Origin of the sequence: Nostoc sp. (assembly GCF_036917635.1) — a bacterium.
In the GTDB taxonomy this organism is placed as follows: domain Bacteria; phylum Cyanobacteriota; class Cyanobacteriia; order Cyanobacteriales; family Nostocaceae; genus Nostoc.
The window spans coordinates 1-57671 of the sequence record NZ_JBALCW010000097.1; the positions used below are offsets into that span (position 1 = coordinate 1).

At 41.8% G+C, this 57671-nt stretch carries 39 protein-coding genes; 21 read left to right on the top strand and 18 right to left on the bottom strand.

The window, feature by feature from the left end; translation table 11 throughout:
- Positions 1 to 605: 605 nt before the first annotated feature.
- The gene (locus tag V7K32_RS23195; RefSeq protein ID WP_334996355.1) at positions 606 to 2657 is read left to right on the top strand and encodes a PAS domain-containing protein; all 2052 of its coding nucleotides are present in this window, start codon (positions 606 to 608) and stop codon (positions 2655 to 2657) included.
- A 100-nt stretch (positions 2658 to 2757) separates the two neighbouring features.
- Positions 2758 to 3000 (top strand): hypothetical protein, encoded by a 243-nt coding sequence (locus tag V7K32_RS23200; RefSeq protein WP_334996357.1) that lies wholly within the window; start codon positions 2758 to 2760, stop codon positions 2998 to 3000.
- 409 nt (positions 3001 to 3409) lie between these two features.
- Here the strand turns inward: V7K32_RS23200 and V7K32_RS23205 are convergent, their stop codons facing one another.
- From V7K32_RS23205 to V7K32_RS23285, 18 genes are all read right to left on the bottom strand, one after another.
- Positions 3410 to 6319 carry an NHLP bacteriocin export ABC transporter permease/ATPase subunit gene (locus tag V7K32_RS23205; protein WP_334996359.1) on the bottom strand — a complete coding sequence of 970 codons (2910 nt, stop codon included), beginning with the start codon at positions 6317 to 6319 and terminating at the stop codon, positions 3410 to 3412.
- 15 nt (positions 6320 to 6334) lie between these two features.
- The gene (locus tag V7K32_RS23210; RefSeq protein WP_442938794.1) at positions 6335 to 8518 is read right to left on the bottom strand and encodes an NHLP family bacteriocin export ABC transporter peptidase/permease/ATPase subunit; all 2184 of its coding nucleotides are present in this window, start codon (positions 8516 to 8518) and stop codon (positions 6335 to 6337) included.
- Positions 8519 to 8612: 94 nt separating this feature from the next.
- Positions 8613 to 10058, bottom strand: coding sequence for an NHLP bacteriocin system secretion protein (locus tag V7K32_RS23215; RefSeq protein ID WP_334996361.1), 1446 nt, complete (start codon positions 10056 to 10058; stop codon positions 8613 to 8615).
- 346 nt (positions 10059 to 10404) lie between these two features.
- Positions 10405 to 13035: a hypothetical protein gene (locus tag V7K32_RS23220; protein ID WP_334996363.1), complete on the bottom strand. Its 2631-nt coding sequence runs from the start codon at positions 13033 to 13035 to the stop codon at positions 10405 to 10407.
- A 14-nt stretch (positions 13036 to 13049) separates the two neighbouring features.
- Positions 13050 to 14132, bottom strand: coding sequence for a cyclic nucleotide-binding domain-containing protein (locus V7K32_RS23225; protein WP_334996365.1), 1083 nt, complete (start codon positions 14130 to 14132; stop codon positions 13050 to 13052).
- 40 nt (positions 14133 to 14172) lie between these two features.
- Complete coding sequence (locus tag V7K32_RS23230) at positions 14173 to 15339, bottom strand: DUF7005 family protein (RefSeq protein ID WP_334996367.1); 1167 nt, start codon at positions 15337 to 15339, stop codon at positions 14173 to 14175.
- A 37-nt stretch (positions 15340 to 15376) separates the two neighbouring features.
- On the bottom strand, positions 15377 to 16153 hold the full coding sequence (locus tag V7K32_RS23235) for a MinD/ParA family ATP-binding protein (protein ID WP_334996369.1): 777 nt from the start codon (positions 16151 to 16153) through the stop codon (positions 15377 to 15379).
- Between the two features lie 67 nt (positions 16154 to 16220).
- Positions 16221 to 17957, bottom strand: a complete 1737-nt coding sequence (locus V7K32_RS23240; protein WP_334996371.1) for a Nif11-like leader peptide family RiPP precursor — start codon at positions 17955 to 17957, stop codon at positions 16221 to 16223.
- A 211-nt stretch (positions 17958 to 18168) separates the two neighbouring features.
- The gene (locus V7K32_RS23245; protein WP_334996373.1) at positions 18169 to 18429 is read right to left on the bottom strand and encodes a hypothetical protein; all 261 of its coding nucleotides are present in this window, start codon (positions 18427 to 18429) and stop codon (positions 18169 to 18171) included.
- A 434-nt stretch (positions 18430 to 18863) separates the two neighbouring features.
- A complete protein-coding gene (locus tag V7K32_RS23250; RefSeq protein WP_334996375.1) occupies positions 18864 to 19121 on the bottom strand; it encodes a hypothetical protein in 258 nt (85 codons plus the stop codon).
- A 474-nt stretch (positions 19122 to 19595) separates the two neighbouring features.
- Positions 19596 to 20873, bottom strand: coding sequence for a nif11-class peptide radical SAM maturase 3 (locus V7K32_RS23255; RefSeq protein ID WP_334996377.1), 1278 nt, complete (start codon positions 20871 to 20873; stop codon positions 19596 to 19598).
- Positions 20874 to 20934: 61 nt separating this feature from the next.
- A complete protein-coding gene (locus V7K32_RS23260; RefSeq protein WP_334996379.1) occupies positions 20935 to 21237 on the bottom strand; it encodes a Nif11-like leader peptide family natural product precursor in 303 nt (100 codons plus the stop codon).
- Positions 21238 to 21335: 98 nt separating this feature from the next.
- On the bottom strand, positions 21336 to 21506 hold the full coding sequence (locus V7K32_RS23265) for a hypothetical protein (protein WP_442938790.1): 171 nt from the start codon (positions 21504 to 21506) through the stop codon (positions 21336 to 21338).
- Positions 21460 to 21627 carry a Nif11-like leader peptide family natural product precursor gene (locus tag V7K32_RS28890; protein ID WP_442938791.1) on the bottom strand — a complete coding sequence of 56 codons (168 nt, stop codon included), beginning with the start codon at positions 21625 to 21627 and terminating at the stop codon, positions 21460 to 21462. Before V7K32_RS28890 ends, V7K32_RS23265 begins: the two co-directional genes overlap by 47 nt.
- A 762-nt stretch (positions 21628 to 22389) precedes the next feature.
- On the bottom strand, positions 22390 to 22686 hold the full coding sequence (locus V7K32_RS23270; RefSeq protein WP_334996383.1) for a Nif11-like leader peptide family natural product precursor: 297 nt from the start codon (positions 22684 to 22686) through the stop codon (positions 22390 to 22392).
- A 213-nt stretch (positions 22687 to 22899) separates the two neighbouring features.
- A complete protein-coding gene (locus tag V7K32_RS23275; RefSeq protein WP_334996385.1) occupies positions 22900 to 24114 on the bottom strand; it encodes a glutamine synthetase family protein in 1215 nt (404 codons plus the stop codon).
- 234 nt (positions 24115 to 24348) lie between these two features.
- A complete protein-coding gene (locus tag V7K32_RS23280; RefSeq protein WP_334996387.1) occupies positions 24349 to 24573 on the bottom strand; it encodes a hypothetical protein in 225 nt (74 codons plus the stop codon).
- Between the two features lie 879 nt (positions 24574 to 25452).
- Positions 25453 to 25575, bottom strand: a complete 123-nt coding sequence (locus V7K32_RS23285) for a hypothetical protein (RefSeq protein WP_334996389.1) — start codon at positions 25573 to 25575, stop codon at positions 25453 to 25455.
- A 36-nt stretch (positions 25576 to 25611) separates the two neighbouring features.
- On the opposite strand from V7K32_RS23285, the gene V7K32_RS23290 reads away from it, so the two are divergent.
- The 19 genes from V7K32_RS23290 (at position 25612) to V7K32_RS23375 (ending at position 57612) form a co-directional block, all read left to right on the top strand.
- A complete protein-coding gene (locus tag V7K32_RS23290) occupies positions 25612 to 25767 on the top strand; it encodes a hypothetical protein (RefSeq protein ID WP_334996391.1) in 156 nt (51 codons plus the stop codon).
- A 2797-nt stretch (positions 25768 to 28564) separates the two neighbouring features.
- Positions 28565 to 30421 carry a fatty acyl-AMP ligase gene (locus V7K32_RS23295; protein WP_334996393.1) on the top strand — a complete coding sequence of 619 codons (1857 nt, stop codon included), beginning with the start codon at positions 28565 to 28567 and terminating at the stop codon, positions 30419 to 30421.
- A 331-nt stretch (positions 30422 to 30752) separates the two neighbouring features.
- Positions 30753 to 31058: an acyl carrier protein gene (locus tag V7K32_RS23300; RefSeq protein WP_334996395.1), complete on the top strand. Its 306-nt coding sequence runs from the start codon at positions 30753 to 30755 to the stop codon at positions 31056 to 31058.
- 41 nt (positions 31059 to 31099) lie between these two features.
- Positions 31100 to 32497, top strand: coding sequence for a hypothetical protein (locus tag V7K32_RS23305; protein ID WP_334996397.1), 1398 nt, complete (start codon positions 31100 to 31102; stop codon positions 32495 to 32497).
- A gap of 182 nt (positions 32498 to 32679) precedes the next feature.
- Positions 32680 to 37479, top strand: coding sequence for a type I polyketide synthase (locus V7K32_RS23310; RefSeq protein WP_334996399.1), 4800 nt, complete (start codon positions 32680 to 32682; stop codon positions 37477 to 37479).
- 4 nt (positions 37480 to 37483) lie between these two features.
- Positions 37484 to 40372, top strand: a complete 2889-nt coding sequence (locus V7K32_RS23315) for a type I polyketide synthase (RefSeq protein ID WP_334996401.1) — start codon at positions 37484 to 37486, stop codon at positions 40370 to 40372.
- A gap of 165 nt (positions 40373 to 40537) precedes the next feature.
- Positions 40538 to 42397: a hypothetical protein gene (locus V7K32_RS23320; protein WP_334996403.1), complete on the top strand. Its 1860-nt coding sequence runs from the start codon at positions 40538 to 40540 to the stop codon at positions 42395 to 42397.
- A 255-nt stretch (positions 42398 to 42652) separates the two neighbouring features.
- Positions 42653 to 43558, top strand: a complete 906-nt coding sequence (locus tag V7K32_RS23325) for an SDR family NAD(P)-dependent oxidoreductase (RefSeq protein WP_334996405.1) — start codon at positions 42653 to 42655, stop codon at positions 43556 to 43558.
- A gap of 192 nt (positions 43559 to 43750) precedes the next feature.
- Positions 43751 to 44917: an MGDG synthase family glycosyltransferase gene (locus V7K32_RS23330; protein WP_334996407.1), complete on the top strand. Its 1167-nt coding sequence runs from the start codon at positions 43751 to 43753 to the stop codon at positions 44915 to 44917.
- Between the two features lie 257 nt (positions 44918 to 45174).
- Positions 45175 to 46296 (top strand): UDP-galactopyranose mutase, encoded by a 1122-nt coding sequence (gene glf / locus V7K32_RS23335; protein WP_334996409.1) that lies wholly within the window; start codon positions 45175 to 45177, stop codon positions 46294 to 46296.
- A 14-nt stretch (positions 46297 to 46310) separates the two neighbouring features.
- Complete coding sequence (locus V7K32_RS23340; protein ID WP_334996411.1) at positions 46311 to 48656, top strand: D-arabinono-1,4-lactone oxidase; 2346 nt, start codon at positions 46311 to 46313, stop codon at positions 48654 to 48656.
- Positions 48657 to 48774: 118 nt separating this feature from the next.
- Positions 48775 to 50001, top strand: coding sequence for an MGDG synthase family glycosyltransferase (locus V7K32_RS23345; protein ID WP_334996413.1), 1227 nt, complete (start codon positions 48775 to 48777; stop codon positions 49999 to 50001).
- Between the two features lie 169 nt (positions 50002 to 50170).
- The gene (locus V7K32_RS23350) at positions 50171 to 51409 is read left to right on the top strand and encodes an MGDG synthase family glycosyltransferase (protein WP_334996415.1); all 1239 of its coding nucleotides are present in this window, start codon (positions 50171 to 50173) and stop codon (positions 51407 to 51409) included.
- 8 nt (positions 51410 to 51417) lie between these two features.
- A complete protein-coding gene (locus tag V7K32_RS23355; protein ID WP_334996417.1) occupies positions 51418 to 52962 on the top strand; it encodes an MFS transporter in 1545 nt (514 codons plus the stop codon).
- Positions 52963 to 53588: 626 nt separating this feature from the next.
- On the top strand, positions 53589 to 55832 hold the full coding sequence (locus V7K32_RS23360; RefSeq protein WP_334996419.1) for an SBBP repeat-containing protein: 2244 nt from the start codon (positions 53589 to 53591) through the stop codon (positions 55830 to 55832).
- 580 nt (positions 55833 to 56412) lie between these two features.
- Entirely contained in the window at positions 56413 to 56655 is a 243-nt protein-coding gene (locus V7K32_RS23365) for a response regulator (RefSeq protein WP_334996421.1), read from the top strand.
- On the top strand, positions 56652 to 57269 hold the full coding sequence (locus tag V7K32_RS23370; protein ID WP_334996423.1) for a response regulator: 618 nt from the start codon (positions 56652 to 56654) through the stop codon (positions 57267 to 57269). Before V7K32_RS23365 ends, V7K32_RS23370 begins: the two co-directional genes overlap by 4 nt.
- Positions 57157 to 57486, top strand: a complete 330-nt coding sequence (locus V7K32_RS28895) for a DUF4118 domain-containing protein (RefSeq protein WP_442938793.1) — start codon at positions 57157 to 57159, stop codon at positions 57484 to 57486. The genes V7K32_RS23370 and V7K32_RS28895 overlap by 113 nt, the downstream gene beginning before the upstream one ends.
- 3 nt (positions 57487 to 57489) lie before the next feature.
- Positions 57490 to 57612: a hypothetical protein gene (locus tag V7K32_RS23375; RefSeq protein WP_334996425.1), complete on the top strand. Its 123-nt coding sequence runs from the start codon at positions 57490 to 57492 to the stop codon at positions 57610 to 57612.
- Positions 57613 to 57671 lie beyond the last annotated feature (59 nt).

Below are 57671 nucleotides of genomic sequence, written 5' to 3' on the forward strand. Positions count from 1 at the left end.
ATATATCAATGATCCTCATCATGGCTGAATAAATTCAGCCGTTCGCTTATATCCCCCGCATGAATGACGCGGGCTTTACGCATCACTCTCGTAAATAATTAAAAATTTGTAGTGAGTTAGCGCGGTCTTGGGGGTTTCCCCGATGAACAACTAACAAACCCTTTGGGTGAGCGGCTCCAGCCCTGATTTGAGGGCTGAAGTCCTGACTACAAAATAATTTATTCAATAAGTTAAATATATTACTTTGAAGAATTCAGTATTGAAATTTTTGATTTAGTCAAATCTGAGGGTTATTTAACCTATTTTAACCTGCTCTTAGTTATTAAATCTACTAAGTCATGATATTTATATTGTAAATCTCAAATATTAGTATCTATGTTTACAAATAAAATTTACTCTTCTATACCTAATGGAGTACTGCTGTGAGTGGTAACCTTTCTTTCCGAAAGTTATGTCAAGAAAGGTTAACTAGCTCCAGGTAATACCTAGTATTACGTCTTTTAAAAGCGCAACGTTCAACCTGACAGCATAAAAATCTTAGTTACAGCAACATGACTAAGATGGATCATTAAATTTGCTTGCAAAAATTTGGGATGAGTTGAATTATGACTTTTAGTAAAGATATTTCAGCCCGATGCAACAACGAAGTGACATTACCACTACAAGAGGAACTGCTGTTTACTAAGTTATTAATGGATCGTGCCACAGATGCTGTTTTCTGGGTAGCAAAAGACGCACATTTCTTGTATGTAAATGATGCAGCTTGCGACATGGTTGGGTACTCCCGTGAGGAATTACTCATGATGACTATGCAAGATGTAGACCCGGAGTTTTCATCAAAAATTTGGTTAGAATATTGGAAAACTATTAAGGAAAACGGTTCCATCTATTTTGAATCGATACATCAAAGTAAGGTAGCGCTGAGTTTTCCAGTGGAGATCACCGTTACGTACCTGGAATATTATGGTAGGGAGTATGGTTGTATATTTGTCCGCAATATTACCAAACGTCGGCAAGCCGAAATAGCTTTAGTCAGAGCGAATGAAGAACTAGAGTGCAGAGTTGAAGAGCGCACGGCAGAATTAAAAAACACAAATGAACAATTGTGCTGCGAGATAGTTGAGCGGTGGCGAGTGGAAAGAGACCTCCGCTCGAGCGAAGAACAATTACGAGCCACATTTAATTCTGCTGCTGTGGGCATTGCTCATGTTAGCAGAGATGGAAGTTGGCTGATGGTCAACCAAAAGCTTTGCAATATTGTTGGTTATACGCAACTCCTATTGCGATCGCTAACTTTTGACGATATTATCCACCCTGATGATCAAAATAGCGATCGCGAGTATATTCGCCAATTATTAGCTTTAGAAATTCAGACTTACTCAATAGAGAAGCGCCTCATCCACAAAAACGGTTCCTATGTCTGGACTAATCTCACCATATCACTTGTGTGTGAACCAAACTCTGAGCGAAAATATTTCATTTGCATTGTTGAGGACATTTCTGAGCGCAAGCAGGCGGAGTCAGCGTTGCGAGACAGTGAAGCCCTCTTTCGTACTTTGGCAGAAACTACTAATGCGATCGTTTTCATCCTTCAAAATGCACGAGTTTGTTATGTTAACCCTGTTGTAGAAGCTATTACTGGGTACAAAAGAGAAGAGTTGCTCACTCACTCGCATCTTTACCAAAAGCTAAATGTTAAAGAACCCGATTTGTTACATGAGCAATGTAGTTCGGAACTTGTACAACATCAAGAACTCAAGATTCTGACTAAAAGCGGCGAAGATCGCTGGCTAGATTGGTCAGAAGGGGTGTTTAAGTTTGAAGGCAAGCCAGCTAAACTCGTCACAGCTATTGATATCACTGCACGCATACAGGCAGAAGTCAAGGTTCGTCAGGCTCTCGAACAAGAAAAAGAACTTGGCGAACTCAAATCACGATTTGTTTGTATGGTTTCTCATGAGTTCCGCAACCCCTTGCACCTAATCTCATTTTCTACCAGCGCACTGAAACGTCAAATAAACCAATCGATTGAGGATAAAAAACTTAACTATCTCAATCGGATTCAAACAGCCGTTGAACATCTCACGAAGTTGATGGATGACGTCTTAATACTGGGAATATGTGACGCTAGGAAAACAATATTCGAGCCAAGAGCGGTTAATTTAGAGCAATTCTGCGGTGATTTGGTGACACAATTGCAACTAAGTTATGCTACTGACTGTACCATCGTTTTTACGAGTCTCGGTCAGTGTTCCACAGCCTGTGTAGATGAGAAATTACTCCAGCCAATACTCACAAATCTCCTTGATAATGCGATTAAGTATTCCCCAAAAGGTAGCATAGTTAATCTAACACTTTCTTTTCAGGAGGAAGAAGTTATCTTCCAGATTCAAGATCGGGGAATTGGCATTTCGCCTATAGATATTCACCAAGTATTTGAACCGTTTTATCGTGGCAACAATGTTGGTGAGATCCAAGGGACTGGACTGGGACTAGCAGTTGTTAAAAATCTTGTAGAGCTACATTTGGGTAAAATTTCACTGGCGACTGAAGTTGACGTAGGTAGCACCTTTACAATCAGGATACCACTACGCCAATCTTTGCCTGCCCATGAATATACTTCTGCGATAATTACTACACAGACTTTTAATCCCTAAGCAAAATTAGCATGATACCAAATAACTATAGGAATCCTATTTAATTTTTGAAAAAGAGTACGAGATAATACGCCTGAGTCTATAAGTATAAAAGCAGACTATGAAAAAGCAGTATCTAGAAACTGCAACACTAGATATTGATTTTCTCTTTCCTTATACAACTGAAAATTACAGATATTTAAGAAATGTGATTTACGACGAAGGAATTGTAGCATTATTTCAAAGTACAACAGATATCGAATTAGGTGATACTACAATAAATCAATATGGTGTTGGTTTCGCTGTTGTAGTTAATGAAACAACTATTAAAGTAGAAATTGTAGCCAATGGTATTTTTACTTGAGACCCTCCTGTGTATCGAAAATGGACAAAAATTCTTTGTCTGAGTATAAGCGATAGATTTACATCAAAACTAATGGCTAATGGTGACCGATGGAACGATTAAAGTACACAATCTAGAGATTTGATTGACTTAGCAATATTGCGTGTAAATAACGAAATACCCGCAAGTGCGATCGCTAAAGCTGAAGAAAGCTACGAAGTAAAAAAGCCATTAGTTAAAGATTAGTTAAAGCCATCCCTAATTTTAGTGAAAAAGAAAGATATACAGATAAATGTTTTCACGAGTTAAATATACCTTCAGAAAAATTTTCAGTAATAATGGATGAAATAAATTGACTCCTTGTTGACTTTGAATGTATGAATTAAAGTAAGGCATCGCAAAACTTATCGGTCTACTGAGTGTAAGTACTTCACGCCATTTGCCGAGCCATTAATTGGGCAAATAATCCTTCTTGAGAAGCTAATTCCTCAAAACTGCCTTTTTGCATAACTCGACCTGCTTGGAGGACATAGATGCGGTGGGCGTTGCGGATAGTGCTGAGTCGATGGGCGATGACTATCCGAGTTACTTGCATATTATCCAGACTTTCACTGACAATCGCTTGCGTTTTATTATCTAAAGCACTAGTAGCTTCATCAAATAACAAAATTCGCGGTTTCAATGCCAAAGCACGAGCAATTAAAAGCCGTTGTCGTTGTCCTCCAGAAAGATTACCACCTCCTTCACTAATAACTGTGTGCATTTGCATTGGCATGGTGGTAACATCGTCAGCAAAACCAGCCATCCGGGCTGCTTCCCAGGCTTCATCAAGTGTGATTTGAGCGCCGCTACCAATGTTGTCAAAGATGGAAGCTGACATAATCCGACCAGTTTGCAAAACAACACCTAACTGCCGACGAACTGCATCAACATCCAACCCAGACAAATCTTGACCATCGTAATAAATAGTGCCATCTTCAGGACTTTCAAATCCCAGCAGCATTCTAAATATAGTAGATTTACCGCTTCCCGAACCACCGACAAGTGCAATAAACTCTCCTGGTTCGGCATCTAAGCTGACATGATCCAGTGTCAAAGGTCCATCGTTGCGGTAGCGAAATGTAATATGATCTATCGCAATCCTACCTAAAAGTCTCCCTGGATCGGCTTTGGTAAGATCGACTTCCGGTATGGTCTCTAGAATTGGCTGGGCCCGTTTCCACTGGGGAATGACTTGTAAAGAGTTCATCACTGTATTGCTGACATCTGTCGCACCTCTAATAAAAGTGCCAAACGCAGAGTTGAAAGCTAAGAAAGTGCCAACACTGAGTCCGATCCCACCTGCAATTTTCGATTCTTCCAGCAACTTGATTGTAAACCAGAACAAGACACCAGAAGTCAGTGTGGGCATGACTGTATTGAAAAGTGCAACCCCGTCTTCAATATTCTGTGTACTGAGTTCCAATTTGATTTGCCGACTGTAATTTTTACTCCAAAAGGCGAAAGCCCGTTCCTCAGCGCCAGCTACACGCAGTTTAGAAATACCATTGATCAACTGCACCGTTTGCCCAAAGATATTTCCTTTGACTTCCAATAGTGGTCGCACTTTGCGGACGAGAATCAGACCGGAAAAGGTGGTGACAGCAAAGGACACTAAAGCTACGGCAACAGCAACAAGTGCCAAATTCCAACTGTAGTAAAATAGAAGTACTAAGTTCAGCAGTGCAAAGAAACTAGTGATCAGAGTGATCAAAGTTGTGCCACTAAGTAGGCGACGAATTGTACTTACTGATGTGACGCGGGAGTGAAGGTCACCCGTTGTATACTGGCGGAAAAAAGATACTGGCAGGTTCAGCAGACGATCCCACACAGCTGCTTGGGTGGATACATCCGAAACCGTTTCTACCCTTAGGAGGGCAAAGCCTTGTGCTAAATCAAACAGCCCTGTTCCCAAGGCAGCAACCAGCAACCCGAATCCAACTTGGAGTAATAATCCTCTGTCACTATCTGGAATCGCGTTGTCAATTAAAATAGCAGTGGCTTGAGGCGTGAGCATCCCCAGTAGTGTAGCGCCAATGCCAGTCAGAAAAATGACAAGCATATTTCCCCAAAGACCCCAAAGTGCAAACTTCAATACATCGACAGCTTTGAGGATTTTATCGGGTAGAGACCGATAAAACATGAAGGCAATCGGAATTAGTGTTAAAGCAATGCCTTCGTCCACAGGAACACGGGTTCGTTCAACCGGATCGAAAACTTCGTAAGAAGAGCCAGAAACAGGCAACAGCGCCCTTGGTTCGGTGTTCTCTTCGGTGTAGGTAACTAGGGGACCACAGTCCTTGTTCCACCAATCGTCCCGGAGCAAAACCTGCCGCATACGCAGTCGGGAAGCTCGCGCAATTCCTTCTAAGGGATTTTTGACTCGCTTCAGGTCTTCTGACCGAGCAGGAGGACGAATTGTTACACCTAAAGTCCTTCCCACAGCACCAGCCGCAACTAATAGGGGCGCACCTTCCATGAAAAAGTTTGCTTGTTCGGGCATCAAGGGTGATATTAAATCCCCAAGAGCCTGTGCAGTCACTTCACGATTGAGGCGTTCCCGATCGCGCAGCCGTTGCAGTTCTTCTTCTGATTCTTGCTGCTCAAGAAGGTGAATGTATTGAAGAATCAGAGTATGAAGTTGGGACAACCCATCTAGTAAGGTATCTGGATTTGGAATTGCACTCGTGGTATGAGTGGCAAGTTGAACTTCCTGAACTGCTTGTAACCACATTCCTTCGCTTAAGGGAAAAATTCCTCCTGTCGAATCGAGAGTGAGTTTCTCTAAGCCCATCCACCAAACATTTCCTTGCTGCATTTGTACCCAAGCGAAAGCACCTGGTTCGGGCTGGATAGTTTCACCGTCGATCAAAGAAAATCGCGCTGGTGCGATCGCTCGAACCCGATCTGCTGGTGGGCTGATGTGAGAGATGCTAGCGTCGATTTGCCCAAGCCAGCCTTCTATCCAAGTCACAATTCTAGGATCGCCTTCAATGACCAACTGCTTGAAGCATTCCCGATCCACTTTCAGCAGTTCCACTTCCCCAATTGGCACTGCCATAAGTAAAAGCCCAAAATCCTCTACAGGAGTCGTTCCAAACAGTGCCTCTTGAGAGTCACTACCAAACAGATAACGACGAGTTCCTTCGATCGCTCCATCTTTGACTGTAACGGCAAACAATGCCACGGAGCCAGACTGAATCACCCAAACTGTATGTGGGTCATCCAGTAGTATTGGTTCATTACCATTAACTCGATACTGTTGTCCGTGTAAGTCTGTGACACTAACTTGGTTGACCATATTTAAACTCCTAGTTTAACCCTCACTGCGGATCAACCGCGAGTACACCCCTTCCGCTTGCCACAATTCTTGGTGCGTACCTCGTTGCGCCACCTTTCCTTGTTCAAGGACAATGATTTCATCACAGTCTCGGATGGTACTTAATCGGTGTGCTACAATCAAGCAGGTAATGCCTCGTCGCCGCAAATTCTGGTCAATAATTTTTTCCGTCTCTCCATCCAAGGCACTCGTAGCTTCATCCATGAGGAGGATCGAGGGGTTATTCACCAAGGCGCGGGCTATTTCCAGTCGCTGTCGCTGACCCCCACTTAAATTAGCAGCACCTTCAAGAAGCTCTCCATCATACCCTCCAGACATGGACAGAACCACATCATCGATCGCTGCATCACGGCAAGCCTGGATCAAGTTTTTATCTTGGACTGTAGTATCCCATAAAGTCAAATTTTCCCGAACAGTGCCGCCGAACAGCAGGATATCCTGCTCTACCATCCCAACAGAGTTAGTCAAAACTTGGTGATGGATCTTAGTTCTTGGTTTACCATCAAAGCGAATTTCTCCCTCCCAAGGTTCATATAGACCACTGACAAGTTTGGCAATTGTAGACTTCCCAGAACCACTTCCACCGACCAAAGCGACTCGCTCTCCCGGCTTGACCGAGAGGCTAAAGTTTTCAATCAAGGGTGCATCTAAGCGACTGTAGCCAAATGTGATGTTTTCCAGATCGACATATCCTTGTAGACGAGGAGTCAAGTAAGATAAAGGGGAATTTTCTCCCTGATCTCCCTCTCCCTGATCTCCCTCTCCCTGATCTCCCTCTCCCTGATCTCCCTCTCCCCCTCTCCTCTCTACTTGTGAATCTACGGCATTGTCCAGCACATCATCAAGGCGAATCAAATTGCCTTCCATTTCTTGGAGGGTACTACCGAAGTTAACAAGATTGTTGACAGGTAGGAGAAAACTTTGCATCAATCCTTGAAAGGCTACAAGCATACCGATGCTGAGATGTCCATCCATCACCCGTAAACCGCCTACTATCAATAAAGCCATAGATGAAAGCGAAGATAAAAGCGTCGGTAATACGGAGAAAGTCTGGTTTGTCACTCCCAATTCCTGCTGAGAGTTGATTGCTTTGGCGTAGTAACCCGACCACCGAGAAAAGAAATCCGACTCCAACCCAGATGCCTTCAATGTTTCTATACTTTGAAGGGCAGAAATCGATGCTCCGGCAGCTTTGCCATACTCTTGAATCAATCTTTGGTTAGCATCTACGCGCTGACGGGAGATCAACTGTAAGGTTAAGACATTCACCCCAGCAAAGATAACAACAACAAAAGTCAGTACCGCATCATATTGGAGCATCACAAGCGCGTAAAAAATTACCATCACCGCATCAATGACTGTTGTCGCCAACTTCCCGGAAAGAACATCAGCCACTTGGTCATTAAGACTGGTACGGTTACTAATTTCTCCGGCAAACCTCTGGGCATAAAAACCAACAGGTAGGCGCAAAATGTGCCACAGAAAGCGGCTGGACATTCCTACTGCCAACTTAACCTTCAATCGACGCAGATATCGCAACCTCAGCAGCGTCAGTAGTGCTTGGAGTCCCATGACGATCGCCATTCCCAGAAGCAAAGGACGCAGCCAGTCCTGCCGTCCCTGAACCAGAATTTCGTCTACAAACACTTGGCTAAACACTGGTATCGCCAGTCCGGCAAGCGTCAAGAAGAATCCTGCTACCACACAGTAGATCAGCGCACCAGTAGCACCCTGTAGCCGTGACCACAATGATACAACCAAGCTGGGTTTACGACCCCCTTCCTGGAATTGGGGACCAGGTTCCATCACCAACACCACTCCCGTATATCCCTCGTCAAATTCCTGTTGGGATACCTTTCTGGGCCCTGTGCCTGGGTCGTTGAGATAGACCCAATTGTTTTGAAATCCCTCCATAACTAGGAAGTGGTTAAAGTTCCAGAACACAATATAGGGAGGGGACAGGTCTTGAAGTTCATCAAGTTCTTTTTTTAAGCCTTTTGCCTCAAGTCCATAGTTTCTGGCAGCTTTGAGCAAGTTAGAAGCCTTGCTGCCATCGCGGGACACTCCACACTCTTTTCGGAGTTCTGGTAACGGTATAATTTTATTATAGAAACCTAGCATAATTCCTAAAGCAGCAGCCCCACATTCTACTGCTTCCATTTGCAAAACAGTAGGTGTTTTTAGGCGCTTACCTTTGCTTTGGAGGAGATTTTTCAGGTATTCTCCAGGACGAAGCTGTTTTAAAAAAAGAGTATTAATAAATGCCACTTACTGACCTCAAAATCGGGAAAATATACGTGATAGGAGCTCGTTCTTCTATCTTGACTCGAACATCTGTTGTTGTTCCTGAAGAGATTTTCAGGCGCGGCCCGGTGGAAGAAGACCACTTGTAGCCACTGAAAGTTTTCGGATCTAACTGCATATCTGCAAAGACTTGAAGCAAACCCGCTTGGTTAGCAGATACCAAACCTTGCACTATCTCTGGATTTCCAATCACATTAGCGACTGCCTCTTTGCTAATTGGAAATGCTGAAATAGTTGTCACAGTGCCGACAATACCGCCAAAGCGTTCCCGTTTCGCTGTTTGAGGTGTAATTTGGAGTTCCATACCCGGTTTAATTTTCTTACCATCGCCAACGGAAAAAAAGGTGACGCTAGTTAACCTGCTGGATGAATCTTCTGCCGCGATACTTGCAATCCGAGTGCCTGAGTTGACGACTTGTCCCGGAGTAAGAGTGATTTCTAAAATGCGACCGTTATGTTTACTGATAATCTGGCTGTTATCTTTCAATTCAAATTCGAGTTTAGCGATCGTCCGTGTAACTTCCTGAATCTGATTTTTTCGGTTGGTGGAAGATTCTTCATCTTGTTGAGCTTGAGTAGCTTTTTTACTGTTAAGCTGTTGCAACTGGGCTTGGAGGTCTTTCATTGAATTCAGTTCCTCTAAGTATTGCCGTTGTGCATCTGCTTCTTTGATATCAGCTTGTCTGAGCTGAGATTTAGCGTCATCTAGATTGGCAATGTTATTTAGGTAGTCCTGCCGCGCCTGTAGTACCGTATCATCTGAAACCGCTCCTACTTTAAACAGGCTCTGGCGGTTATCCCATCTCTGTTTGTAGGTGGGAAGTAGTACCTCCAGTGTTTGCAAGCGTTGCTGAAGGTTCTGGCGACTGACTTGGAGCGCCACAAGCGCTTTCTCCTTAATCACAGGCGTCAAAGACTGGGTAATCTTTAAGCTTTGCTCAAGAGTCAGGTGTTGTTTCTCGATGGCGTTCTTCTCTTGCTCGCTGCTCTGAGATTGGAGCAAGGAAATAGACCGATCCTGTACTTGTAATTGTATTAGTTTATCGCGTTGCTGCTGTAGTTCCTTGTTGAGTTGAGCTTGGTTAATCGTCCCTAACACCTGCCCCTGCGTGACAACATCGCCCACCTTTACATTCAAAGATAGTAACTGCCCAGAGCCAGTTGATTGAAGTGGCACAACTTGGTAAGGGTAAATCACTACCCCTTGACCTGCGACTGTAATCGGAATGCGTCCAAAAATACTCCAAATTACGGCTGCGACTACTAAAGAACCCAATGTTGTCAAAGGTAACCAACTCTTCAGATTCACCACCTGCATGAGTTGGTCTAGTCTTTCAGGAGAAGATAAACGCTCCAGAGACTCTTTTCGGAATAGGCTTTGCTTTTGTTCAACCATTTATACTCACGTTAAATTTATGAATTTAAGTAGGTAGCCAGAAATCAGCTGTAGTCCATAAAATTGCATATTGACTTCTAAGGTTTGTCCTTTGCGAGTCATCAGTTTTTGGAAAACATCAAGGACTCTTGACAAAGGATTATGCAATTTTTACGCGCATTAGCTTAAACCGAAAATGAGGGCGATCGCCCCCTCAAGCGTTATACATTTAATTTGACTTACCTACTTAACTTAATAACTAAGAAATAATACATTTCCTGATTCGCTAGCAATGCACAATCTTTTGCCACGACTCGCAATTTTTGGGGTTTTATTTGGTAGAGTATTTACTAGACTGGGGAAAGTCTCAAGTTGTTGATGATTCTGGAAGTGCAATTTTTAAACAGCAAGCTACATTATTTAGGGGTAGCAAAATTTTGCCCCCAGACAGCTTCAAGTCAAAATTCATTTTCTTGTTTCCATTTTCCACTTCTACAAGTGCAGGTAGACTCTCGAAGCCTGAGGTAGAATTTTCTCTATATGCCCATACTTTCAGTTCCTTTACCCGTTTGGTTGATAGTTGAAAGACTGCATAGCGTAGCAACGACGGTGATGGGACTTCACCAGTGGCAGCTTGATAGTGTTGTTCGCCATCAGCATATCCCAGACAGACGTCTGCTTTTTTAGGTTTGCCACCAGCAATTATCCTAAAAACGGTTCGCCCTCTTTCTTGCGGATTTTCTCTGAGTTCGATGACTAAACGTGTAGCAAATGCTCCACCATAAACCATGATCGCGGTTGCGACTAGTGATAACAAAGCAACGCTCAAAGCCGCAATCCGTGCCACAGGATTTTTCCAAACGAGCAGACCGTGGAGGAGTAGGTTGCCTAGAAATAAGCTGTATAAGCCAGTAATGAACCACGGATGGTTCAGGAACTGAAATACTACGTCAGGTATCAACTCACCCTTCCGGCGACTAGAAACCAATAATAGAACGGGAAAAATACCACCTACAAGGGAGTTGCCAAGCACACCAGCAAAGCCGAGGACGTTGGTAAATGATTCCGTACCAGTAAAGAAAAGCCATTCACTTAGTAGCAAAACAAGTACTAATGGGCTAATGGACAAGAAGAAGTGACGCTGTAACTTTAAATCTGCCCAAATCCGTTTTATGTAGGCGCGAAACCTTGAGTAAAGAGACATCGTTGGCGAACTCTCAAGGGAGGCTTTGTCTGCATTCGTTTTTGCCTGCAAAACTCCTTCATAGGTAAGAATCATTGGTGAGATCACTTGTAGGCAGACACGATCTCGATCGGCCGATTTTACCTCTAACTTTAATTGAATACCGTATTGATCTAGGTCTGGGAATTGAGGAAGTAACTCCTTAATTTCCCAACGTTCAATCACCGCGATCTCTTTGCGAACGATATTGCCACCCGATTGAATATCCAGGCTAAACCTTGGCTGACTTTCTTCGATCCCTAAATAGGTTATCCCAATATAAGTAACATGACTGGAATTGCCACGCGGGCGTAAGAGCAATTTTCCCTGCTTGCAAGGCAGTGACACAATTGGTTGAGTTTTGGGGGGAAACCATTCTCTCGCTAGGTTGATCAAAAGGCTTGAACTGCGAATCCAAGCCATTCCCAGGAGGAGGGTGACTAAGACTAGCCCCAAAACTTTAACAATCGGGCCGACCTGTTTTGCCAAGGGATCTAGGACTGTGCCGGATTGAGCAGCCAGGACTTGCGGCGCGATCGCCCCATTAATTGCCAATACCCAAATACAAAACAAAATTGTTAAAAAACCAGTTCCCGCCACACTCCCCCAAATTAGAGAAGAAGCACTGGCATCTCGAGGGAGTACAAGCTTGCCACATTCACCTACATATACATGCCCGAAGTAAAGCATGAGGCTGACACCAAGAACCTGCTGTAGCATCTGGGGTTTGAAGGTCTGTTGGTTGAAGAAAGGCAAGTTTACATATAATAAATTGTGCAGTTGTATGTGAGGCAAGGCGAGAAACGAGAGTAACAGAATCAGACTAACGTTAATTGCTGCTAACAGTACCAAGACAGGAACAGTAAAGTTGAGTGATTTTTGGGACAGTAAGTACAACCCCGCAAAAAAAAGTAACACTGCACATGCTGACGCTGGGATATGCGTGAAGTTAGCCAGTGTAGAAGACAAGCCGATGTAACAAGCTAGGGCAATAAAAAAAACACGGATACCCACAGCTAGTGAAAAGATCGACGAACCTGCATCTCCCAAGTAGTTAGTTGCTAATTGTTTGACAAAGGTATTGCCATAACGGAAGTCACCACTGCGACCAATAGCTTCAGCCATGCAAGCCATAGTCAGTATATTTACGATTCCCAGCAACACCAGGAATATAACAGTAGGCAGTGGTCCCACCTCAGTTGCTGCAATGGGTAAAGCCAAGAAAGCTTGGGGAAGACCGAGAGCAACAGTCACTAATGAGGCAAGCCAAAAGGGTGGTATAGATTCCAGGCGTTGCTCAAAGGCTGTTACAGTCCACTTCAGCTTTTCAGTCCAAGACAGTCTAGAGGCAAAGATTGTCTCTAGTGGTTTTTTGTACAAGAGGTAGTAAGCCTGTTGTACTGCTTCCTCATTTAAACCCAATACTACTTGGATGCTAGGTATAGCCTGATAAGTAAATTGATACTTCTGACCCAGAGCATGGATAAGAGCAGCTTTTAGTCTTGGGGTTTCTGGTACGAGGATTTGCCAATGAGTTGCGTAGCGTTCTAAGTGCTGAATTGTCAGGCGAAATCGCGGTAGCTGTCGTAGAGCAAAAGCATTAAAAAAAGCTAGTTCGCGCTCATTGGCAGCTTCCTCGGTCAAGGAAAACTCCACGCGCGATCGCATTACTATTTGCACCGTTCGGCTCTCAATAAGAAACAGTAAGGTCTTGGCTTTTTTGGCAGGTAGACCAGCCCATACCTCATCGAGCGAGATTATTTCATCAGATAACATATTCAAACACGGTTTTAGCTTTCTCTAAGGCGGCTCAACATCCAATCAAATTTTGTTCCAGCCAATGTCATTCGATCCAAAGCACTTGAATCAAGTTCTTCCTCATACTGAACATTTTCATCCAGTGGTTGACCTTTGCTGTAAACACGTCTGCCATAACCAAGCCGACCAAACATTCCCTGCAATCGATGGGAAAGTAGAATCGCAATGACTCGATAAAAGCGAGAAGCAAAACCGATATCCTGTTGTAATTTTGCTGCTAATCTCTGTCGCTGAATTGACAACACCAGCGAGTCTTCAATAGCCCTAACAGTTGCAGCAGGTAAACGGGCATCAATAAATGATGTTTCTCCGACAATTTCTCCCTTTGACAATCTGCCGATCTCTCGACCTGTTGTCTCACCGCCCTCTATAATTGCAAAAGCCCGAGTTAAGGGATTACGCTGATCGTCAGAAACAGAAATTGACATTGTGCCATTTAGTAAAATATGCAACGCATCCACAGGACTTCCTTCACGGATGAGGACTGTGTTAGCAGCAATTTTTTGGCGACGACCTGTAGCAATCATCCAATCAATGTCACTATCATTCAATTCTCCCAACACAAACAGCATATCTCTGAGTGTCTGACCGCGAGATAGTTTGCTACGACCAAGCTGACTAATTTTGTCAGAAAGGAGAATGGCGATCGCTCGATAAAAGCGGGAAGCAAAACTGACATCCTGCTGTAATTTTGCTGTTAATTCCTGCTGGGGAAGTGATATCAGAGTAGACTTTTCCGTAGCCCTAACAGTGGTACCAATTGAGCGTAATTGGACAAACGGGATTTCTCCTACGACCTCACCGCTTGACAACCTAGTAATTTCTCGGTCTTTTACTTCGTCACCCTCTAGGGCTGCAAAAGCACGATCTAGATGATTGTTTCCAGATTGGGAAGCTGTAATTACGAAACTCCCATCTAATATAAGATTCAGGCTATCGAGGATTTTTCCTTCCTGGATTAGCACAGTACCAGCAGCTATCTCTTGCCGACGACCTGTAGCAGTTATCCAATCGATATCGCTATTATTTAACTCTTTTAATAAAACTTCTGTCATGTCTAAATTTCCTCCAGTAATTATAAATAAATATTGTTTGCTAATTACTAACTGCGATAGTTCGCAATTGGTCTATGGTCGTTAGGAGGAGAGAGTTTGCCTCTTGGGAAGCTAACTCTTCTAATGTCAAATAAGTCAAAGCCATTAACATCAGGGGTTGAGCGTTGATAGTTCTTAACTCCTTTGCATACTTGGCATCAAAAGACTCTAAATTTTCGGCAGCAGCTTTCACTAATGCCTGTAAAATCTTAAAGGCAACCTCTGAAAGTTGTGGTTGACCACGATAATTTTGCAGCCGCCCTCCTTCTCGGTAATTTGGATATGACTCTAAGCCCACAAAGCGCAAGAACCAGTCAGCCCGATAGTATCCTATAGCCGCTACAATCCCCCTGTAATCGGCAATCACTTCGTCAAGCAAATTGTTACGCATTGAGTCAAACAAACGACAGGTAAAATAGTGGGTACATTCATGTTCAAGCCGAATTGTCAGCGATAGACGTTGCCACTCCCCTTCTTTGATTCCTATATCCTCGGCGGGAACATCACTATAGGGGCCGTCACTTAAAATAATAAACCGATCCTGATAAAGCTCTTTTCGCGGGACAATTCGCTGAAATTCCTCTGTCCAACTCGCTTCGGAGCAATTATCAGAATTCTGTTCCCATTGTCGTCGATAGGAGCGAATCCGATCCCAATTATTGAAACCAGCGATCGCACAGGCTCCCATAGAATTAGGGACTGACTTGGGTTCATTCCGCATTGTCAGCGCTTGGATCAGAGAAACAAAATCTTCCCGATTGTTGGTAAGTAAAACAGGGATGGCTCCTGCCAAGCTTTGATGGATGAGCAACTGGAGTTTTTCCGGTTGCTTCAAAATCAAACCAGTCGCCTCAGACATACCATCCACAGAAATACCCTGACGAGTGGCGAGGCGGTACGCTTCGGTATGGCTGATGCCTTCGAGTATGGGAAACTGTAACTGTGCTAGTCGCTCTTTTAATACATCAAAAGCTCCTACAACTTTAGCTTGAGTAGCGTACTCCTCCCAAGTACTCACATACATTTCCGGTGGTAGTGGGAACTTCACAGGGAGTTTTAAACAACTGCGATCGAAAACATTTTGATTGTACGCCAGCAGCTCCTCTGTTTCTAAGGGACTAGCACAATATGAGGCAAGTACACTCTCCCGAAGTTTCTGTTGATTCATAAAGCGCTTCATACTTCCAATGAGTAAATTATTTTGCTCAATTCTGACGCAAAATTTGTTGAGTAATTTCTTTCACTGTGTGGCTGAAGGGATGATCGGAGTAGCGGAGGCAGAAAATATCACTACTTGCTAGCTGAACTACGTCTTCCGAAAGAGCCAGAATACCAGCTACGGGAGTGTTATATGTCGTCTCCATTTGTAGACGCAAGCTATCGAAATCAAAAGCTGGTAGGACTTTATTAACCACAAGCAACATATTAGACACTTCCAACTTTTTTGCCAATTCTACCGTGACAGCCGTTCCTTGGAAGTCTTGGCGGTCTGGACGTAGGATAATGACTAAAACATCAGAAATTGCAATGGAAAGTAAAGTTTCTTCATTAAGACCGGGATGAGTGTCAATCAACAGGTAGTCCAAGTTCAGAGAGCGAATAATATCCTCAAAACCATCGTTAAGTCGTCCGACATCATATCCCTCACGCAGAATTCGAGAAATTTCACTAGCCTTGATGCTTGAAGGAACAAGGTAGAGCCTGTCATTTACCACACTCGTCTCGTTTTCCCTTTTGAGAACATGACTGACATCATAGGCAGTATCTTTAATACTACAGCGACCCCATAAGTAGTCGTTGAGAGAGTGGGTCATTTTTTCTTCATCTAGACCAAAAAGAACATGAATCCCTGGTGACTGGATATCAGTGTCAACAATACCTACACGTTGACCTTGGAGGGCAATAGTCGCGCCGATGTTAGCAGTCAAATTTGATTTGCCAGTTCCACCACGGAACGAGTGAACAGAAACAATTTGTGACATAATGCAATATCTCCAAGGATGAAATAGTCTTATAAATTCAGGAGATCGAAGACACTCCTTTTTCTACTTACTCAGTCTTTATATTTCGCTCTTTAAGTTTCTGTGCCTTTATCTGCAACTGCTGGAAGTAATCAGTTTCAGTTTCAGTTTCACTAACTTGTTGCGATCGCTCTTTGAGCTTTCGGGCTTTTTTCTGGATTTGTTGGAAATAATCTGTCTGAGTGATTTCAGCGACATGACGGGCTTTTTTGACTTCATCAATCTCGATGTGCAGTTCCATCACTTGCTGTTTCAGGCTCTGCTCTCGTTGCTTGACATCTTCAGCCATCTGGAGGAAAACGCGTACCAATTGAGCGATGTCATCAGTTCCCCCAGCCGCTTGAGCTAACTCTTGAGGATCGAAATCGTTTTGCTCAAACATAGCTTGGGCTGCGTTGGTAAGAGCATGAATTGGTTTGGCAATGCTTCGTGCTAAAAGCAACGCGATGATTGTGACGATCGCTCCGACGGCTAGTAAGTTGCGGCTGTTATCCCAGATCAGGTTATTTAAGGGAGCAGTAAACTGTTCAATTGGTTTATTCACCCCCAAAACCCAAGGTTCCTGTTCTAGGGGAGCAAAGCCAAGTATCTGGTGCGTCTGATCGTGTGGCAGATAATAACTGGTATGACCCGATTCTTTAGCTCCCAGCATGCTTTTTGCTAACTCTGGAATATCCAAACTTTGAATTTGTTTGAGACCATAGCGCCGATCGCTGGCAATTGCTCTAAGTTTATCTGGGGGCAAACGAGTTAGGCTATGGTAGAGAAGAGATTTATCAAAGTGACTGATAATGACTCCGTTCTCATCAATCAAAAAAGCGTAGCTTTGAGAGCCAGCCTGGAGCTTATTCACAATCGCCCAGATGTCCTCTCCCTTGATCTTTAAAACTGCGACTCCTATAATATCGCCGTTTTCAGACCGCACGGGGTTGGAGAAATAAATACCGGGTCGTCCGCTAGTTGCACCAAGGAGAATGCTAGAAACGTTAGAACGTCCCAAGAGTGCCTTTTGGAAATATTCACGAAAGGCGTAGTTTTGACCAATAAATGTTGGATCGGTGGCACCCTGGCATTGTCCGTTTTTGTCTACAATGTAAACCACATCGTAGTCCGGGTTGGAACGAAAGATATTATCTAGCGATCGCTCCATTGAACTACGTAAATCTATTTGTTTCTCAGGTACAGAAGCAAGGAAACGGATGACATCCTTATCGGTGCTGACTTGCACCGCAACCCGTTGTATATCTAAGAGTAGCTGGTCAAGACGACTAGCGTTACTGGTGGCTAATAGTTCTAGTTTTCGGTACTCGCTGTCCGTTGCACTGTTGAGATTCTGTTGGAGATTATTATAGCTGGTGAGGCTCATCGGTATCAGAGCAACTGAGAGCAGTGCTACCGAGAGTTTAGTCTTGATCGACCAACCTGGTGGGTAAAATAAGCCATGCAATTGCTTGATTGAGTTGGTTGATGGCTTTAAACCAGACCAAATTCTCTGGGGTAATTGGTAGTTGAACCATACTTGCTCCTGAGCAACAGTCCCTACCCCCCCAGCGATCGCCTCTAACTGTGCATCACTAAGTTTACTATCATCCAATCTAGAAATTTCAGCCAAGGTGATTTCCCATTCTTGGCTTGTAAAACTGTAGCCAGCAGCTTGTATAATCTTTAAACGTTGGTTATTACTCCCAGCATCTCGGAGTTGCTTTTGGAAAGCTTCATCGGTGGCGACTCTTTCATAAAAGGCTTTTGCGCTTTCAACAGACATATTTCGCGCTTCCTATTAATAGATTGCCTCATTACCATAAAGTATTCCAACAAAACCTTAAGTTTGTAAGTTTCATTAACTGAACTTTTGAGGCGGGAAAAATAGAAGTAATGATTGTTAACAGTTGACTATTAACGGTTAATAGTCAACTGTCAATAATTTATACACAAGCTTTTACAAATCGTTTAGTAATATCAGATTTTTCTAACATTTATGGTCCGGTAAAAATGACATTGCCCTTAATGTTAGTTGCTCCCGGCTCTACTCCACCTCCAGAAACAGAAGCTACTTCTTGCTCAGATAAATCATTCGTAGTTTTATCCTGAGCAATGAAATTTTTCTTTTCTCTTGAAAAAGATGCGTTTGGTACAGCACCTCCAGAAACAGAAGCTACTTCTTGCTCAGATAAATCATTCGTAGTTTTATCCTGAGCAATATGCTCTTTATTTTTGGAGTCTTTGTTTTCACTCATGGTATTTATCCTTGATTTTTTAGGTATTTATCCGCATTTGTACCACTGAGTAATTATTATTAATCACTTATATGAAATTTATCAATGCTCTATTTGGATTGATACCTTATAGCTTAGAAGCAATCAAATATTTTTACAATACACAATATTTAGGTGGGAATAACAATTTTTTAGTTTTTGATATTTTTCGAGAGAGTAAGGGATGGGGAAAAGTATATATATAATAAATGTTGTGTACAAGGTAAATGACGATCTAATTTGAAGCCAGGTTAAAAATGTGAATAACTCACCGCGAAGCCGGATCACCGAAAATAGTGGATATTTTCCGGGGGAGTACGAAATGGAGAATTGAAAGTGGGTAAAAGTTTTCATCCAAGTGTTCTGTACGAAGTACATGAATATCTCACTTGAAAACAGGTAAAAATATGAATAACTCACCGCGAAGACCGATCGCCGAAAATAGTGGTTTCTGATTCTAAGAAGGATGTAATTTCTGCTATGTCTAGGGATCTTTTTGCCTTAATAAGAGCGGTAAGAAAGGCTCGTCGGTTTTGCCAGCCAGAACGGGGTAACAGAGGAGACTGAGCGTTATGCTGATTATCTAAGCTCTTGGACAACTCCAGATCGTCAGATTCTGTGTAGGAAACTGAGTCGTTCTCTACAGCAAGAAAATTACCAGTTGTTTCATTCATATTATTTTTCGCTTTCAAGATGGGATGGGCTTAGTATTCTTCGGAAAATAACAAGTAAAATAAGTAGGCCGGCGAGAAAAAACCAAACTATGTAATGAAAAGTAAAATCTCTGTATTTGGCTCCTAGTTGCGCCCTCTTGCGCTTTAGCGCAACTACAAACTAGTGATAATTATTTGCGCCGACTTACTTAGTGCGATCGCACTTGTTAATTAACCACTTACTAGAGAATATAGCGATCGCTCTTTTGTATGTAATACATTCTCTTCTCTCTGCTCACAAGAATCAGCCTTTGAGGCTTACTCGCCAACACTACAACGGTTGCGGTTGTTTTTGTTAGGTTTATACTGGACTCAATTGATACCAATTCTGTATGAAGATGCCCTAAACCATATTTAAGTACAAGAAAGAAAAACGAACCGCAAAGTCCGCAAATAACACAAAGAAAGAAGAAGTTAAGAGGGTTTGGCGCAGCCTCACAAAGAAATGGTATGAGAATCGCTATATGCTGATTTAGGTTTATCCTGCCAGTTATTAGGCCACTGGATACGGTCGGCAGTAAAATGAAGTGGATCGTTCTCAGTCCAAGGAGCATCAAGCGGCTCCTCAACAAGAGCGAACTCTCCGTTATCAAAAGGAAGTCCCGGCGCTGGCACTTTTGGGTAAACTCTTTCTCGGATATTGCGCTTTGCCTGTTCTAATGCCCGGTGATGGCAGTAAGGGTTGTTCCCTCTGCGATCGAAGAAGACGTGCGCCGTCCAAGTGCAGCCGCCACGGCAAAGTTCAGCGTACTCACAACTTTTGCAAAATCCCCATAAGTGGTCTGTTCCTTGGGAAGTACCAGCGTTTAAGTTAAACCGCAACTGTTCTGTTTGTTCAATAATTTCTCGTAGGGGGCGATCGCGAATGTTGCCACCTGTATAAGCAGCTGTGGGTAAAGAAGGACAACCTTTAATCGCACCGTCTGCCTCAAGACCTATTGTAGATAGTCCGGCACCGCAACCCGACCAAAAGCTCCACTCATCTGCTCCTCTTCGCAAAATCCGCTCGTAAGGACCGTAATAACCAATATTATTCCCGGCCTGAATTATAACTCCTTCACGATGGCCACGACGAGCAACCTCAGCCAGCATTGGGTAGAGATCCAATAACTCGGATGGTTGCAGTAGTATATCTGCGTTGTCTGCGGCATTGCCCATTGGCACAGTAAGCTGGATTTGCCATGCACGCGCACCCGCATCACGAATCTGCTCGTAAATCTGCGGAAATTCTGGAGCGCTTAAGCGGTTGATCTGTGTATTACAACCAAAAAAATTAAGACCAACTTCCCGGAAATGGCTCATGGTTCTTAATGCAGACTCCCAGGAACCTTTGCGACCACGAAGGCGGTCGTGCGTTGCTTCCAGTCCATCGATGGAGACAGATACTGAAGCAATACCTGCTTCTTTCATCCGTTGAGCCGTCTGTAGTGAAATGCCAAAGCCCCCAGTTGTCATACCACAGAGCATACCTGCTTGAGTAATGGCACTAGCAATCTCCAGCCAGTCAGGACGCATAAACGCTTCTCCGCCGATAAGGGTCACTTCTTTAATCCCGACTTCGGCAAGCTGTTGTACAACCAAGAGAGCTTCTTCAGTCGAAAGTTCTTGAGTGCGGGCTTCTCCTGCCCGAGATCCACAATGACTACAAGCCAAATTGCACTTCAGGGTAATTTCCCAAACCGCATAACTAGTACGGCGATATTCCTTAGGCATGTACGCTTACCCTCTATACGAGAATTTATTTAGAAAAGAAGAACACTTTAAAATATCAATGTCAAAAAGGCCAAGAAAGTTCCTTCGGAAAAACGACACCAGATACCGCGCCAGTCACTATCGGATTTATTGGCAGTGCCACTCCACCAGTAACTGTCTCTAACATTGGTTCACTAAGTTCTCTGTTTTTTAACCGCCTAAGTTCGTTAATCACAATTCCCCATTCTTCTGGAGTAAAATCATAGCCAGTCGCTCGTATTGTTGCTCTGCGTTGATCGTCACTGGCAGCGTTTCGCAGTTGGTTTCTGAACGCTTCATCCTTGGCTATTCTCTGGTAGAACGCTCTGGCATTTTCGATAGACATATCTTTACTTCTTTGTTGAGAGCCATCTGATACTGTCTCGGTTAGGGGGAAAAAAAGGTTCCCCCATTACCCTAAAGTATAAGTTGTTACTACTCAGGCTAAGAAAGTTCGCCGTTGAGAGGAATTACGGGAGAAACTACTATCCCATACATTGCCTGGGACATAATACCACCACTAACTGCTTCTAGCTGCGACTCGCTGAGTTCTTGATCATTTGACTGTTTAATTTGGTCTACAACGGTTTCCCATTCTTCTGGAGTATAAATCATAACCAGCCGCTTGTATAGTTGCCCTACGTTGATCGTCACTGTCAGCGTTCCGCAGTTGTTTAGCGAACGATTCATCGGTACTTACTTTCTGGTAAAATGCTGTAGCGCTTTCAATAGACATACTTTAGACCTACTCTTAGTATTTACCTGACAGATTAGAGGCTGTAACTGCTGACCACAATCCATTATTTTTCTGATAAGACTAACAATTTTTTACTTCTATTTTATTTATGGCTTAAGTAGGTAGGCGCGAAAATTTATAACTATGTTATTGTGAAGGGAGCAAAGCAAAGTGAAGCGATCGCAAGGGTTTTGAACATTTTACATGTTGTTACATAGTTAGGTTTATTTATGCCTACCTACTTATATCATGTCCGGCTGATTAGTTATGATTCTTGCATCTGTGCAAAAATCTGAAAACTCCCCCTGCGCTCTTAATGATAAGTCTTTAACCGGACATGATATTACAGGCTGCGATCGCTATTAATCGTGCGACACCATACAGGATTAGAATCAAAACTGCAAAAACGGAGACTTCCTTGCTTTGCCTTTGGTTAAAAGTGCCTCGGCAAGCGCTTTATATATCATCAATTTTTAGAGTTAGTTATCTATAGGACTTACGCAAAAGTACACACCGTAGGGGCAATTCATGAATTGACCCTACCTTAAAATAAGGATTTCGGCTATTGTTTGCGTAAGTCCTGATCTAGGTAATTTTGAAATAGCGTTTTGCAACGCTTCATCCTTGGCTATTCTCTGGTATAATTCTCAAGATTTTCGATAGCATATCTTTACTTCTTTGTTCAGAGCTATCTGATACTGTCTCGGTTGGGGGAAAATAGGTTCCCCCATTACCCTCAAGTAGAAGTTGTTACTACTCAGGCTAAGAAAGTTCGGTGGAAGAAACTACCCCATATAATGCGCGGACGGAGCCATCCCCCAAAGGTAACGTTGTTAATCCACCACTAACTGCCTCTAGCTGCGACTCGCTGAGTTCTTGATCATTTGACTGTTTAATTTGGTCTACGACGGTTGCCCATTCTTCGGGAGTAAAATCATAACCAGCCGCTTGTATAGTTGCAAAACGTTGATCGTCACTGTCAGCGTTCCGCAGTTGGTTAGCGAACGCTTCATCGGTACTTACTTTTTGGTAAAAGGCTCTAGCGCTTTCCGTAGACATACTTTAGACCTACTCTTAGTATTTACCTGATACATTAGAGGCTGTAACTGCTGACCACAATCCATTATTTTTCTGATAAGACTAACAATTGTTTACTTTTATTTTATTTATGGCTTATAGGCTGCGATCGCTATTAATCGTGCGACACCATAGGGCATTAGAATCAACCAATAAAATGCGATCGCAGCGCGACATTCTCAAGAATTATTCACTTCAAAATAATTCAAAATATTCTCTTTGCTCCCAGTTAGTCACCTGCAATAAATAGTCTTCTGGTGGCTCATCGGCGACGGACTGCAAAAAGCGATTAATTTCACTCTGTTTCATCTTAATAATGAAGTTTATAAACTGCTGCCCCATTTTTTGAGAAAAAAGTTCGCTTTGGCTCAAATATGAAATCGCCTCTGGCAAACTTTTGGGTAAGGTCGGACTTTCTGTAGTGTAAGGTGACTCTGTTGGGGAGCCAGGGTCAACTTTATAATCTACACCATCTAACCCAGAAATCAATTGCGATGCCATATACAGATAGGGATTGGCTGCTGGTTCTCCAACTCGGTTTTCAATGTGGGTGCTGGGGTCATCATAACCGCCTTGTAATCTAATCATTGCTCCTCGGTTTTCCAACCCCCACCCAGCACGATCGGGAGCTAGGGAATAAGGTCTAAATCTTTTGTAGCCGTTAATTGTCGGGGTTGTGAACACAGAAGCGGCATTGGCGTGTTTAAGAAGACCACCAACGAAGTGTTTACCTAAATCAGACATTAGGGTTTTGGCGTTTGCAGACATGAAAGCGTTGTCGCCTGTAGTTCGGTCTACAAGGGATTGGTGCAAATGCCAGCCATTGGAAGAAGAACCTTGCAGTCTTGGACGACACATAAACGATGCGATGTAACCTTGTTGACGGCAGATTTGCTTGGTCGCCATTCGGAATATCATCATTGTATCCGCAGCTTGCAACGCCGGGATCGGGTCAAAGGTAAATTCAAATTGACCGGCACCTCCTTCGTTTTCTACGCTCCTTAAAGGCAATCCCATTTCAACTAAGTTTTCTGCCAGAACGCGCAGCAAGTCGTGAATCTCTGGATTGTGGGATTCTAAAAGGTATTGGAAGCTATGCTCTACAGCCCTAACTTTGGCAGGTTCGCCAGGTTTTCCAGAAGTACCAACATTAGCGATCGCTAACATCGGATCTGACAACTTTGCCAAATACCACTCAACTTCTAAGCCGACAATATGCTCCAACCCTCTTTGATGCAACTCTACCAATGATTGCCGCAAAATACCGCGACTGGAAAAGGGCATTACCTGACCATTTTGAAAGTACTCGTCACAGAGGATAAAGCCTGTGCGTTTTGCCCAAGGCACAATTTTGAAGGTATGAGGGTCAGGAACAGCCACAAGATTTGGCGCACCTGTCATCTGAGACATATCTAAGCTCCCGCCCGGAACGAAGGGATTAAACCGACTTTCCGCACTTCATCGTGTAATATGCGTAGATTTCCCATAGGTGGAAAAAAATGGTTAAATCAACAACATAAATCGCCAATGGTATTCAATATTAATACTTAATAATTTGAACATTATTAGGAATTTTTATTGAAAAGATAGATAATACATTTTGAAGTGCGGAATGTGGGATTAAATACTATTGCACCACCAGTATCAAACAGGAATGTCCCTGTGCTGAGAAAGCATACCGTTTTCTAAGGCGCTTAAAAACGCCTGGGGTAAGAGCGACTTGCTGCGAACAATGCCATGCTGATCTGCCCAAGCGGTACGAATCAACAATAGATCCCGTTCTTTAACAACAGCCTTAATCTTTGAAGATGCTTCTTTTTGGATTTCTGTCCACAGATGATGACGCTCAATAAATCCAGGTCTTTTCATTTAAATTGCCTATTCATAAAGTCTGCATTATTGCAAAAATATTAACAAAACTTTGCATTTTTCCTGTGAATACATCGATACTGTTGGCGAAAGGTTTTTGATGGCTATCAATCAGATTTCTCAGTCTCAACGCTTGCAGGATTAGGGCTTTGTACATCAATATCAGAATCAGATAAAGCTAAATCTAAAAAGGATTGAGGTTAAATTTGTACCGCATCAACTCATCTATCTCCAGGCAGATTTTAGAAAAATCAAATATGGTGTTAGTATGAATTTAATTCCGGTTTGCTCAATTGTAACTAGTACAACAGAGCGTAAATAAACCTACCATCTTAAAAGAGGCACAAGCCTTAATATATCAACGTTGTGACTTTTGAGTTTTGAATGCGTGACTTTTGCCAAGCTGTACTAAGTAGCCTGTCCAGCCAAAATTGCGTTTGGAGGATTGGGGTGTATGTTAAAAGGGGAAGGGATAAAACATCCCAAAACATCTTCTGCTGCTCTGATGAATGTGCTTGAACTGAATGCTGATACTACGTGTTTTGATTTTTACAAAATTGAAATTAGTTGCTCTGTACCCTAAATGAATCAATTATCAATTACGTCGGAAAAAGCTAATTGTTCGGTCAAAAAATGCCTGAAAATAAAAGGAAGTAACGCTCCCATATTCCGACGAGACGACGGTCAAAGGCGTTGATACCGACTATGTTGGCGAATTGCGATCGCTATCCTCAAAGTCAAGAGATGTCGTCGTAGCGCCTCACCCTATAAATTGTGATTTAGATTAATTCGCAAACATTGTCATATAAAACGCGAACACCTTATTGTTTGTTTTACCTTGTATTTTCCTTAACCGAACAGTATTGATCCGAGTGGGAGTCAGGCATTGGCGAGATCGCTGCCTTCATGAAACTGCCATGCGCTCGCAATAGTAGGAATCAGTAGAGTCGCTTTTAGCTTTTCAATGGAATTAACTATCAGGCTTTTGGTTGAATTAGACATACACCAACTTCACTATTAAGCAGGTGTGTAAAATAGTTGTTTGAAGCGAGACAAGCGCGTTGTGGCAATCGCTATGCGCGATCGCTAGCTTCTAATTGGTTCACAGGCTGGTGCTTTCCCTGGCGGCTTACCGTCGGGCGGTATGCCAAAGAGCCTTTTGTATTCCCGGTTGAAGTGCCATTGGCATCATAGCGATCGCAGAAGTTTTCCGTTTACTGACTTTTCCTAACTCATTAAAAAATAGGCGAATTGCAAGTTAAAAATAAAAAAATATGTGTTTTAGTCTAAAAAAGGCAAAATGCAGGTATCCTAAGTTTAGGAAAATGCAATAACTGTGTAGTATCTGTAGTCTTGTAAACTACAAAAAGTAATAGCTATAAAATCACAGCTTCTACTGAGTCGCTTAAAAACTTAGCTATTCTCACCCACAATTCTTGCTTGGGTTGATAAATTTGTGTGGAGGAATAAATCCATTTTGTCCTCTACCTTTAGAAGTAAAGTAGAGACTTGAGTTTTTCAACCAGCAATTAACCTAAGAAGTGTTGCATTAATCATAAAAAAAATGTATTGTTTAAATTGATATTTAACAAATACACAAAAAAAAACACATAAATACACAAATGGGAGAAATGAAAAAATTGTTTGATTAATTCATGAGCAGTATTAATCTGTACTTTGCAGAATTCGCCTTTGCAAATTACGACTTTATAGGCATTTCAGGATTTGACAATGATTGAATTTCTTGAGTATGTTCTATTGATAGCCATTTTTGTCTAACCCAATATCTGTAGTCTCTAAAAGACTTGGGTTCCCTAATTTGAACTAATTTTATTTACGGAGATTTTTTTAAAAGAGGGAAGGCTGTGATGTTAATTTAAAATAGGAAATTTACTTCAAAAATCAGCTAAAAACCATAGTGCAGTTAGATTTACCTTGGAACATCAAAAATGTTAGCAGGTAAAAATTCAGCTCTAACTTAAAGCGTGAGGTAACCCCCCTAGTCTCGCAAAAGACCAGAGGGATTATCCAGATTTTAGCTGTCTATCAGGCTATCAATACAAAGTTAACCTTTGTGGGCTAACTTAATATCCATTTTTCTGCAAAATCTCCGGCAAGAGAAACTTCAGAATCAACTGCGGCACTTTTGTGCAGCAATTTTTACCATGAACAACAACTAATCACAATTATGACACTAAGTCTTCGTCAAAATCAAGCTTTAATAAGGCAATTATTTGTAAGCTTTAACGCTTGCAAGAGCGGTTTATTCTACCAACCCAGCGCTACAGCCAAAATTGGGACTGATAATCCAATTATGGCTCAATATAAAATTTGTTTATCTGTTTTCTAGTAAATTCTCAATTCTTGCCAAAATTAGGCGAATAAAATCTTTAAAATCCTAAAAATTGGATTTTAAGACACAAAATCAGCCAATTTAATTTTATTTCTAGGCAAAATAATTTTGCTAATAATGCAAAATTAAGTACCTAGCAAATTTGGTTAGCTAATCTGAGAATTGTACCAATTAATCAATCATCTATGCACTCCAATCAAGATAAATAAACACATCTGGAGATTGCTTGTTTAGCAACGCCTTTATTTGCAGTAAAAGCGGATAGTTATCTTCAAAGCAACATAGGTGCATAGAAAGCATAGATAAAAATTTTAATTTTTGTAGCGTGTTCTAGGAGGTGAGTTAACTGCTATATCTATATTTAATTTATTTCCAAACATGAATCTATTTGCATTCAAGTATCAATCCATTTACACCATCGTTTTGATTTGAGCGAGGAAATCCTCAAATGAGTTTTTGATTGAAAAAAATTTAAAAATAAATGCAGAGGTGACAATATAGAAGGAAAGAAATATTAATGCAAACCCTAGTTGTGGGTAGAAAGCGCACTAATATAACAAAACAAAATTTGTATTAAGATGCGTAGCACAAAATACAAAAGAGCTAGTGCAATCTCTGGCTCTACCCAAATAGAAAAACCTGCTGCGTAGGCGGGTATCCTCACCTAAGTGGACTGGGATCATCTGGCGTCGAATCCCACGCTTAAAAATGTAGCTTGCTCCTGTCTGCTGAATAATATATCCAATACTGCAATGTTGGAGAGAATGGAAATTTTTCACGAACTTGAATGTAAGAAACATCCACTATTATTGCTCACTTGCAAATCTAACTTAGTTGATTGCAAGCACTACAACGAGTCAGCATTTGCATATTTGTAATTTAGTTACTAATATTTTTAAATCCTAATTTCCCTCAGATATAAGGGAATAAATAAAAATTTTATAAAAATATTGGAATAACTAAAAATATATGCTACTAAAAGTAAAATAGTTGTTATATCATCATTTGAAGACATAGATAAATAAGGATGAACAAGCATTTTTAGAATCAGATTACAGCAAAAATATGTCCCGGATATTGAGTGTATCGATGCCAAGAATAGAAGTCAAATAGGCTTTTATCCAGGCTTTTAGGCTTTAATGCCTGAAATTTAATAATTAAAAATTTACTGTAATTTACTTTTTTGCTTATTAACAGAAACGTAAATTACAGACAGTATTCCTTAATACATTTTTCAGATAACTAAATCTATATCAGTAGAGGTATTTATGAAATTTTTTTAAATATTGTGTTGACTTATAAGAAAATTAGCTATATTCTAAATCCATCAAACACAAACGAAAATTATATCTAATTTGTAGAATCGGGGAAACAGATATAAATTAATTTAGACGGCAACCAACCAACCAACCAACTTTAATCTGCAAAGAATAAATCAGGATTTCTAACTTGATTTATGTTTTTAGATTAAAATCCATCATTTAAATGTTTGTTAATCAACAGGATATAGTGAGATCAACTCAGGATATTTAGAAAATAAAATAGTCTTCTTGACATCATGCGATCGCCCTAAGTTGATGCAGATTAAAGATAATATCTGGCTGCAAAATATAACTGTAATTGAATAGAGGTATATCGATGAGTGTTTATTCCAACAGCTTGATAACTCCGCATCAGTTTTCAACGTTAGTTGAATTGCTGATTTATAGAGCAAAAAATCAGTCTGAGCAGAAAGCTTATACTTTTTTACAAAGTATAGAGAAAGAAGCAGCATCGTTGACTTATGGAGAATTACATCTGCAAGCACAAGCGATCGCAGCTAATCTCCAGGCTCTAAATCTTGTCGGTGAACGGGCTTTGCTGCTATATCAACCCGGTTTAGATTTTATTGCTGCTTTCTTTGGATGTTTATATGCAGGCGTTGTTGCAGTTCCGGCATATCCACCCAGACGAAATCAAAAATTGTCCAGGTTGCAGGCAATGACAGCAGATGCCGATGCCAAGATTGTACTTACTTCTAAATCTCTTTTAGATAACCTGCAAACTAGCTTCAATCAAGAGGATCTAAAAATTTCTGAATTGCATTGGCTAGCTACCGATGAGTTGAGTAACGATGTTGCAGTTGCATGGCAACCGCAAGAATTGACCGATAATACCTTAGCTTTCCTCCAGTACACATCCGGCTCTACAGGGACACCAAAGGGGGTGATGATCACTCATGGGAATCTCCTGCATAACGAGCGGATGATCGAGAAAGCCTTCGGACATACAGACAAAACTATCGTTGTTGGTTGGTTGCCTGTTTTCCATGACATGGGACTAATTGGAAATGTCTTGCAACCCCTATATTTAGGGGTTCCTTGCATTCTGATGTCTCCAGTAGAGTTTCTCCAAAAACCAATTCGTTGGTTGCAAGCAATATCTCACTACAAAGCTACAACTAGTGGTGGGCCAAACTTTGCTTACGATCTTTGCATTCGCAAGGTGACACCCGAACAGTTAGCAACTCTCGATCTCAGCAGTTGGGAGGTTGCTTTTACCGGTGCTGAACCCATCCGGGCTGAAACCTTAGAGCAGTTTGCTTCTACTTTTGCACCTTGTGGGTTTCGTAAAGAAGCATTTTATCCCTGCTACGGTATGGCAGAAACCACTCTGATAGTAAGCGGGGGTGAGAAAACAGCTTTACCAATCACTTGCAACGTAGATAAAGCAGCATTAGAGCAAAACCTAATTGTCAAGCAGCATAAGAGTCGGGGAGATATCCAGACAATAGTAGGTTGTGGGCAAAGTCCTTTTGATCAGAAGGTGATAGTTGTTGATCCCCAATCTTTAAGGATGTGTGCACCTGAGCAAGTCGGGGAAATCTGGGTAGCAGGGCCGAGTGTTGCTCAAGGTTATTGGAATCAACCCCAAGAGACAGAAAAGACTTTCTATGCCTATTTAGCAGATACAGATATAAGCGATGGTGAAACCTCAATCCCATTTTTCCGCACTGGAGACTTAGGATTTTTGCAAGATGGAGAGTTGTTTATCACAGGCAGAGTCAAAGATGTAATTATCATCAGAGGGCAAAATCATTATCCACAAGATATTGAACTGACTGTTGAAAAGAGCCATCCAGCCCTGAAACCTGCTTCAGGAGCAGCATTTTCCATCGATTTCAAGGGTTCCGAGCGACTAGTTATTGTTCAAGAGGTAGAGCGCAGTTACTTACGTAAGTTAAACGTTCAAGAAATTCTTGGAAATGTAAGACAAGCAGTGATTGCACAGCATGGACTAGATATATTTGCTACGGTACTGATCAAGACTGGAAGTATTCCCAAAACCTCTAGTGGCAAAATTCGCCGTCAAGCTTGTCGAACTGCATTTAATGCTGGCACCTTGGATGTCATGGAGGATTGGAGTGAAAATCCTCAGAACAAAGCTAAGTTTAAGGATCTAGAAGCAGAGGTTGATTCTGTTTTAAGGCAGTTAACACCTACTAACCACCCATAAATAGCAATCAAATTATCCACTAAATAGCAGACATACAAGATGAGTTTTGTTAAATCCCTTCAGAGGCAAAAAGAAGCGATCCCAAATAAATACCTGCAAACTTTTTAAAGGTTTATCTATAGGTAGTTAAATTAAAAACTATCAAGCATTTCCAACAGATGACTTGCAGTAGTGGCAGATAGCTCCAAATACCGGGATCATTTATCTTCTAGAGTTTTTTAGCTTGGTTTTGAATGTAAATATCCCTAAAAGAGCTAGCTATGGTTGCAGTCAAAAATTGAACAGATTTCATTTGATTGTTGAAACATTTACACAGACAAGGAGTTAAACCATGACAATGCAGAATCTTGAATTGGATACCACATCTACAGTTGCACCCAAGCAGATCCCAACAGCAGTAGAGATTCAAGCATGGATAGTCTCTTATCTAGCTGACTTGTTAGAAGTCGATTCAGATGAAATCGAAGTCACAATTCCTTTTGACCGCTATGGTTTAGATTCTTCAGCAGCAGTCGGTTTAACAGGTGACTTAGAAGATTGGTTGGGATGTGAACTTGATCCAACCTTACTATATGATTACCCAACTGTTGAGGCTCTAGTTAAGCATTTAGTCTCAGAGTTAAAAACTGAAAAATAATCTCAACTATCTTCATATTTAGTGTCATTCAGGAGAAAATCATGGTAACTACAAACAAGACTCTCGAATCGTTAGGAGTGCAGGAGCCAACTCACTTCCATCGCATTGAAAAAACTTACCAAAATAATCAAGACTCAGATTATACTGAGAAACTCAAAGAACTGGGTAATGAATTTAATTACGCCAAAAACAGCAATTATTATTGGAGCAAACCCGACCTTTCGCTTCTCTATGGGACTCCTCTTTATGATGCTGCTTCTGAAACCCAAAAACTAGCGCTTAATCATCTTTATTGGGTGGGAAATTATAACCATACTGCTGTCAGCGAAGCCAGTACAAGTATCTACAACATGGTTACGTCTGGTGTTTTTCGGGCGGTTGGTGGTTACGAAACACTTTGTGATGAACTTGACTTTGAAACCGATCAAGAAAGCTACCACATTCGGGCCTTTCAAAAGATTGGTTACAAAACAAAAATGGGTATTGTTGGGAAAACCATATTAGGTAATTCCCTCTATAACAAAACCGGAAAAGACAATAATAATTGGCTGAGTCTTTTGGTTCCGCAACCTGTTCGAGAGTATTTCACCTCTAGTCAAGGAAGTTCTCCCTTTTCGATACAGCGAGATAATACCTTAAGTGCGATCGCTAAGACAATGTTGAGCGACAAAAAAGAGTATTATTCGCAGTATTTGAGAAATTTAGAAGAAAAAGGTCAGCCAATTCCCGCGCCAGCAGATGGACTAGCAGGGCGAATCGCACCCCGCTACTGGCTACGGTTTTATACTGTTCACTGGGGTATGTCGCCGTTTATGGCATGTCAGTACTATTCCTTGCGCTACACGGCTAATGCAATTCTCAAAAATCAAGAATATCCCTATGTCAGATATTACCGAGAGTTAGAGCAAAAAGGCGAGTATATTCCCACCCCAACAGCTGTTTCTTATAACCACTTATTGGATGAGGCTTTCCATACCACCATCTCTCAAACCATTGCCAGAGATATGTATAAGGATTTTCCGAAACCAACTGCTTACGAGAAATTTATCTCTGGTTTGATAGTTTATCAAATCCAACGTAACCTTTTGAGCGGACTTTCTGGAGTCTTACCTGGTCGTTGTGTTTACGATGATCCGATGTTAATGCTCTTTTACTACAAGCTTTTGAAGTCTCCTCTATTCAACATGGAAACAAAAGAAGCACTCAATTGGATGGAAAAGTGCTTCTGTCAAGACCACGAAGGTTATCAAACTGGGCTGAAATATCATCACAGTCTTTTGGAATTGATGCGGAGATTATTTAGCCGCCTAGACTATCAGTGGTCTGTGAACCGTGAGATGGGGATCATGGCTGCTGGAGGCTCAATTGAGAAAGCACTTCCAATCAATACTCGCGTCTTTAAAGAATTCTCAAAATCGGTTTTAGCTCAAGAAAGTTAAAGCAATATCTAAGGGAATTCCAAATAAAAAATATCCCAATTTCTGTGTGTTCTCTGTGTTCTCGGCGTCTCTGCGGTTTGTTTATTTGGGTAATTTATTTCTTGGAAATCCCTAATTCGTAATTCGTAATTGAATTCTTAACTACGAATTGGTAATTATTTAAAGAGGGGCATAGTATTTTGATGGAACCCATAGCAATTGTTGGCATTGGTTGCCGTTTTCCCAAAGCGAAAAATCCTGAATCATTTTGGCATCTTTTGCGTGATGGAGTCGATGCGATCGCCCAAGTACCACCAGAACGATGGGATATAAACGCCTTTTATGAATCTAAGGCAGCGACACCAGGAAAAATGAGTTCCCGTTCCGGCGGTTTTTTAGACCAGGTAGATTTATTTGATCCCAGCTTTTTTGGAATTTCTGACCGCGAGGCAGAACACATGGACCCCCAACAAAGATTGGTGTTGGAGGTAGCTTGGGAAGCTTTAGAAAATACTGGACTTTTACCAAAAACTCTCGCGGGTAGCCCAACTGGGGTGTTCATTGGTGTTACCAACGCCGACTATCACAAACTTATTTACAAAAATTCTTCCCAGATCGGGGCATATAGTGCTACGGGTACAACCCCTTGCATTGCCGCCAATCGTTTATCCTATTTGCTGAATCTGCGTGGGCCAAGTATGGCCATAGATACAGCTTGTTCTTCCTCATTAGTATCAATTCATTTAGCTTGTCAGAGTTTACGGAATAGAGAGTCTAATCTTTGCCTCGCTGGAGGAGTTAACTTGATGTTGGCTCCCGAACCTGGGATCTCTTGCTCCCAAGCTCAAATGATGGCTCCTGACGGTCGCTGCAAAACCTTTGACGCTAGTGCTGATGGTTATAGCAGAGGAGAAGGTTGTGGGATCGTCGTGCTAAAGCGTCTAGAAGATGCTCTGCGTGATGGAGACAACATTTTGGCGCTGATTAGAGGTTCAGCAATCAACCAAGATGGTACGAGCAATGGATTGACAGCCCCGAATGGCCCTTCCCAGCAAGCAGTTATTCGTCAAGCTTTGGAACAGGCGGGAGTAGCTCCAGCCCAAATTAGCTATGTGGAAGCTCACGGCACTGGCACTTCTTTAGGAGATCCAATTGAGGTAAAATCCCTCAAAGCCGTACTGATGGAAGGTCGTTCCCCAGAGCAACCCTGTTGGATTGGCTCAGTCAAGACCAATATTGGACACTTGGAAGGTGCGGCTGGGATGGCTGGGCTGATCAAGGTGGTCTTGCAAATGCAACAACGGGAAATTGCCCCCCATCTGCACCTCAAGCAACTTAATCCTTATATTTCTCTGCAAGGAACACCCTTTAACATCCCGGTTGAGCTACAGCCTTGGTCTTGGTCTTACCCTGGAAGTCGTTTGGCAGGGGTCAGTGCTTTTAGCTTTGGTGGCACCAATTGCCACATAATTTTAGAAGAAGCCCCGATCGCTACTTCAATTACCAGCCAAGCCGAACGCCCCCAACAGATCCTCACCTTATCGGCAAAAACTGCTCCGGCTCTGACGGAATTAGCTAAAGATTATCAAGATTTCTTCGCCTCTCATCCAGAAGTATCTTTGGCGGATGCCTGTTTCAGTGCCAATACAGGGCGATCGCATTTTGAGCATCGTCTAGCTGTTGTGAGTGAATCGGCTGAACAAATGTGTCAGCAATTGAGTGCTTTTGCGGCGGGAGAAGATGCTCCCGGTTTGAAGAGTCAGCAATTAACTAAAAAGAAGTTACCGAAGCTAGCATTTTTATTCACCGGTCAGGGATCGCAGTATGTCGGTATGGGTCGTCAACTCTACGATACTCAACCGATTTTTAAACAAGCGATTGACAAATGCGCCGAAATTCTGCATCCCTATCTTAAACAGCCTTTACTTGAGATTCTCTATCCCGAAGCGGGCAAAACTTCGCCTTTAGATGAAACTGCTTACACTCAACCAGCCTTGTTTGCTGTTGAATATGCTCTGTTTCAGTTATGGCAATCCTGGGGAATCAAGCCTGATGCAGTCATGGGGCATAGCGTCGGTGAATATGCCGCCGCTTGTGTTGCCGGGATATTTAGTTTAGAAGATGGTCTAAAGCTGATTGCTGAACGCGCTCGTTTGATGCAAGCGTTGCCCCAAGGTGGGGAAATGGTGGCGGTAATTGCCTCGGAAGCTTTGGTAACTTCAATTATTCAACCTTATGACCAAGTAACCATAGCTGCGATTAATGGCCCGAAGAATATTGTAATTTCTGGCGATCGCCACGCGATCGAAATAGTCACCAAGATTTTCCGCGCACAAGGAATCACCACCAAAAAGTTACAAGTTTCTCATGCCTTCCACTCTCCCTTAATGGAGCCAATGTTAGGTGAGTTTGAGCAAGTAGCAAAAAGTATTACCTACTCTTTACCTAAAATTAGCTTAATTTCCAATCTCACTGGTCAACCAATTACAGATGAAATCGCTACCCCTGAATATTGGTGCAATCATGTCCGCCAGCCAGTACGATTTGCAGACAGTATGGAGGCGGTGTATCAAAGGGGTTACAAGATATTTGTCGAGATCGGCCCCAAGCCAATATTAATGGGAATGGGTCGTTATTGTTTACCAGAGGGAGAGGGAGTTTGGCTGCCTAGCTTGCGTCCGGGGCGTGAAGATTGGCAACAAATTCTTGAGAGCTTGGCGGTATTGTACATTAGTGGGGCGATCGTAGACTGGAATAGCTTTGATCAAAACTATGCCCGTCATCAAGTAGTGTTACCAAATTATCCGTTTCAACGCCAACGCTACTGGTTTGAACAAGTTAATCATCAGGATTCAAAAATAGAATCTTCATCCCCAGATCGCATCCAAACTAAAATCTTTGATCTCTTGCATCAGGGGGACACTGAACAACTAGTTAAATACTTACAAAGTGCAACACAATTTTCCCCAGAAGAAATCAAAGTACTCCCCAAACTGTTAGAAATATTAGCCAAACAACATCAACATCAACTAACAGCAACATCCTACAAAGATTGGCTCTATGAAGTCAGTTGGCAGCCCAAGCCACGGCAGTTGACAAAAATCAGCGCTCAAGAACCTGGTAGCTGGATGATTTTCGCTGACGGATGGGGTGTTGGAGAAGCCCTAGCACATCTTTTACAAGAGCGGGGTGAAAGTTGTTTTCTGGTCTATCCTGGGAACAGCTATCAAGTTCAACAGCCGGGAACTTGGAGGATTAATCCATCAAAACCAGCCGATTTTGAGCGACTTTTCCAAGAGGTAGTCGGAACTAACAACTTACCGTTAAGGGGAGTTGTTCACCTGTGGAGTTTAGAAGCCGGATTAGGTTCAGAATTAACCATCCCTTTAATAGAAAAGATTCAGGTTCTTGGTTGTGCTAGTACCCTGCATTTAGTACAAGCTCTGGCCTCGCGCCTCGCCTCGCCCCGTTTGTGGTTAGTAACCAGGGGAGCAGTACCAGCAGTACCCTCATTAGTATCACCAGCCCAAGCTTCTTTGTGGGGATTGGGTAAAGTTATTGCTTTAGAGCATCCCAAGTTATGGGGCGGATTACTAGATTTAGCTGCTGATGCTCCCGCAGATGAAGCAGTAAATTTGTTAGCAGAGATTTCGGATTCTCAAGGGGAAGACCAAATTGCCTTCCGTCAAGGACAGCGTTATGTGGCTCGCCTGATCCGTAGCGAAGTTAGTGAGGCTGGTTCAATATCTCTGCAATCCGATAGGACATATTTGGTTACTGGAGGATTGGGAGCTTTAGGTTTAAAAGTAGCGCAATGGATGGTAGAGCGAGGGGCGCGGCACTTAATGCTGACTGGACGCAAACAGCCATCTGCTGAAGTCCTGCAAACGATCGCTCAGATGGAAAATCTGGGAGCTAAGGTAGCGATCGCCACTGCTGATGTCGCTCAATGGAGTGATATGGTCAGAGTATTCGAGTCGATTAAAACCTCGATGCCGCCTTTGGGAGGAATTATACACGCTGCTGGGATGTTACAAGATGGCATTCTTCGACAACAGGAGTGGAAATCCTTCGAGCAAGTTATGGCAGCCAAGGTGAAAGGAACTTGGATTCTGCACAGCTTGAGTCAACAGTTACAACTAGATTTCTTTGTCACATTTTCCTCGGCGGCGGCGTTATTAGGTTCGCCAGGTCAAGGAAATTATGCCGCGGCCAATGCTTTTATGGATGCCTTAGTGGGTTATCGCCGAGGATCGGGATTGCCAGGATTGAGCATCAACTGGGGACTTTGGAAAGATGCCGGCATGGCGACAAATCTGGCAAACCGCGACCAAGCCAGATTAGCGGCTCAAGGGATGGAGTCAATACCACTAGAGCAGGGATTGCAAATATTAGGAGATTTGCTCGGACAAAATCGAACCCAGGTAGGAGTATTACCAGTCAACTGGTCGAAATTCCGCGAACAATTTGGTGAAGGTGTGGTTTCACCGTTTCTAGAATCTTTCATTGCCATAGAGAAAAAACCATCATTGCCGCGAACAAAATTTTTAGAACAGTTAGAAAAAACTCCTGTTAATGAGCGGCAAACTGTTTTATTTACTCACCTCCAAAGTGAACTTGTTAAACTTTTAGGGATTGATTCATCGGAATTAGATCCACAACAAGGTTTTCTCGATCTCGGCATGGATTCTCTGATGGCGGTGGAGTTGAAGAACCGTTTGGAAAGTACTCTAAGTTGTTCTTTACCTGCAACTTTAGTTTTTGATTATCCCACACTCGAAACCCTTGTAGATTATTTACTTCAAGAAGCGATACCTTCCATAAGCTTTCCTGCGGAACGCTGCGCGAACGCTAACGCAGCATTTTCTGATGAATCTGCTGTGGAGTCAGAAAAAACCAACTATCAGCAGCAAGAGCAAGCTGAAACTGAATATATAGACGATTTATCGGACAGCGAAGCCGAAGCACTGTTACTTGGTAGATTAGACAGCATGAGGTACTGAAGAAATGAATTCAGAACAAGAAAAGACTATATCACCCATCAAGCGGGCGCTTCGAGCGATTGAAGACCTGCAAGCCAAAGTTAACCAGTTGGAATACGCCAAACGAGAACCAATTGCAATTATTGGCATGGGTTGCCGATTTCCCGGTGCTGAGAATCCAGAGGCATTCTGGCAACTGTTACGCAACGGAGTTGATGCCATAACTGAAGTTCCGGCCGATCGCTGGGATTTGGAAAAATTATATGATCCAGATCCTGATGCTCCTGGCAAGGTATGTACCACCAAAGGCGGTTTTTTGACTCAGGTAGATGGCTTTAACCCAGAATTTTTTGGGATTTCAGCTAGGGAAGCCGCAAGTATAGATCCTCAACAACGGCTGTTACTAGAAGTTGGTTGGGAGGCTTTAGAAAATGCAACTCTTGCACCAGAGCATATATATAACAGTTTGACAGGAGTGTTTATCGGCATTTACCTGAATGATTACAGCAAGGTAATGTCGGCAATGGGAGACTCAACCCAAATCGACGCTTTTAGTGCGATCGGTAACTCCTTGAGCGTAGCGGCTGGGCGTTTGTCGTATATTTTGGGGCTAAAAGGCCCAAGTATGGCGATCGATACTTCTTGTTCTTCTTCATTAGTTTCAGTACATTTAGCTTGTCAAAGTTTGCGTCTGGGAGAATGCAATTTAGCTTTAGCTGGCGGAGTTGGTTTAAATCTCGTCCCAGATACCAGCATTGCTCTCTCCAAGTCACACATGCTAAATCCTAACGGTCGCTGTCAAACCTTTGATGCTGCTGCTAATGGCTTTGTGAAAGGTGAAGGGTGTGGAGTTGTCGTCTTGAAGCGTCTCAAAGATGCTTTAGCTGACGGCGACAACATCTTAGCCTTGGTTCGGGGTTCTGCGGTGAACCACAATGGACGTAGTAGTAGCTTGATTGCTCCCAATGGGATGTCTCAGCAAGCTACCATTCGCCAAGCTTTAGAAAATAGTGGTGTAGACTCAGCCCAGATTGACTATGTAGAGGTTCAGGGTACGGGGACATCAGTTGGAGAACCGATTGAGGTGGCAGCTTTGGGGGCAGTTTTTGGTAAAAATCGTTCCGAAGCCAAACCTTTAGTTATTGGTTCAGTAAAAACCAATATTGGTCACTTAGAACCCGCTTCGGGGATAGCCAGTTTAATTAAGGTAGTGCTAGCTCTGCAACATGGGGAAATTCCACCCCATCTGCACTTTCAGCAGCCTAATCCTCACATCAAATGGGATGAATTAAGCTTAAAAGTTCCCACAGAGCGAATGCCCTGGTCTGTAGGAGGAAAGCGGCGACTGGCGGGAGTGAATACCTTTGGCTTTAGCGGCACCAATGCTCACGTAATCGTCGAAGAAGCGCCGATTTCCGAAGCAGCGCCAAGATTAATAGAACGCCCCCTACACCTACTGGCACTATCAGCCAAGACAGACGAAGCCTTAATCGAGTTAGCCGAAAAGTATGAAAAACATTTGGCTGCTAACCCAGACTTAGCTTTAGGAGATATCTGCTTTAGTGCTAATAACGGGCGATCGCACTTTCAGCATCGGTTAAGTGTGGTAGCATCTTCATCTAGCGAACTTTATGAAAAGCTAGCCGCCTTCAGCGCTGGTCAAGAAGTAGCAGGATTATTTAAAGGAAAAGTCGCAGGTTCTCCGAAAATAGCCTTTATTTTCACAAATTTTAGCTCCCAGAATTTAGGAATGGGGCGTAAACTCTACGAAACTCAACCTACCTTCCGGGCTGCACTCGACCATTGCGATCAAATCCTCCGTACTTACATAGAGCAACCATTACTAGAGATACTTGCCTCTGCATCTGCTCCTGCCCTCTTCTCCCTAGAATATGCCCTTTTCCAATTATGGAAATCTTGGGGTATACAACCCACCACAGTTATGGGGAACAATATCGGCAAATACGTTGCGGCCTGTGTAGCTGGAGTTTTCAGCTTGGAAGATGGGTTAAAGTTAGTTGTCAAGTCTCAAGAGGATGATTTTCAGCAAATAGCTAGAGAAGTAACCTACTCGCAACCAAAAATTCCCGTAGTTTCTCAGCTAAGTGGTGAAATAGCTACCCCTGAGTATTGGTGTCAGCAAATACGAGAACCTTTGAATGCTGCCAGCGTGAATATTTTAACTCAACAAGGGTACGAAATATTTGTAGAAATAGGTAGCGATCGCTTATCTAAAAATGAAAAAGTTTCGCTTCTGAGTCTGCAACCAGAAAAAGAAGATTGGCAACAGCTACTAGAAACTTTGGGGACATTATATATACATGGGGCAAAAGTAGACTGGTTAGCTTTTGATTTGGATTATTCGCGTCAACGTCTGCAATTACCAACCTATCCTTGGCAGCGAAAGCGCCATTGGTTTGGAGCTAATCGGAATGGGCAAGGGAAAGTTGAAAGTTTGTCCCCGAATCAAACCATTAATCAACCAGATTTTAAACAATTAGTCAAGCAGTTAGAAATGACAGCAGAACTCTCACAAGCAGAGTTGAATTTACTCCCTAGACTGTTTGAGCTATTAGAAAAGCAACACCAGCAGAGCGAAATAGAGGAGGAAACTAACATAACATTGCAGCAGCTAAATCTTCAATCTCTGACAGCAGAAGACATTCAAGCTTGGTTAGTTAGCCAAATTGCCCAAGAACTGGGAGTCAAACCCGATGAAATAAATGTTCGCATACCTTTTGACAGTTATGGTTTAGATTCCGTCCTAGCGATCGGCATTGCTAGTGCTGGTAAACAATACCTTGGACTTAATATGTCTCCACTTTTATTAGTGCATTATCCCACCATAGAGTCACTTTCACAACACTTAGCTAAAGAAGTAGAAGATTCCGAATCAGAAACCTTTGAAATTTAATTAAGTTAAGCATTTATTCCTTTGTTATCTTCTCTTTTTTGCGGTTCGTTCAAAAAATTGACTTTTAGAAAGAACTTTAGCCTTAACTTAACCGGATTGATAGATAATTTCTTGTGAAATCTGACTCTTAAATTCTGTTTAAATAACAACAAAAATGGTGAATCTATGAACGTATCAGAGCTTTTGGAAAACCTGAATCATCAAGGCGTTCAGTTGTGGGCTGATAATGACAAACTGAAAATTAATTCTCCCAAAGGATTATTAACAGCAGAAATCCGCACAGAACTAGCTGAACGCAAAACAGAAATTCTCGCCTTTCTGCAAAAAAGTAACGATGCCGTTAGTGATAGTTCGACAACGCAAGACCTGAGTTTACAAACAATTGGGCGTTTGATTGGTGGTTATTGTCGAAAAATTACAGGCTTTATTCCTCCTGTCATCGATCCAAAAATGATGGCAAATAGACTAAAAGTAACCTTTAGACCTTTGCCTAAAGGTTACAAAGAAGAAGCCGTTTTAGAATTTAGGAAAAAATTAGAAAATAACCTGCAAGAAAACGGAGTTCAGATTCTCTCTTGGGAAGAAGCAACTAAAGAATTTAACTATGAAATTACTATTCCTTTTGTTAATTGGAAAAGGAATATCAAGACAAGGGTGATAAAATCAGGCGTTAACGCCGTCGTAGATGTTGAAAAATTTCCTTCTTTATTTGGGAAAGCAAAGATACTTTTAGCAGAATTATTGTATCGATTATATTCTCATTTTGTTTTCAACAACAACCCGATGTCTGCTTCTAAAATCATGCAATTTATCAGTTGGGCTGAAGAGAGTGTCCAACCAATTGAAGACCCGACAAATACTCAAGCGATCGTTTTAAGCAAACTGAATCCCAAGCTAGTTGATCCAAAAATACCTTATCAGCAAAAAATTCCCATTGGTGTAAATACCCTGATTAAGAATTTTTCAGAAATTGTGATTGGGGTTGATAGCAGCAATATCTCTATCTTAAACATGAATCTTTCCGATTCTGTATTTTCTAAAGATTTGCTTGATGAATTCGTTTCTAAATCTTTAATTCCGAAAATATTTGTCCCAATTCAACCATTACCTTTAAGTCGATTTGAAATTGGAGAATATGACGCCGAAACATCTGTATATGCTGCTCAATTAGTCAAATTGGGTAAAGAGTTAGCATCAACAGACTTACTCCCTTCTGGTTTTAAAATTAACGATGTGATGAAAAGAAAATCTCATCGGGATATTGTAGACTGGATGATCAATGGGAGAACAGGAGTTTCTTACGGCTTTGTTGCTTTCGCCGAACCACCACAATATATAGGTGCTGTAGAAATATCCGAAAGTGAATGGGATAGGTTATCAACCATCGCCGGATTCAGCCCTGATGAACTGCGTCAAAATGAAATTGGTAGAAGGTTTATCAAAACCCAGATTGCAGGAAAATACCTATTTAAACAAATACCAGATATCTGGCTTGCTAGTGCTCGTTCCGGCTCAAATAAAACCAACCTGAATTTAGAAACAGACATATTTAGGATTGGATTACAAGACACATTATTACTCCAGTTGCCAAAAGGACTTGATTCGGCGGCGGGGGAGATCAAACCATCTTATGATATCTATGTGATGGTAGCGATCGCACTGGCTGCTGCTTTATATGCACCAGAGTTAATTCAAAATGGAATGCCAATGGTTCATTTTCACGGATATCCATCAAAAGAGTGGTTGCAACCCGATGAGTATTGCACTGGAGTTCAAAATCCCTCAGTTCCTTGTGGAACTTATGAATCAGGAGTTTTTAATTTCTTAGGTATATACAATCTAGTGAATAAATATGGCAGCAATATTGCCTTAGCCAGTTTGATCGAACCAGATCATGGCACAAATATCATTGCCTCTGACTCGAAATATTTACTAGCCAGAATCAAAACTGGAGTTGAACAGGAACAAATTGAACTGGGTGGGAAACATTTCCCTTCTCTGAAAGAGAACATTGCTATTTCCTAAACTATAGCGGTTCTCAATTGCATGAAATATACACCAATACCCTTGGGTTGAACTTTAGTGTTACCCAACAAACCCTCAAAAATGTTGGGTTTCGTTCCTCAACCCAACCTACTAAACTGTTCACTGTTCAAAGCCTCTCTCCTTTTAGGAGAGAGGTTTGGAGAGAGGTCAAACTGTATTACATCCAAACCAGAAACGCTATAGTACAGCCTTGCGTTACTCGGTTGCTACTGAATCAAAAAGGATTAAGCAATCATGACAATTATTGCAGGTCAGACAGTACTTTTGACAGGAGCCTCACGCGGCATAGGAGTTTTTATTGCTCGTGCTTTGGCAAAAGAAAAGGCAACGATAATTGGTGTTGCGCGATCGCAAAAGGCACTAGATCAAGTAGCGATCGAAGTCAAAGCTTTAGGAGGTCACTGGTTAGGTATTAGCCATGACCTCAGTCAGCTAGAGGATCTGCCAAACCTGATTCAACAAATTAACCAGTTTGCCGGGCCTATTGACATTTTAATCAACAATGCTGGGATAGAGATATACAAAGAATTTCAAGATTATTCTACTGCCGAGTTGCAGTCGATATTAACTATTAACTTGCTCTCCGGGATGGAATTAACTCGTTTGATACTGCCAACGATGTTAGACCAAAATAAAGGTAATATTGTTAATATTGCTTCTCTGGCTGGTAAAAAGGGAAATCCTTATAACAGTGTTTACTCTGCTAGCAAAGCTGGTTTTCTGATGTGGACTGATGCACTCAGACAAGAGTTAGCAAGTAGTGGCGTGAGAGTTTCTGCAATCTGTCCGGGATATGTTTCTGGTGAGGGAATGATTGCCGATACTGGTGTACCCATACCAAAGTTAGCCGGCGCATCTAAACCGGAGGATGTAGCAAAAGCCGTCATTCGCGCTATTAAGCAAAATCAGCCAGAAGTGATTGTCAATCAAGATCCGATAACAGCAAGTATATCAAAGCTGTTAATGGCGTCGTGGCAAATTTTCCCCCGATTTGGAGACACAGTTTATCGCTGGATGGGAGTAGGTAAGCTTAATAAACTCCGAATCGAAAATCAAAAGCGCCAGCCGCCGAATTTTAATGAAAGCAAATCAATGGTAACAGCAACCTCAGACAAAACCACCGAAATCAGAAAATCATAACGAATTAAAATTGGCAAAACTCAGCGCTCCTCTGCGTTTCCCTCAGCGCCCCTCTGCGTTAAAAAAAGCATAAACCTGATATAAAAATCCTTCCTTCTCATACTGAGCAAGATTCAAGTAGGATTTATATATTAGATAAGAAATTAAAAAAAGATTGTCTCAAACCCAAATCCAAACCGAATTAAAAAAGCCATGAAAAAAGTATATTTGATGATTTATGATTTAGGCGCAGGTCATCGCAGCACAGCCAATGCTTTGCAAAAAGTGATCGAAAAGCGGCAACTACCTTGGGAAATTCATATAGTCGATGCTTTCAAAGAAATTATTGGCACAACTGCTCCCCACTACGTTTACAATAATCTGATCCTCAAAAAAGATTGGGCGAAAATTATTAATGACCCTTTCTTAGTTCCCTCATTCAAATTACAAATACGCCTTTCTCGTTTTGCTTGGCTAGGACGTTTTAAAAGATATTGGCAGCAGCATCAACCTGATATGGTGGTTTCATTACTGCCCTATATTAACGGGGTGATGAATCAAAGCTTGCAAGCAGTATCGCCAAACGTGCCTTTTGTAACCGTAATGACCGATCATGCCGATTGCCCGCCGCAATTCTGGATTGATCCACAAGCACAATCCTTAATTTGTCCGACTCAAAAAGCAGTTGAACAGGCAAAAAACTTAGGTTATACCGAAGATCGAATTTTCCGCACTTCAGGAGTGGTAATTCATCCTCGATTCTCTGAATCCGTAAATAGCGATCGCCAAGTTGAGAGAAAACGCTTAGGTCTAGACCCAAATTTACCTACAGGTTTAATCACTTTTGGTAGTCAGGGGTCAAAAGCAATGCTCGAAATTGCCGATTCTCTAGAAAAATCGTCACTGAATCTACAACTCATTTTTATCTGCGGACGCAATGAAGAAATAGCAAACACTCTGCGCCGTCAACAGAGCCGTTTACCAAGATACATTGAAACTTTCACGAGTGAAATTCCTTATTATATGCATCTGTCGGATTTCTTTATTGGGAAATCTGGTTCTGTAGGTGTGAGCGAGGCTGTGGCGATGAAATTGCCAGTAATTACAGATTGCAATGCCTTAAGCATGTTTCAAGAAAGACCCTCGGCTGACTGGATTGCAGAAAATGAGATTGGAATTGTAGTCCGCGATTTTCGGGATATTAACCAAGCTGTAGCAAAGCTAATCGAACCAGAAAATCTAGCCCGATATCGGGCTAACGCTGCTGCGATCGACAATCAAGGAGTATTTGAAGTTGTTGATATTTTGGAAAAAATGCTTGAGAAGTCGTTCTCAGTTTTGTCTTATCCAAGCAACAAAAAATTATCTTCAACAGTTTAATTCATCTAGGACTTACGCAAAAAGACACGCAGTCTGGGCTAATTCATGAATTGCCCTTCCCATAGAATCAGGGTTTTAGATATTGTTTGCGTAAGTCCTATTATCTATCAAACGCCGATGCTGACATTAACGCTGTACCACCAGCAATGGTCGATTCTAAACTCTTTTAAATCCAAAATTTGAAAACATTAATATCGCCGAATTTAAAACCACTAAAGATATCTACGCTTTCAAAAAAATAACTGGAGTGAAATAACATGCTATTTGATTGGCTAATCGTAGGGGCGGGATACTCAGCTTGTGTAATGGCTGAACGGCTAGCAACTCAGATGGGACAGAGAGTGCTGATTGTAGAGCAGAGAGACCACATTGGGGGTAATGCCTACGATTACTACAATGAGCATGGTATTCTCGTTCATAAATATGGGCCTCACATCTTTCATACTAAGTCTAAGAAAGTATGGGATTATCTCTCCCAATTTACAGAATGGAGGCATTACTATCATCATGTGCTGGGAGTATTGGAGGGTAAGAAAGTCCCGATTCCTTTTAATATAAATTCTCTCCATGCACTTTTTCCAGAAAAATATGCAGAGAAGCTGGAGAATTTACTTCTAGAAAACTTCGGTTTTGGAGTGAAAGTACCCATTTTGAAACTGCGGGAGAGTGCTAGTGGCGATCTAAGTTTTTTAGCTGATTATATTTATGAAAATGTTTTTCTAAATTACACAATCAAGCAGTGGGGAATGAAACCAGAGGATCTGGATCGGGGGGTAACGGGACGTGTTCCAGTTTATATCAGCCGGGATGACCGTTATTTTCAAGATCCATATCAGGCTATGCCTAAGCTAGGTTATACAGAAATGTTCCGGCGAATGCTGGCTCATCCGAACATTAAGGTACTGCTAAATGCAGATTACCGCGAGATTATCAAAGATGTGAAGTTTCATCGGCTACTTTGCACTGCGCCGATTGACACTTTTTTTGATTATATGTATGGTGAATTGCCCTATCGGAGTCTGCGCTTTCAATTCGAGACTTTGGATCAAGAACAGTATCAAGAGGTGGGTACAGTTAACTACCCCAATGATTATGACATCACTCGGATCACTGAACAGAAGTATTTGTCAGGGCAAACTTCTCCTAAAACTACCTTGGTGATGGAATATCCCCAGGCTTATGTACCAGGAAAAAATGACCCTTATTATCCTATTCTGAATGAAGAGAGCCGCGATCGCTTGAGCTTATATCTTAAAGAGGTAGAAAAACTCAACGGTACAGTATTGTTTGCAGGACGACTTGGGGATTACAAGTACTATGACATGGATCATGCAGTGATTCGGGCGCTTGGTTTGTTTGAGAAAGAAATAGCTAATTAAATCTAGAAAAAATTATGAAAAAAAGTGTATGTGTGACCGGAGGAAGTGGCGGTATCGGTCAAACATTGTTGAAATATTTATTGCAGACCTTTCATGTAAAGGCTCTTTTCAGAAAAGAAAGTGCTACGACTGAAAAATGGAAAAAACAAGGATGCCAGATTATATTGGGCGATTTGAAAGATGAAGAATCACTCATGAATCTGGTTACTAAAACTGAATTTGTTTTTCACTGCGCGGCACTTACTGGTAATTTTTCTTGGCAAGAAGCACATGAAATTAATGTGGAAGGGACTCGCAGGCTAGCAGAAGCTGCTGCAAAGTCAGGTTGTAAAAGATTCATTCACGTAAGCTCCATAGCCGTATATACTGGTGTCTCCATTGAGAACCAAGTTTTTACAGAGGAGGTTCAAGTCAGAGAAGATCCAACAATGGATTTATACTGCTTGACAAAATTTCGTGCCGAAACAGCGCTCAAAGAAGTTGCTCAAAAGCACAAATTAGAGTGGGTAATTTTGCGTCCTACTTGCGTATATGGCCCAGCAATACCTTCATATACTATGGCACCCTTGAATTCGATTAAAAAAGGGGAACCAGTTCTTTTAAGAGGTGGAGAAGGACTGCTAGATGTTGTATATGTAGACGATGTTGTCAGAGCTATGCTTCTGGCAGCTAATTCTCCTAAAGCCAATGGAGAAATCTTCAATGTGGGAGGAGATAGTGTAACATTCAAAGAATTTTATTCTTATTATGGTCGGATGCTGAAACAGCCTATACGACATATTTCTAAAGGAATAGCGAATGTTGTGGTGAGCCTTGCTAGCCTACAAAATAGGGGATTTGGGAAAAGTTTAAAGTCGTATTATGAACGACAAGAAAAATCAGAAGAATATCCATCGACAAAAGCAAAGGTATTGTTAGGTTATATTCCACAAATTCCCCTTGTAGTAGGAATGTTAAAAACGGAATTGTGGCTTCAAGCCAATGGCTATGTTCCTTTAAAACGCCACGTTTTTCATAGTGCAGTTTCACTCTACAGTTTCTCTCCTTGTGCAGCAGTTCAACCTACTACAGAAGAAGAAATAGTCCAAATAATTCAAGAAGCAGCAAAACAAGGTCTTAAGGTTAAAGCTATAGGTGCTATACACTCTATTGCCCCAATACCATCAACAGAAGGTGTTTGCATCATTCTGGATAAGTATAAAAATGTTGTAAATATTGAAGACTCCCTAGTAACTGTACAAGCAGGAATGAAAATTTGGGAGTTAAATGAAATCTTGGCAAAACATGACTTGGCATTACCTATACTTGGAGCAATTGATAAACAAACAGTCTCTGGAGCTATTTCCACAGGTACTCATGGTGGTTCCCTCCACCATAAAAGTCTAAGTGGTTACGTGCAAGCTTTGAGGATTATTCGAGCCGATGGAAGTGTTTTACAAATTGATTGCTCACAAGAAATCTTTAATGCAATAGTTATTTCAATGGGATTGTTTGGAATAATTTCCACGATCACATTTAAATGCGTTCCAGCGTTTTCTTTGCAATCCAAGAGCTATGCTATGTCGATGGATGAGCTGCTCCAGAGATTTGATGATATTCATCAAGACAATAAGTATGTTGACATAAGGTATATGCCTATTAACGATGACGCTAAAGTGTTATTAATAAATCCAGCACTGGAAGAGACTAGGGAAAATGGAGGATGGCATCCTGTTAAAAAAACCAAAATGGAGCTAAGGTTAGAAACTTTTAATATTAAAATAGCGCTGCGTCTTTTTCGTTCTTACAAATTCAATTGGCTTCAACGATGGGCGATGAAAGAGTATGAAGAAAAAGCGTACACTTGCCCATTCGGTCGAAGCGATTTTGTATTGACTCATTTTGAAAACACAAAGGATGATTCAATTGAAGTCACACAGGACAATTCAATGCGAGTTTCTAACATGGAAATTGCCATTCCATATTCACAAGCACGTGCTGCACTCACTGTTCTCCGAAATCATTTTCATAAAACTCGGCAATACCCCAATATTTACGTACATCTTCGTTGTTGTGCTGAAGAAAATTTTTGGTTAAGTCCTTCCTATGGACAAGCTGTTTGCTGGATAGAATATTGGGAATACCCCCGCACAGGCGAATTTTTTGAGGAAATGGTTGAATTACTGAAGCCATTCAATTTTCGTTCCCACTGGGGTAAACAAATAATGGTAGACCAAGAATACCTCAAACAACAATATGAAAAATGGAATGACTTTGTTAAATTACGTCAAGAGTGGGACCCCGATGGGATGTTCTCCAATTCTTACTTAGACAAATATTTTTACTCACGAACTAACCCTCTCTTGACAGTTTGTAATTAAGTACTGTCATACTCTTAGTCAAAGGTGATTACTGAGCTTAACAACTAATAAGTCGAAAATCAATTCGCGTAGCAACCTAACAAAAAATAATTTTTTATCAAGGAGATTTTTTGTATTTATGGAAACATTGCAATCACACTCAGATCCAAAAAAAAAGCTTTTAATTAATGTTATTGTCTCACAGGGTGGTAGTGGACATTACGCTGCCTATAATGCGCTACGTTCAATTGTTGAACAGCAACAATTACCTTGGCAGCTGAATGTAACCGATATGGACGCAATAACAGAGCGTTTATCAGAACAAAAAAAGATAGTAGATTTTTACAAAATATCTGGAATGTCTGGATATGAGTTATATAACCTGATGCAGAAAAGCGGCTGGACATGGCTTTGGCCGTTGAAGATGCGTCTAAATAAACTACTTGTTAGCCTAAATTATGATGTCGGTGTAACGATATTTGAGGAATATTGGCGCGAACAACAGCCAGATATGGTAGTATCTGTCGTACCTTTGTATAACAAAGGAATATGGGAAAGTCTGCAAAAGGCAAGACCAGGCACCCCTGTTGTGACTATTCTGACAGATTTTGCTGATTATCCACCTGCGTTTTGGATAGAACCAGAAGCAGGAAATTATTTTGTCTGTGGAACTCAAAAAGCAATAGAGCAAGCTCGTTCTCTAGGAGTTAAAGAGGAGCGAATCGTTAAAACTTCAGGCATGGTAATTCACCCTCGTTTTTATGAACCGATTGTATGCGATCGCCAAAGTGAAAGGCAACGCTTAGGTTTAGATCCAGACTGTCTGACTGGAATTGTATTATTTGGGGGTAATGGCTCCAAATTGATGCTGGAAATTGCCAAGCGTCTGGAAAGTTTTCAACAAAAACTACAACTGATCTTTATTTGCGGACATAATGAAGAATTAGCTTTGGCTCTACGCGAAAGCCAAGGTTTGCAAAAGAGGTTTGTCACCACCTTTACTCAAGACATTCCTTACTATATGCATCTTGCCGACTTTTTTATTGGAAAACCAGGCCCTGGTAGCCTCAGTGAGGCGTTAGTGATGAAGTTGCCTGTAATTGTGGAACGTAATGCTACCACCCTCATCCACGAACGATACAACACTGACTGGATTCAACAGCAGCAGGTAGGTTTGGTTATCCCTAGTTTTAAAAATATCCAACAGGCAGTTGAAAAGTTTCTACAGGCGGAAAATTTTGCTCGCTACCGTACGAATGTCGCTGCTGTGAACAATCAAGCCGTGTTTGAAGTTCCTGATATTTTGCAGAAGATTCTCGCTACTAGCTACAAGACAAAAGTGACAGAACCACTAGAGTCGAGGTAGTGAGCGTGAAGTAGAAAAACTTAACGGTACAGTACTGTTTCCAAGATGACATGGAGAACAAGTACTGCTACATGGAGATCAGTTTGTTTCAAAAAGAGATAGTGAATTCAATCTTAGAAATAAAAAAATAACATCTACCCAACAACACAAGATAAACAAGCAGAAATTTATGGAAACATTGCAATCGCCATCATATCTAGAAAAAAAGGTTTTGATTAATGTGGTTACCGGAGGAGGTGGTGGAGGGCATTACGCTACCTATAATGCAATACGTTCAATCGTTGAACAGCAACAACTACCCTGGCATATTAATGTAACCGATGTAGGCGATATAGGCAAAATTGGGAATCTTCAACAAGCAGAACAAAAAAAGATATTCGATCCCTACGAGCTATTTAGAACCAATGGACAGGAAGCTTACAGCCAATTACTGAAAAGTGGCTGGACATGGCTTCAGCCTCTGAAGATATGGATAGATAAGCTAAGTATCAGATTAAATTACGATGTCGGTGTAAGGATCTTTGAGAAATATTGGCGTGAGCAACAGCCAGATGTGGTAGTTTCTGTAGTGCCGATGTTTAACAAAGGAATATGGGAAAGTTTACAAAGGGGAAAACCAGGCACTCCTGTAGTCACTATTCTGACAGATTTTGCTGATTTTTCATCTGCTTGTTGGATAGAACCGGAAACGGGAAATTATTTTGTCTGTGGAACTCAAAGAGCTGTGGAACAAGCTCGTTCTGTAGGAGTTAAAGAGGAGCGGATCGTTAAAACTTCGGGTATGGTAATTCACCCTCGCTTTTATGAACCGATTGTATGCGATCGCCAAAGTGAGAGGCAACGCTTAGGTTTAGATCCAGACTGTCTCACTGGAATTGTGTTATTTGGGGGCAATGGTTCCAAAGTGATGCTGGAAATTGCCAAGCGTCTGGAAAGTTTTCAACAAAAACTACAACTGATCTTTATTTGTGGACATAATGAAGAATTGGCTTTGGCTCTACGCGAAAGCCAAGGTTTGCAAAGGAGGTTTGTCACCAACTTCACTGAAGACATTCCTTACTATATGCATCTTGCCGACTTTTTTATTGGAAAACCAGGTCCTGGTAGCCTCAGTGAGGCACTAGTGATGAAGCTACCCGTAATTGTGGAACGTAATGCTGCTACATTACCACAGGAACGATACAACACCGAATGGATTCAACAGCAGCAGGTCGGTTTGATTATCTCCAGTTTTCGGAATATCAAACACGCGGTTGAGAAGTTTCTTCAACCTGAAAGTTTTGCTCGCTACCGTGCGAATGTTGCTGCTATGAACAATCAAGCCCTGTTTGAAATTCCTGATATTTTGCAGAAGATTCTCGCTACTAGCGACAAGACAACAGTTACAGAACTATTGGAGCAGAGGTAATGTTAGCGATGAGTCGAGGTCGTGTTAAAACCATAACACTAGCAACGATGTGTTTCGTCTCTTTTATAGCTCATCTCGATACCACTGTCGTGAATGTAGCGCTTCCCAAGATTCAGATAAATCTGGGTTCTAGTATGTCGGCATTGCAATGGATTCTCAACGCCTACACCTTGCCTACGGCTAGTCTAATATTAACGAGTGGGACATTGGGCGATATTTACGGGCGTAAGCGAATCTTCCTCGCGGGACTGGTTATCTTCACGATTGCCTCTGTAGTCTGTGGCTTCGCTCCCAGTCTGGGAATTTTGATTGCTGGGCGAACTCTTCAAGGAATCGGCGCTGCTGCTTTGGTGCCGAGTTCTCTTGCTATCCTCGCTGATGCGTTCCCTGAGCCGAAGGAGAAAACTAAAGCCATTGGTATCTGGGCTGCGGTGTCAGCGATAGCCCTCGTTACCGGACCTGTGCTTGGCGGGTTGCTAGTAGATACCTTGGGATGGCGCAGTGTGTTCTTGCTCAACCTATCGCTTGGCGTGATTGCCTTTGGAGTGACCTCACGTGTTGTCAAGGAAAGTCAAAATCCGAGCAGGCAGAGTCTCGATGTGCCAGGTTTGGTGCTCAGTATAGTCTTAATGGCTTCTCTCACATATGCACTTACCCAGGGCAATGCTGGAGTGGGTCAATCACCACTCAGTTTCTGGTTGCTGGCGGTTAGCGGACTCAGCCTTGTGGGCTTTTTGGTTATTGAGTCCCACAGCAGCCATCCGATGCTGCCACTATACTTGTTTAACAATCGAACGTTTGCCATAGTCAATGTCGTCTCGGTTTTGGTATTTTTCACTTTCGCCAGCTTGCTGTTCATCTTCAACCTGTTCTTGCAGCAAGTGCAGGGTTACTCGGCGACGGCTACGGGTCTTGGCTTCCTACCGTTGAATGCCGCTTATGTAATATCACTGCTGTGTTCCGGGTGGTTTGCTGCTCGGCTAGGGTGGCGCTTTGCAATCTCGATGGGACTGATCCTAATGGCCGTGGCTACATTGTCTCTCATAAAAATCAGTGCCGATACTGAGTATCAAACAATCATGTGGAACCTTATTCTCTCTGGCTTGGGCGGTGGCTTGACAGTAGCGCCCCTAGCAGCAGCAGCTATGAGTTCTGTATCCTCGACTCAGGCGGGAATTGCCTCAGCTGTACTCAACACCAGTAACTCTCTCGGCGGTGTCTTGGGAGTTGCCCTTCAGGGAACAATTCTGACACAATCATTAGCCTCAGACCTTAGGCGATCGCTTTCTGCTTGGGGTCTACCTACAAATCTGCAAGATCGACTAATCGCTGGTGCTTTGCACGGTGGAGCCAATGACCTCCCAGCCAGTATTTCTGGGCTTGCTTTTCATCAGGCGTTTAGTGATGCGTTTGTATCGGGTCTACACACAGCTTTGCTCATAGCCAGTGTTGCTTTGCTAGCCGGAGCCTTTTTGGTTTTGTTGTTTGTTCAGCCAACTTTTAACCAAGTCACTAAGAATTCTCTTATTTCTATTAAACAGAAGAAAACGTAGTGTTGCAGGTAGTGAAACGTTCTAGATACCCCTAGATTCCCATAAAAGACCGGGGTTATAGGAGATGATAAGTGCCTAAAAAAAATCACAATTAACTACTTTTCAAACAACCTCTAATTTTGAATTTTGTGAACACAGCCTAAAGCCTACGGCATAGTTTTGCTTAGAGCAAGCCTGCATTCGCGCAACGTCTTGTAAGAGAGCGTCATTTGGAATTTTGAATTGTTAACAATTCACTATTTTGTTATTTTGTCAAGAAGTAAGTTGATAGTAGTTTGCAAAAAAAACATTTACTTTTCGGCCTAACTATTGATATTATTCTTTGGAGATACTTAAATATAATCACCAGAGTATCGATACCAAATAACCACAGATTTATCACCAAACCACAATTCTCAAAACCTATATAAAATCTAGATTCCAGATTTTATACTGCATCAAAAATAACCCATTAAAAATGCCGGAAACATATTCTAGGTAAAAGCTATGATGGTTGCGATGGCAACGAGAACACCGCAGGCATCGTGGGACTTATGATAAATGTGGGCTAAGGGGAATTAGTCACAAATCCGAAACTGAGTGTTGAAAAAATCTAAATCGTTTCAGAAATAAGGGATTTAAACCAAATGGCTAATGACATAGAAATCTCATTGTTGACACCTGCTGCCGATCTAATTACAGGAGGGGGTACAAATGCATCTGAAGCCCTTTTTGGTCGTGCTGGAAACGATACCATTTATCCTGACAATCCAATTAGAAACCCTACTCAAGGAACAAATGTAGATTATTTGTTCGGGGATCTATTTGACAACTCTCCTCAAGAGTATGAGATTATTCTCAATATTCAGAATAGTCAACAAGGTGGAGATCCATTTCTGATTTTAGATAGGGATATACCATCTGTAGGGGCAGACAGATTTGTTCTTGGTGATACAAGTCAGCCCTACTATACTACCTCTGATCCAAATACTCTACTCAATACAGACTTCCTTGGTTTGAACGAGTATGCTGTGATTTATGATTTCGGTCCAGCTAATGATGTCATCCAGCTAAATGGGAAACCAAAAGACTATCGAATCGTAAAAATTGATGGATTACAGATTGCAGGAGTCGCACGACCTCTTTCTGGAGAAGCGATATTTTCACTGCAACAGGGAGCACCTGACCTCGTAGCTTTTCTGGTTGAAAAGCCTGATGTCACTTTAGATTTGAAGTCGAATAATTTCCGGTTTGTCGGTGATAAACCAGCAAAAAAACCAACGGAAAACAAGAAAATTTCGCAATTAGGGACTACCGGTAACGATGTCAGTGCTGGTGCACATACAGATTCTGCCGGGAATATTTATCTAGCAGGAACTACCAGTGGACCATTGTTTGGAACTAATCAAGGTTTTGGAGATTCTTGGATAGCCAAATATGACACCAATGGCAACCAAGTTTGGGGTAGGCAGTTCGGCTCTTCTGGTGATGATACTACCCAGGCGACCGCTACAGACAGCAGCGGTAACACCTACGTCGCAGGTGTCACGTCGGGTAACTTGTTTGGAACCAAGCAATCAGATTCTGATGTTTTTGTGGCTAAATATGACACCAATGGCAACCAAGTTTGGGGTAAGCAGTTTACTTTTAATCCTGATGCTTTTGCTAATGTAGGCTTTGGCATTGATCTAGATCCAGCAGGCAATGTCTACGTATCAGGAATAGCAATTAAGAACAATGACAGAAGAGACATTTTCGATTTTGCCGTTCAGGATGATTCCTGGGTGTCCAAATTTGACACCAATGGCAACCAACAATGGATTACCCAGATTAAGGATCCTTCAGCGACCTTCCCTTTTAACCTAACTCCCTTTTTTGATGAATCTTACGACCTTGCTGTTGATAAGGATGGCAACAGCATAGCTGTCGGCTGGACTCAGGGCTTAGTCAGAGAGTCAGACCCATCACGACAACTTTTGAAGTACGATGCCTGGGTGTCAAAAGTGGACACTACAGGGAAGGTACAGTGGGTTCAACAGTTTGGAAGTACAAATCAGGGACTTGATTTTGCTTGGGGTGTTGATACTGACAGCAAAGGCAATATTTACGTTACAGGATGGACTACAGGGGATATTGGCACAACGGTGGGAAAAAAGGGAATCGGGGGTCGTGATATTTGGATTAGCAAATTTACCCCAGATGGCTCTGAAGTGTGGGCTAAACAGTTTGGTTCTCCAGATGATGATGGCATGTTCTTTTCCGACATGGAGATCGATAAAAATGACAACATCTTTGTGATTGGAGAATCTAACGGGAAGTTAGGAAAAGGTCAAAAAGACGAATCTTATAATGCCTTTGTGGCGAGGTTCGACACTGATGGTAATAACAAGTGGATTCAACAATTTGGAAGCAAAAATAATCTCGACTTTGCTACAGGTGTTACTACTAACGGCGCTGATAAGGTTTACGTGACTGGAGATACTGATGGCTTATTAGGGAACACTAGTGGAGTTAATACCGCAGCTGTGGACAGTTGGTTAGCCGAGCTTAATCTCAAGAACGGAAAACTGCAAAAATTTATCGGCGGTTCAAATGATGTCATCAGTATTGCCGATCCTGGTCCAATTTCCACCATTGATATCACTAATGATTTGGTAACTAAGGAAAGGCTACCTCAAGGCGATAACGTGATTGACCCTGCTGCGGGTCTTAACCCTACTCTAGGGATTAGTACTAGTACTAACTCTACTCAGGGAACCAGTGCTACGGGCAGTGCATTCAACTATGGACAGTTCACTTCTAGTCTTGACGGCATATTTAACTCTCAGTCTGAAGGTTCTTTTAATTCCGCTTTGACTAAGGGAGTTAATAATGGCACTATCGTGATTTAAAATGATTGTTCTAAAAAAATTGACTCGTTTCTCTCACCAAGATTAGACATCTCCGAAAAGGAATGTAGAGACGCGTTAGCGCATAGCGGCACGAAGTGCAATTTCGCGTCTCTACAAGGGTTTCAGATTACGCATATTTAATTTATGGAGATGTCTATTGAGAATTTGAATAAGAATTCAAGGGTCAAAATTCTGGAGCGGAGCCTAAGAAGCTCCGTCTCCAGTCAGAATTAAGAGCATGGGGAATTCAGAAAGCCCTGCTTTTTTTTTGGGTGCATCCCATTTTTTATTTTCTAATGAGATAATAACCATCATTGCGTTCGTGTAGCAATTCATAATCAAAATCAAGGGAAATATTATTTTTTTATTAAGATTTGTAAAAAAATATATTATATTAAAAAATTTAAATTAAGCTATTGTATTTTGTAGTAGCAATGTATTAAAGTACACAGTAACTTAACCACGCAGATGGTGTGCGCTGCGATCGCTAAGGTGTCATAAGTATCTTCTTTAGATGCAACTTATGAAAATTTTGTTGGTAGAGGATGACGTATTACTGAGTACGGCATTAACAGAGTAGTTGACTGCAAATGGTTACAGTATCGACCTAGCAAGCAACGGACAAACTGGATTAGAACTAGCGATATCGACTGAATATGAGTTGATTTTGCTAGACTGGCTAATTCCAAAACTAGATGGCATTAGCTTATGTCGGCAATTGCGATCGCAAGGCTACCGTAAATCTATTCTGTTGTTAACAGGGAAGAATTCTAATGCAGATATTGTGGCGGGGTTAGATGCCGGAGCAGATGTATCAGGATGAAGGTTGCACCAAACTTGACAACAGCAAGATCGCGTCTTGCATTAAGGACTCCTGACGTAGTTTTACTGGATTTGAGTTTTCCTGGAACAGAGGAAGATGGATTAATATTATTGAGCGAGATAGTAGAGCGATCGCCAAATACGAGAGTGGTTGTCTTTACAGGACGAGATACCCTAGCAGATCGATTGGTAGTATCGCGTTTAGGAGCTAGACAATTTTTGCATAAGCCCGCGACAACCGAGCAGATTTTTCAGGCGATCGCTCGTGTCTTACCTAAACCGAAAACTTCAGACGCCAAGGTATTAATTGTAGATGATGACCCTATAATGCTGGCTGGATTATCGGCGTTGCTAACTCCTTGGGGGATGGAAGTAACAACTTTACTAGAATCACAGCGATTTTGGGAGGTGCTGATTGCAACATCTCCAAACTTGGTGGTGTTAGACTTACTGGCTAAAACCGTTCATATCTCAAACTATTGGTGCATTTTTCTACATCGCTATGATTACAAGTACCTGGTATGGTGGCTTGCGACCAGGGATTGTTACAGTTGTCTTTTCGACACTGGCAATCAATTATTTATTTATCTCTTTGCGATATCAATTTTGGATTGAGCAACCAGAAAAATTATTGCGAGTAAGTATTTTTTTGTTAGTTGCTTTAACGATTACACTGCTCACTAACAATCTTCAGTACAGCAGACAAAAGATTAAACAACTTAACCAGAAATTGCTTCAGGAAAATGCCGAGCAACGGCGAATGGCTCTGTCGGCAGCCCAAATGCAGGGGAGGCAGGGGAGGCAGGGGGGTAGGGGAGCAGGGGAAAAATGAAAAATGACAAAAAAATTGTTAATTGTGGATGATGAAGAACGAATCCGCGAACTCGTGCAAGCTTGTTTGGAACCCACATTCCGCACTTCAAAATGTATTATCTATCTTTTCAATAAAAATTCCTAATAATGTTCAAATTATTAAGTATTAATATTGAATACCATTGGCGATTTATGTTGTTGATT

Bases quoted from the DNA above. Each gene is read 5' to 3' on its own strand.
- V7K32_RS23275 (WP_334996385.1), bottom strand. From the start codon at position 24,114: ATGTCTCAGATGACAGGTGCGCCAAATCTTGTGGCTGTTCCTGACCCT.
- V7K32_RS23260 (WP_334996379.1), bottom strand. From the start codon at position 21,237: ATGTCTATCGAAAATGCCAGAGCGTTCTACCAGAGAATAGCCAAGGAT.
- V7K32_RS23245 (WP_334996373.1), bottom strand. From the start codon at position 18,429: ATGAGTGAAAACAAAGACTCCAAAAATAAAGAGCATATTGCTCAGGAT.
- V7K32_RS23320 (WP_334996403.1), top strand. From the start codon at position 40,538: ATGAACGTATCAGAGCTTTTGGAAAACCTGAATCATCAAGGCGTTCAG.
- V7K32_RS23295 (WP_334996393.1), top strand. From the start codon at position 28,565: ATGAGTGTTTATTCCAACAGCTTGATAACTCCGCATCAGTTTTCAACG.
- glf (WP_334996409.1), top strand. From the start codon at position 45,175: ATGCTATTTGATTGGCTAATCGTAGGGGCGGGATACTCAGCTTGTGTA.
- V7K32_RS23195 (WP_334996355.1), top strand. From the start codon at position 606: ATGACTTTTAGTAAAGATATTTCAGCCCGATGCAACAACGAAGTGACA.
- V7K32_RS23235 (WP_334996369.1), bottom strand. From the start codon at position 16,153: ATGTCACAAATTGTTTCTGTTCACTCGTTCCGTGGTGGAACTGGCAAA.
- V7K32_RS23370 (WP_334996423.1), top strand. From the start codon at position 56,652: ATGAAGGTTGCACCAAACTTGACAACAGCAAGATCGCGTCTTGCATTA.
- V7K32_RS23360 (WP_334996419.1), top strand. From the start codon at position 53,589: ATGGCTAATGACATAGAAATCTCATTGTTGACACCTGCTGCCGATCTA.
- V7K32_RS23210 (WP_442938794.1), bottom strand. From the start codon at position 8,518: ATGGAAGCAGTAGAATGTGGGGCTGCTGCTTTAGGAATTATGCTAGGT.
- V7K32_RS23205 (WP_334996359.1), bottom strand. From the start codon at position 6,319: ATGGTCAACCAAGTTAGTGTCACAGACTTACACGGACAACAGTATCGA.
- V7K32_RS23350 (WP_334996415.1), top strand. From the start codon at position 50,171: ATGGAAACATTGCAATCGCCATCATATCTAGAAAAAAAGGTTTTGATT.
- V7K32_RS28895 (WP_442938793.1), top strand. From the start codon at position 57,157: ATGATTACAAGTACCTGGTATGGTGGCTTGCGACCAGGGATTGTTACA.
- V7K32_RS23230 (WP_334996367.1), bottom strand. From the start codon at position 15,339: ATGAATCAACAGAAACTTCGGGAGAGTGTACTTGCCTCATATTGTGCT.
- V7K32_RS23240 (WP_334996371.1), bottom strand. From the start codon at position 17,957: ATGTCTGTTGAAAGCGCAAAAGCCTTTTATGAAAGAGTCGCCACCGAT.
- V7K32_RS23265 (WP_442938790.1), bottom strand. From the start codon at position 21,506: ATGATTTATACTCCAGAAGAATGGGAAACCGTTGTAGACCAAATTAAA.
- V7K32_RS23280 (WP_334996387.1), bottom strand. From the start codon at position 24,573: ATGAAAAGACCTGGATTTATTGAGCGTCATCATCTGTGGACAGAAATC.
- V7K32_RS23250 (WP_334996375.1), bottom strand. From the start codon at position 19,121: ATGAATGAAACAACTGGTAATTTTCTTGCTGTAGAGAACGACTCAGTT.
- V7K32_RS23330 (WP_334996407.1), top strand. From the start codon at position 43,751: ATGAAAAAAGTATATTTGATGATTTATGATTTAGGCGCAGGTCATCGC.
- V7K32_RS23255 (WP_334996377.1), bottom strand. From the start codon at position 20,873: ATGCCTAAGGAATATCGCCGTACTAGTTATGCGGTTTGGGAAATTACC.
- V7K32_RS23340 (WP_334996411.1), top strand. From the start codon at position 46,311: ATGAAAAAAAGTGTATGTGTGACCGGAGGAAGTGGCGGTATCGGTCAA.
- V7K32_RS23345 (WP_334996413.1), top strand. From the start codon at position 48,775: ATGGAAACATTGCAATCACACTCAGATCCAAAAAAAAAGCTTTTAATT.
- V7K32_RS23200 (WP_334996357.1), top strand. From the start codon at position 2,758: ATGAAAAAGCAGTATCTAGAAACTGCAACACTAGATATTGATTTTCTC.
- V7K32_RS23220 (WP_334996363.1), bottom strand. From the start codon at position 13,035: ATGTTATCTGATGAAATAATCTCGCTCGATGAGGTATGGGCTGGTCTA.
- V7K32_RS23375 (WP_334996425.1), top strand. From the start codon at position 57,490: ATGACAAAAAAATTGTTAATTGTGGATGATGAAGAACGAATCCGCGAA.
- V7K32_RS23285 (WP_334996389.1), bottom strand. From the start codon at position 25,575: ATGTCTAATTCAACCAAAAGCCTGATAGTTAATTCCATTGAAAAGCTA.
- V7K32_RS28890 (WP_442938791.1), bottom strand. From the start codon at position 21,627: ATGTCTATTGAAAGCGCTACAGCATTTTACCAGAAAGTAAGTACCGAT.
- V7K32_RS23270 (WP_334996383.1), bottom strand. From the start codon at position 22,686: ATGTCTACGGAAAGCGCTAGAGCCTTTTACCAAAAAGTAAGTACCGAT.
- V7K32_RS23305 (WP_334996397.1), top strand. From the start codon at position 31,100: ATGGTAACTACAAACAAGACTCTCGAATCGTTAGGAGTGCAGGAGCCA.
- V7K32_RS23355 (WP_334996417.1), top strand. From the start codon at position 51,418: ATGAGTCGAGGTCGTGTTAAAACCATAACACTAGCAACGATGTGTTTC.
- V7K32_RS23315 (WP_334996401.1), top strand. From the start codon at position 37,484: ATGAATTCAGAACAAGAAAAGACTATATCACCCATCAAGCGGGCGCTT.
- V7K32_RS23300 (WP_334996395.1), top strand. From the start codon at position 30,753: ATGACAATGCAGAATCTTGAATTGGATACCACATCTACAGTTGCACCC.
- V7K32_RS23310 (WP_334996399.1), top strand. From the start codon at position 32,680: ATGGAACCCATAGCAATTGTTGGCATTGGTTGCCGTTTTCCCAAAGCG.
- V7K32_RS23325 (WP_334996405.1), top strand. From the start codon at position 42,653: ATGACAATTATTGCAGGTCAGACAGTACTTTTGACAGGAGCCTCACGC.
- V7K32_RS23215 (WP_334996361.1), bottom strand. From the start codon at position 10,058: ATGGTTGAACAAAAGCAAAGCCTATTCCGAAAAGAGTCTCTGGAGCGT.
- V7K32_RS23225 (WP_334996365.1), bottom strand. From the start codon at position 14,132: ATGACAGAAGTTTTATTAAAAGAGTTAAATAATAGCGATATCGATTGG.